At 61.7% G+C, this 55853-nt stretch carries 53 protein-coding genes, 1 tRNA gene and 2 pseudogenes (1 of these 56 only partly in view); 35 read left to right on the top strand and 21 right to left on the bottom strand.

Annotated features, from left to right (window positions below):
• Positions 1 to 43 precede the first annotated feature (43 nt).
• From BKP54_RS19085 to deoA, 8 genes are all read left to right on the top strand, one after another.
• Positions 44 to 120: transfer RNA gene (locus tag BKP54_RS19085), tRNA-Met, on the top strand.
• Positions 121 to 479: 359 nt separating this feature from the next.
• On the top strand, positions 480 to 2792 hold the full coding sequence (locus tag BKP54_RS19080) for a heavy metal translocating P-type ATPase (protein ID WP_084814699.1): 2313 nt from the start codon (positions 480 to 482) through the stop codon (positions 2790 to 2792).
• A 249-nt stretch (positions 2793 to 3041) separates the two neighbouring features.
• A complete protein-coding gene (locus tag BKP54_RS19075) occupies positions 3042 to 4577 on the top strand; it encodes an ABC transporter ATP-binding protein (RefSeq protein ID WP_025425376.1) in 1536 nt (511 codons plus the stop codon).
• Positions 4574 to 5707 carry an ABC transporter permease gene (locus tag BKP54_RS19070; RefSeq protein WP_025425377.1) on the top strand — a complete coding sequence of 378 codons (1134 nt, stop codon included), beginning with the start codon at positions 4574 to 4576 and terminating at the stop codon, positions 5705 to 5707. Before BKP54_RS19075 ends, BKP54_RS19070 begins: the two co-directional genes overlap by 4 nt.
• A 4-nt stretch (positions 5708 to 5711) precedes the next feature.
• Positions 5712 to 6683, top strand: a complete 972-nt coding sequence (locus BKP54_RS19065; protein WP_057204426.1) for an ABC transporter permease — start codon at positions 5712 to 5714, stop codon at positions 6681 to 6683.
• 4 nt (positions 6684 to 6687) lie between these two features.
• Positions 6688 to 7080, top strand: a complete 393-nt coding sequence (locus BKP54_RS19060; protein ID WP_025425379.1) for a cytidine deaminase — start codon at positions 6688 to 6690, stop codon at positions 7078 to 7080.
• Positions 7077 to 7883, top strand: a complete 807-nt coding sequence (locus tag BKP54_RS19055; protein WP_025425380.1) for a purine-nucleoside phosphorylase — start codon at positions 7077 to 7079, stop codon at positions 7881 to 7883. Before BKP54_RS19060 ends, BKP54_RS19055 begins: the two co-directional genes overlap by 4 nt.
• Positions 7880 to 9196 carry a thymidine phosphorylase gene (deoA, locus tag BKP54_RS19050; protein ID WP_025425381.1) on the top strand — a complete coding sequence of 439 codons (1317 nt, stop codon included), beginning with the start codon at positions 7880 to 7882 and terminating at the stop codon, positions 9194 to 9196. The genes BKP54_RS19055 and deoA overlap by 4 nt, the downstream gene beginning before the upstream one ends.
• On the opposite strand, the gene BKP54_RS19045 is transcribed toward deoA, so the two are convergent.
• The 7 genes from BKP54_RS19045 to BKP54_RS19015 all read right to left on the bottom strand — a co-directional run bounded on the left by BKP54_RS19045 (position 9189) and on the right by BKP54_RS19015 (position 14923).
• Positions 9189 to 9602, bottom strand: a complete 414-nt coding sequence (locus BKP54_RS19045; protein WP_245317858.1) for a TIGR02281 family clan AA aspartic protease — start codon at positions 9600 to 9602, stop codon at positions 9189 to 9191. The two genes, deoA and BKP54_RS19045, sit on opposite strands and share 8 nt — an antisense overlap.
• A 259-nt stretch (positions 9603 to 9861) precedes the next feature.
• A complete protein-coding gene (gene upp / locus BKP54_RS19040) occupies positions 9862 to 10491 on the bottom strand; it encodes a uracil phosphoribosyltransferase (RefSeq protein ID WP_057204421.1) in 630 nt (209 codons plus the stop codon).
• A gap of 234 nt (positions 10492 to 10725) precedes the next feature.
• Positions 10726 to 11694 carry an adenosine deaminase gene (locus BKP54_RS19035; RefSeq protein ID WP_057204419.1) on the bottom strand — a complete coding sequence of 323 codons (969 nt, stop codon included), beginning with the start codon at positions 11692 to 11694 and terminating at the stop codon, positions 10726 to 10728.
• On the bottom strand, positions 11691 to 12911 hold the full coding sequence (locus BKP54_RS19030) for a phosphopentomutase (protein ID WP_057204417.1): 1221 nt from the start codon (positions 12909 to 12911) through the stop codon (positions 11691 to 11693). The genes BKP54_RS19035 and BKP54_RS19030 overlap by 4 nt, the downstream gene beginning before the upstream one ends.
• Positions 12912 to 13151: 240 nt before the next feature.
• Positions 13152 to 13718: a TadE/TadG family type IV pilus assembly protein gene (locus tag BKP54_RS19025; protein WP_128090454.1), complete on the bottom strand. Its 567-nt coding sequence runs from the start codon at positions 13716 to 13718 to the stop codon at positions 13152 to 13154.
• A gap of 32 nt (positions 13719 to 13750) precedes the next feature.
• Positions 13751 to 14383, bottom strand: coding sequence for a TadE/TadG family type IV pilus assembly protein (locus BKP54_RS19020; protein ID WP_057204413.1), 633 nt, complete (start codon positions 14381 to 14383; stop codon positions 13751 to 13753).
• Between the two features lie 117 nt (positions 14384 to 14500).
• Positions 14501 to 14923: a pilus assembly protein N-terminal domain-containing protein gene (locus tag BKP54_RS19015; RefSeq protein WP_057204411.1), complete on the bottom strand. Its 423-nt coding sequence runs from the start codon at positions 14921 to 14923 to the stop codon at positions 14501 to 14503.
• Positions 14924 to 15175: 252 nt separating this feature from the next.
• Here BKP54_RS19015 and BKP54_RS19010 point away from each other — a divergent pair, with 252 nt between their 5' ends.
• From BKP54_RS19010 to BKP54_RS18970, 9 genes are all read left to right on the top strand, one after another.
• Positions 15176 to 15361, top strand: coding sequence for a Flp family type IVb pilin (locus tag BKP54_RS19010; protein ID WP_057204409.1), 186 nt, complete (start codon positions 15176 to 15178; stop codon positions 15359 to 15361).
• A 147-nt stretch (positions 15362 to 15508) separates the two neighbouring features.
• A complete protein-coding gene (locus BKP54_RS19005) occupies positions 15509 to 16024 on the top strand; it encodes a prepilin peptidase (RefSeq protein WP_057204406.1) in 516 nt (171 codons plus the stop codon).
• A gap of 147 nt (positions 16025 to 16171) precedes the next feature.
• Positions 16172 to 16984 (top strand): Flp pilus assembly protein CpaB, encoded by an 813-nt coding sequence (gene cpaB / locus BKP54_RS19000; RefSeq protein WP_057204404.1) that lies wholly within the window; start codon positions 16172 to 16174, stop codon positions 16982 to 16984.
• On the top strand, positions 16981 to 18540 hold the full coding sequence (locus BKP54_RS18995; RefSeq protein WP_057204402.1) for a type II and III secretion system protein family protein: 1560 nt from the start codon (positions 16981 to 16983) through the stop codon (positions 18538 to 18540). The genes cpaB and BKP54_RS18995 overlap by 4 nt, the downstream gene beginning before the upstream one ends.
• A gap of 57 nt (positions 18541 to 18597) precedes the next feature.
• Positions 18598 to 19293: a CpaD family pilus assembly protein gene (locus BKP54_RS18990; protein ID WP_057204400.1), complete on the top strand. Its 696-nt coding sequence runs from the start codon at positions 18598 to 18600 to the stop codon at positions 19291 to 19293.
• Between the two features lie 18 nt (positions 19294 to 19311).
• On the top strand, positions 19312 to 20601 hold the full coding sequence (locus BKP54_RS18985; RefSeq protein ID WP_057204398.1) for a CpaE family protein: 1290 nt from the start codon (positions 19312 to 19314) through the stop codon (positions 20599 to 20601).
• 133 nt (positions 20602 to 20734) lie between these two features.
• The gene (locus tag BKP54_RS18980) at positions 20735 to 22201 is read left to right on the top strand and encodes a CpaF family protein (protein ID WP_057204396.1); all 1467 of its coding nucleotides are present in this window, start codon (positions 20735 to 20737) and stop codon (positions 22199 to 22201) included.
• Positions 22202 to 22209: 8 nt separating this feature from the next.
• On the top strand, positions 22210 to 23220 hold the full coding sequence (locus tag BKP54_RS18975; protein ID WP_025425396.1) for a type II secretion system F family protein: 1011 nt from the start codon (positions 22210 to 22212) through the stop codon (positions 23218 to 23220).
• A gap of 9 nt (positions 23221 to 23229) precedes the next feature.
• On the top strand, positions 23230 to 24216 hold the full coding sequence (locus BKP54_RS18970; RefSeq protein ID WP_057204392.1) for a type II secretion system F family protein: 987 nt from the start codon (positions 23230 to 23232) through the stop codon (positions 24214 to 24216).
• Between the two features lie 315 nt (positions 24217 to 24531).
• On the opposite strand, the gene BKP54_RS18965 is transcribed toward BKP54_RS18970, so the two are convergent.
• Complete coding sequence (locus BKP54_RS18965) at positions 24532 to 25353, bottom strand: tetratricopeptide repeat protein (protein ID WP_057204444.1); 822 nt, start codon at positions 25351 to 25353, stop codon at positions 24532 to 24534.
• 134 nt (positions 25354 to 25487) lie between these two features.
• Here BKP54_RS18965 and BKP54_RS18960 point away from each other — a divergent pair, with 134 nt between their 5' ends.
• The 3 genes from BKP54_RS18960 (at position 25488) to BKP54_RS18950 (ending at position 28299) form a co-directional block, all read left to right on the top strand.
• Complete coding sequence (locus tag BKP54_RS18960) at positions 25488 to 26879, top strand: M17 family metallopeptidase (RefSeq protein WP_025425399.1); 1392 nt, start codon at positions 25488 to 25490, stop codon at positions 26877 to 26879.
• A 208-nt stretch (positions 26880 to 27087) separates the two neighbouring features.
• Positions 27088 to 27438, top strand: coding sequence for a MarR family winged helix-turn-helix transcriptional regulator (locus BKP54_RS18955; RefSeq protein WP_025425400.1), 351 nt, complete (start codon positions 27088 to 27090; stop codon positions 27436 to 27438).
• 6 nt (positions 27439 to 27444) lie between these two features.
• Positions 27445 to 28299: an NlpC/P60 family protein gene (locus tag BKP54_RS18950; protein ID WP_025425401.1), complete on the top strand. Its 855-nt coding sequence runs from the start codon at positions 27445 to 27447 to the stop codon at positions 28297 to 28299.
• A 105-nt stretch (positions 28300 to 28404) separates the two neighbouring features.
• On the opposite strand, the gene BKP54_RS18945 is transcribed toward BKP54_RS18950, so the two are convergent.
• From BKP54_RS18945 to BKP54_RS18925, 5 genes are all read right to left on the bottom strand, one after another.
• Positions 28405 to 29364, bottom strand: a complete 960-nt coding sequence (locus tag BKP54_RS18945) for a glyoxylate/hydroxypyruvate reductase A (RefSeq protein WP_025425402.1) — start codon at positions 29362 to 29364, stop codon at positions 28405 to 28407.
• 10 nt (positions 29365 to 29374) lie between these two features.
• The gene (locus BKP54_RS18940; RefSeq protein ID WP_025425403.1) at positions 29375 to 31003 is read right to left on the bottom strand and encodes an ABC transporter ATP-binding protein; all 1629 of its coding nucleotides are present in this window, start codon (positions 31001 to 31003) and stop codon (positions 29375 to 29377) included.
• Positions 31004 to 31011: 8 nt separating this feature from the next.
• Positions 31012 to 32154 carry an ABC transporter permease gene (locus tag BKP54_RS18935; RefSeq protein ID WP_025425404.1) on the bottom strand — a complete coding sequence of 381 codons (1143 nt, stop codon included), beginning with the start codon at positions 32152 to 32154 and terminating at the stop codon, positions 31012 to 31014.
• On the bottom strand, positions 32154 to 33236 hold the full coding sequence (locus BKP54_RS18930; RefSeq protein WP_025425405.1) for a microcin C ABC transporter permease YejB: 1083 nt from the start codon (positions 33234 to 33236) through the stop codon (positions 32154 to 32156). The genes BKP54_RS18935 and BKP54_RS18930 overlap by 1 nt, the downstream gene beginning before the upstream one ends.
• A gap of 183 nt (positions 33237 to 33419) precedes the next feature.
• Positions 33420 to 35279: an extracellular solute-binding protein gene (locus tag BKP54_RS18925; protein WP_084814698.1), complete on the bottom strand. Its 1860-nt coding sequence runs from the start codon at positions 35277 to 35279 to the stop codon at positions 33420 to 33422.
• 211 nt (positions 35280 to 35490) lie between these two features.
• On the opposite strand from BKP54_RS18925, the gene mepA reads away from it, so the two are divergent.
• From mepA to BKP54_RS18895, 6 genes are all read left to right on the top strand, one after another.
• Entirely contained in the window at positions 35491 to 36546 is a 1056-nt protein-coding gene (mepA, locus tag BKP54_RS18920; RefSeq protein WP_025425407.1) for a penicillin-insensitive murein endopeptidase, read from the top strand.
• Positions 36547 to 36631: 85 nt separating this feature from the next.
• A complete protein-coding gene (locus tag BKP54_RS18915; protein WP_025425408.1) occupies positions 36632 to 37012 on the top strand; it encodes a methylglyoxal synthase in 381 nt (126 codons plus the stop codon).
• 144 nt (positions 37013 to 37156) lie between these two features.
• Entirely contained in the window at positions 37157 to 38176 is a 1020-nt protein-coding gene (locus BKP54_RS18910; protein ID WP_025425409.1) for a glucokinase, read from the top strand.
• A gap of 111 nt (positions 38177 to 38287) precedes the next feature.
• Complete coding sequence (locus tag BKP54_RS18905; RefSeq protein ID WP_057204388.1) at positions 38288 to 40090, top strand: ABC transporter ATP-binding protein; 1803 nt, start codon at positions 38288 to 38290, stop codon at positions 40088 to 40090.
• Between the two features lie 25 nt (positions 40091 to 40115).
• Positions 40116 to 40934: a 4-hydroxy-tetrahydrodipicolinate reductase gene (dapB, locus tag BKP54_RS18900; protein WP_025425411.1), complete on the top strand. Its 819-nt coding sequence runs from the start codon at positions 40116 to 40118 to the stop codon at positions 40932 to 40934.
• Between the two features lie 31 nt (positions 40935 to 40965).
• The gene (locus tag BKP54_RS18895) at positions 40966 to 41601 is read left to right on the top strand and encodes a 2,3-bisphosphoglycerate-dependent phosphoglycerate mutase (RefSeq protein WP_025425412.1); all 636 of its coding nucleotides are present in this window, start codon (positions 40966 to 40968) and stop codon (positions 41599 to 41601) included.
• A gap of 51 nt (positions 41602 to 41652) precedes the next feature.
• Here BKP54_RS18895 and BKP54_RS18890 read toward each other — a convergent pair whose 3' ends face one another.
• A complete protein-coding gene (locus BKP54_RS18890) occupies positions 41653 to 42525 on the bottom strand; it encodes a bifunctional helix-turn-helix domain-containing protein/methylated-DNA--[protein]-cysteine S-methyltransferase (protein WP_025425413.1) in 873 nt (290 codons plus the stop codon).
• Between the two features lie 75 nt (positions 42526 to 42600).
• Entirely contained in the window at positions 42601 to 43098 is a 498-nt protein-coding gene (locus BKP54_RS18885) for a DUF2244 domain-containing protein (RefSeq protein ID WP_025425414.1), read from the bottom strand.
• Positions 43099 to 43120: 22 nt separating this feature from the next.
• On the opposite strand from BKP54_RS18885, the gene nth reads away from it, so the two are divergent.
• Positions 43121 to 43894, top strand: a complete 774-nt coding sequence (gene nth, locus BKP54_RS18880; protein WP_025425415.1) for an endonuclease III — start codon at positions 43121 to 43123, stop codon at positions 43892 to 43894.
• A gap of 42 nt (positions 43895 to 43936) precedes the next feature.
• On the opposite strand, the gene BKP54_RS18875 is transcribed toward nth, so the two are convergent.
• Entirely contained in the window at positions 43937 to 44530 is a 594-nt protein-coding gene (locus BKP54_RS18875) for a TetR/AcrR family transcriptional regulator (RefSeq protein ID WP_025425416.1), read from the bottom strand.
• A gap of 71 nt (positions 44531 to 44601) precedes the next feature.
• On the opposite strand from BKP54_RS18875, the gene BKP54_RS18870 reads away from it, so the two are divergent.
• Both BKP54_RS18870 and BKP54_RS18865 read left to right on the top strand, forming a co-directional pair.
• Positions 44602 to 45030, top strand: a complete 429-nt coding sequence (locus BKP54_RS18870; protein WP_025425417.1) for a VOC family protein — start codon at positions 44602 to 44604, stop codon at positions 45028 to 45030.
• Between the two features lie 85 nt (positions 45031 to 45115).
• Entirely contained in the window at positions 45116 to 46108 is a 993-nt protein-coding gene (locus BKP54_RS18865) for an adenosine kinase (RefSeq protein ID WP_025425418.1), read from the top strand.
• Between the two features lie 55 nt (positions 46109 to 46163).
• On the opposite strand, the gene BKP54_RS18860 is transcribed toward BKP54_RS18865, so the two are convergent.
• Entirely contained in the window at positions 46164 to 46703 is a 540-nt protein-coding gene (locus BKP54_RS18860) for an SH3 domain-containing protein (RefSeq protein WP_025425419.1), read from the bottom strand.
• 189 nt (positions 46704 to 46892) lie between these two features.
• Here BKP54_RS18860 and BKP54_RS18855 point away from each other — a divergent pair, with 189 nt between their 5' ends.
• On the top strand, positions 46893 to 47897 hold the full coding sequence (locus BKP54_RS18855; protein WP_025425420.1) for a D-glycerate dehydrogenase: 1005 nt from the start codon (positions 46893 to 46895) through the stop codon (positions 47895 to 47897).
• 11 nt (positions 47898 to 47908) lie between these two features.
• Here the strand turns inward: BKP54_RS18855 and BKP54_RS18850 are convergent, their stop codons facing one another.
• The 3 genes and pseudogenes from BKP54_RS18850 to recF form a co-directional block, all read right to left on the bottom strand.
• Entirely contained in the window at positions 47909 to 48376 is a 468-nt protein-coding gene (locus tag BKP54_RS18850) for a GNAT family N-acetyltransferase (RefSeq protein ID WP_025425421.1), read from the bottom strand.
• A pseudogene (locus tag BKP54_RS18845) lies at positions 48376 to 49147 on the bottom strand (molybdopterin-synthase adenylyltransferase MoeB). The gene BKP54_RS18850 and the pseudogene BKP54_RS18845 overlap by 1 nt, the downstream one beginning before the upstream one ends.
• A 28-nt stretch (positions 49148 to 49175) precedes the next feature.
• Positions 49176 to 50300, bottom strand: coding sequence for a DNA replication/repair protein RecF (recF, locus tag BKP54_RS18840; protein WP_025425423.1), 1125 nt, complete (start codon positions 50298 to 50300; stop codon positions 49176 to 49178).
• A gap of 295 nt (positions 50301 to 50595) precedes the next feature.
• Between recF and BKP54_RS18835 the strand changes: the two genes are divergently transcribed.
• Both BKP54_RS18835 and BKP54_RS18830 read left to right on the top strand, forming a co-directional pair.
• Positions 50596 to 51240 carry a DUF47 family protein gene (locus tag BKP54_RS18835; protein WP_025425424.1) on the top strand — a complete coding sequence of 215 codons (645 nt, stop codon included), beginning with the start codon at positions 50596 to 50598 and terminating at the stop codon, positions 51238 to 51240.
• Complete coding sequence (locus BKP54_RS18830) at positions 51240 to 52244, top strand: inorganic phosphate transporter (RefSeq protein ID WP_025425425.1); 1005 nt, start codon at positions 51240 to 51242, stop codon at positions 52242 to 52244. The genes BKP54_RS18835 and BKP54_RS18830 overlap by 1 nt, the downstream gene beginning before the upstream one ends.
• Positions 52245 to 52486: 242 nt before the next feature.
• Here BKP54_RS18830 and BKP54_RS18825 read toward each other — a convergent pair whose 3' ends face one another.
• On the bottom strand, positions 52487 to 53386 hold the full coding sequence (locus BKP54_RS18825; RefSeq protein WP_025425426.1) for a LysR family transcriptional regulator: 900 nt from the start codon (positions 53384 to 53386) through the stop codon (positions 52487 to 52489).
• 159 nt (positions 53387 to 53545) lie between these two features.
• On the opposite strand from BKP54_RS18825, the pseudogene BKP54_RS18820 reads away from it, so the two are divergent.
• The 3 genes and pseudogenes from BKP54_RS18820 to BKP54_RS18810 form a co-directional block, all read left to right on the top strand.
• A pseudogene (locus tag BKP54_RS18820) lies at positions 53546 to 54293 on the top strand (SDR family oxidoreductase).
• A 192-nt stretch (positions 54294 to 54485) separates the two neighbouring features.
• On the top strand, positions 54486 to 55121 hold the full coding sequence (locus tag BKP54_RS18815; RefSeq protein WP_025425428.1) for a DUF1326 domain-containing protein: 636 nt from the start codon (positions 54486 to 54488) through the stop codon (positions 55119 to 55121).
• A gap of 5 nt (positions 55122 to 55126) precedes the next feature.
• Positions 55127 to 55853 carry the 5' portion of a DUF2182 domain-containing protein gene (locus BKP54_RS18810; RefSeq protein ID WP_113568355.1) on the top strand. Its footprint extends 146 nt past the window's final position, so 727 of the gene's 873 nt are visible here — the first part of the coding sequence; its start codon is at positions 55127 to 55129; its stop codon lies beyond the right edge, outside the window.

Raw genomic sequence — 55853 nt, 5'->3', positions numbered from 1 at the left:
GGTTTACGCACCGGATAAACCGCATAGCGGTTTACCGAGATGGCGCGGGGTGGAGCAGCCCGGTAGCTCGTCAGGCTCATAACCTGAAGGCCGCAGGTTCAAATCCTGCCCCCGCAACCAAATCAAAAAAAAAAGCCCGCGAGACCGAAAGGTCCGCGGGCTTTTTGGCGTTCAGGGGCAAAGAAAACAAAACCGGCTAACCGCCAAGCGCGCCCAGAACAAAGTCCAGGACCTTCGGTCTAAGAAGACGATGGCCCACGATGGCCCACGGCAGCCTGCAATATGCAACGAAGGCCTACAGTCCGCTATCTCTGGTTTGCCCTCATCCGCCAGAGGTAGGCCATGCCCTTTTCAAGCATGCGGAAACGACTCCGCAAGGCAGCATTCGGCGAAAAACTTCGCTTGGTCGTGCAATTTGGCCTTGCAGCTCTAGTCACTAGAGGTCGTAGCCTTGCGTCAAGATATGCAAGGAGCAGGTCATGGCAGCAAATATTCGCGAAAACCGATATCGGGTCGAAGGCATGGATTGTGCTTCCTGCGCATCGAAGATCGACACCGCCGTCAGGCGCATGCCTGGTGTTGAAGATGTCTCGGTTTCCGTTGCCGCGGGCACGATGTCGGTCAAGCATGCCGACGACGGCGATCTTGCCGCGAATATCGTCAGCCGGGTCGGAAAGCTCGGTTACCGGCTGCATCCGATTGCCGCCCACCAGAAGCCCGCGGTTGTCGCCATACACACTTGCTCGGGCGATCACGACCATGACCATCCTCACGATCACGATCACGATCACGATCATGGGCACGGCGACAAGCATGAGAAGCACGCGCATACCAACGACCACGAACATCAGCACAGCCACACCGCGGCCGGGGCAGCTTCATCGCAGCAGCCCAGTTCCCATGCCCATGATCACGGGCCAACGAACGGCCCCTGGTGGCGCTCGGCCAAGGGCCGGCTGACCATCGCCTGTGGTCTGGCTCTGGCCGCCGCCTATGGCCTTGGGCATCTTGTTCCGGCCACCGAGCCCTGGATCTTCACGCTTGCCATGCTGGTCGGCCTGCTGCCGATTGCGCGGCGCGCCTTCGCAGCGGCGACCTCGGGCACGCCGTTCTCGATCGAGATGCTGATGACCATTGCGGCGGTGGGTGCCGTCTTTATCGGCGCGACGGAGGAAGCGGCGATGGTCGTGCTGCTCTTCCTCGTCGGCGAACTGCTGGAAGGCGTCGCCGCCGGCAAGGCGCGGGCCAGCATTCAATCGCTGACGGCGCTCGTGCCGAAGTCGGCCTATCTCGAGCGCAGCGGTCGGGTCGATGAGGTCCCGGCGGATAGCCTGGCGGTCGGCGCCGTCATTCTCGTCCGACCCGGCGACCGCGTTCCGGCCGATGGCATCATCCTCTCTGGCGAAAGCGCCGTCGACGAGGCACCGGTCACTGGTGAAAGCACGCCGGTGCACAAGGCAGTGGATGATGCGCTTGTCGCCGGAACGGTGAATGGCGACGGGGCCTTGCGCGTACACGTCACGGCTGCGGCCTCGGACAATACCATTGCCCGAATCGTGCGGCTCGTCGAGGAGGCGCAGGAGAGCAAGGCGCCGACCGAACGCTTTATCGATCGCTTCTCGCGCTACTATACACCGGCCGTCGTTGTTGTCGCCGCCCTGGTCGCGATCCTTCCGCCACTTCTGGGCAGCGGCGTCTGGAGCGAGTGGGTCTACAAGGGGTTGGCGATCCTGCTGATCGGCTGCCCCTGCGCCTTGGTGATCTCGACTCCGGCTGCGATCGCCGCCAGCCTTTCGGCCGGTGCCCGCCGCGGCCTGCTCCTGAAGGGCGGCGCCGTGCTTGAAAATGTCGGCAAGATCACCGCCGCAGCATTCGACAAGACAGGTACGCTCACCGAAGGCAAACCGCGGGTGACTGATATCGTCGGCTTCGCCCGCGCCGAGAACGAGGTGCTGGGCTTGGCCGCAGCTCTTGAGCAGGGATCGAGCCATCCTCTGGCACGGGCAATCCTGCAGCGCGCCGACGAGCTGAAACTGCAGGTCCCGGGCATCACGACGGTCAAGGCTATCGGCGGCAAGGGTCTTGAAGGCGTCGTTGGCGCCGCCACCCTGTTCCTCGGCTCGCCCCACGCTGCCGATGACCGCGTGCCGATGTCGCCTGATCAGAAGGCGCGCATTGCGGCTCTGAACGACGAGGGCAAGACGGTCTCGGTGCTGATCTCCGGCAATGAGATTATCGGCGCCATCGCCATGCGTGATGAGCCGCGCCCGGATGCGGCAGTCGGCGTCAAGGCGTTGACCGACGCCGGCATTCATGTGGTCATGCTGACTGGCGACAACCGCCGCACGGCGGAGGCGATCGGCCGTCAGTTCGGCATGGAGGTGCGCGCCGAACTGCTGCCGCAGGACAAGCAGCGCATCGTTGGAGAATTGAAGAAATCCGGCTTCAATGTTGCCAAGATCGGAGATGGCATCAATGATGCGCCGGCGCTCGCTGCAGCCGACGTCGGCATCGCCATGGGCGGCGGCACGGACGTGGCGTTGGAGACCGCCGACGCGGCGGTGTTGCACGGCAGGGTCAGCGATGTCGCCGCGATGGTCCGGCTTTCCCGCTCTACAATGCGAAACATTGTCCAGAATATCACTATTGCGCTTGGCCTGAAGGCTGTTTTCCTCGTCACCACGATTGCGGGTATCACCGGTCTGTGGCCGGCCATTCTCGCCGATACCGGCGCCACGGTGCTTGTGACCATGAATGCGCTGCGCCTGCTGCGGCCCGTCCAAACCGCTTGAAGCAAAAGCATAAAACTGAACCGGCGGCATCGAATGCCGCCGGTTTTTTGTTGCGATTACGGCCGATCTGCCTGTGTATATTCACGCTGGACTCTCATCAGCGATCCGGTGAGAGTATAAGGAGATCTCGATTGAGGGCTTCCGTGCCGGGAAATCGATGATAAACTTATACCAAATGGTAAAAAAATCGCCGGCACGGTTTCTGGGAAGAAGACCGAAGCGGGCCAGTTTGGGGATCGTAAGGCCAATATGGACAGTATTGCCATCGAACTGCGTGGGATCGACAAGAGCTTCGGTCCGGTTCACGCCAACAAGAATATCAATCTGAAAGTCCGCAAGGGTACGATCCACGGCGTCATCGGTGAAAACGGTGCGGGAAAATCGACCCTGATGTCGATCCTGTACGGCTTTTACCAGGCCGATAGCGGCGAGATTCACGTCGATGGCAAGCAGGTCTCGATCCGGGATCCGAATGCGGCGATCGCTGCCGGCATCGGCATGGTGCACCAGCACTTCATGCTGGTCGAGAACTTCACCGTTCTCGAAAACGTCATGCTCGGCGCGGAAGAGAGCCAGATCCTCAACAAGGGCATTGCCAAGGCGCGCATCGAGCTGAAGCGGCTGGAGCGCGAATACGCGCTCGAGGTCAATCCGGATGCCGTGATCGAGGAATTGCCTGTCGGCTTGCAGCAGCGCGTCGAGATCCTCAAGGCGCTCTATCGCCGGGCCGATATCCTCATTCTCGATGAGCCCACCGGCGTGTTGACGCCGGCCGAGGCCGATCATCTCTTCCGCGTTCTCGAACAGCTGAAGAGCCAGGGAAAGACCATCATTCTCATTACCCATAAGCTCAGGGAAATCATGGCGATCACCGACGAGGTTTCGGTGATGCGCCGCGGCGAGATGGTGGCAACGCGCACGACGGCGGAAACCTCGGTCGAGGAACTCGCCGAGCTGATGGTCGGCCGCCGCGTGCTGCTGCGCGTCGAAAAGGGCGAGGCCAAGCCCGGCGATGTCAAGCTTTCGGTCAACGGTCTGACCGTCAAGGACGGCCGCGGCGTCACCATGGTCGACAATGTGTCGTTCAACCTTAGGGCCGGCGAGATCGTCGGCATTGCCGGCGTCGCCGGCAATGGCCAGTCGGAACTCCTGGAGGCGATCTCCGGTATCCGCCGTGCCGTTTCCGGCGAGGTGCACCTCAATGGCAAGCCGATCGACGTCACCGGCCATGCCGACCCCAAGGAGCTGCGCGATCGTGGCCTCGCTCATGTGCCGGAAGACCGGCACCACGTCGGCCTAGTGCTGAAATTCGAGGAATGCGAAAACGCCATCCTCGGCTATCACCATGACAAGCGCTACCTCAACGGCGTCTTCCTGAATGTCGACGCCATCCGCAAGGATGCCGAGCAGCGGATCGCCGAATACGACATCCGTCCGCCGAACGCCCGGCTGAAGACCGCGAATTTCTCCGGCGGCAATCAGCAGAAGATCGTTCTCGCCCGCGAGATGGAGCGGGGGCCGGACGTGCTGATCATCGGCCAGCCCACCCGCGGCGTCGATGTCGGCGCCATCGAATTCATCCACAAACGGATCATCGAGATGCGCGACCAGGGCAAGGCTGTCCTGCTTGTTTCCGTCGAACTCGATGAGATCCGCGCCCTGTCGGACCGTATCCTGGTCATGTTTGCCGGCCGTGTCGTCGGCGAGCGCGATCCCGATGCGACCGAGGGCGAGCTGGGCCTGCTGATGGCCGGCGTCGAAGGCCGCAAGGAGGCCGCAGAATGAGCAATCCCTATGCAAAGCTTCCAGGTTGGGTCGAATACGGCCTCGTCCCGCTGGTCAATCTCGCCGTCGCGTTTCTGGTTGCCGGCCTCGTGGTTCTGCTCGTCGGCGAAAATCCGTTCGAGGCGGCCTATCACCTGATCAACGGTGCCTTCGGTCGCGGCGAATATATCGGCTTCACGCTCTACTACGCCACCACCTTCATCTTCACCGGCCTTGCGGTCGCGGTCGCATTCCATGCCGGGCTTTTCAACATCGGCGGCGAGGGCCAGGCCTATGTCGGCGGCATCGGGGTCGCGCTCGCGTGCCTCTGGCTCGACCAGACGATGCCGTGGTTTGTGGTCTTCCCGCTGGCGATCATCGGTTCGGCCGCTTTCGGCGCTGCCTGGGCGTTTCTGCCCGGCTGGCTGCAGGCCAAGCGCGGCAGCCACATCGTCATCACCACGATCATGTTCAATTTCATCGCGTCGAGCCTGATGGTCTATCTGCTGACGCGGGTGTTGAAGCCGCTCGGCTCGATGTCGCCGCAGACGCGCACCTTCGCCGAAGGCGGTCAGTTGCCCAAGCTCGATTGGCTTCTGGGGATCTTCGGGCTCGATATCGGCACGGCGCCATTCAACGTTTCGTTCCTGCTGGCCCTTGTCGCGGCCTTCGGCGTCTGGCTCCTGATCTGGCGCACCAAGCTCGGTTACGAGATGCGCACCATGGGCCACAGTCCGTCGGCCGCGCGATATGCCGGCATGAGCGAGAGCCGCATCACCGTCATCACCATGATGATCTCCGGCGCGCTTGCCGGCATGATGGCGCTCAACCCGATCATGGGTGAGCAGGGCCGCATGCAGCTTGATTTTGTCCAGGGTGCAGGCTTCGTCGGCATCGCCGTCGCCCTCATGGGCCGCTCGCATCCGGCAGGCATCATCCCGGCGGCCGTTCTCTTCGGCGTGCTCTACCAGGGTGGGGCGGAGATCTCGTTCGAAATGCCGTCGATCTCGCGCGACATGATCGTCATCATCCAGGGCCTCGTCATTCTGTTTGCTGGCGCCCTTGAAAACATGTTCCGGCCGGCGATCACCCGGTTGTTTTCCACATCCAGCCGGCGCGCCGCGGTCGTTGCCCAGACCAAGGGAGCTTGAAGCCATGGATTTCTTCCACGTCATCGTGGTGCTCCTCGAGTCCACCATCCGCGTCTCCGTTCCGCTGATCTTCGCAGCCCTCGCCGGTCTCTTCACCGAGCGTGCCGGTATCTTCGATATCGGCCTTGAAGGAAAAATGCTGGGCGCCGCCTTTGCCGCCGGCGCGGTCGCAGCGATCACCCAATCCGTCTGGCTGGGACTGCTTGCGGGCATCCTCATCTCGATCGCCCTGTCCCTTGTCCACGGCTATGCGTCGATCACCCAGCGCGGCAACCAGATCGTCTCCGGCGTTGCCATCAACTTCATCGTCGCGGGTTCCACCGTCATCCTCGGTGAGGCCTGGTTCCGTCAGGGCGGGCGCACGCCGGCACTGGCCGAAGGTGCAAGGTTCCAGACGATCACTTTTCCCTTCGCGGACGCCATTCGCGATGTTCCCTTCATCGGGCCGATCTATGCCGATCTGCTCTCCGGGCATTTCATCCTGACCTATGTGGCCTTCGCCATGGTGCCGCTCAGCTGGTGGATCCTCTACCGCACCCGCTTCGGCCTGCGGCTCCGTGCGGTCGGGGAGAACCCGGGTGCCGTCGACACCGCCGGCATTTCGGTGGTCTGGATGCGGTACCGCGCCGTCATCTGCTGCGGCATCCTGTGTGGCTTTGCCGGCGCCTACCTGTCGCTGGCGATGACCGCCGGCTTCGTCAAGGGCATGACCGCCGGCAAGGGCTACATCGCGCTTGCAGCGCTGATTTTTGCCAAATGGCGGCCATTCAACATCATGCTTGCCTGCCTGCTGTTCGGCTTCCTCGATGCGTTTGCGATCCGCCTGCAGGGCAATCCCCTGCCGCTGATCGGCCAGGTGCCGGTGCAGCTGATGCAGGCATTGCCCTATATTCTCACCGTCATCTTGCTTGCCGGCTTCATCGGCAAGGCAATCCCGCCGAAGGCCGGCGGTGTCCCCTATGTGAAGGAGCGGTAAGGCTATGGAAAACGAACTCTTCGAAGCCGCACGCGAAGCGATGGCCAAGGCGCATGCGCCCTATTCCAAGTTTCCGGTGGGCGCCGCGATCCGTGCGGAAGACGGCCATATCTACACCGGCGCCAACATTGAAAACCTCTCCTTCCCGGAAGGCTGGTGTGCCGAGACCACGGCCATCAGCCACATGGTCATGGCCGGCCAGCGCAAGATCATGGAAGTCGCCGTTATCGCCGAGAAGCTGGCGCTCTGCCCGCCTTGCGGCGGGTGCCGGCAACGGCTTGCGGAGTTTTCCGGCGCCAGCACGCGCATCTACCTCTGCGACGAGACGGGCGTGAAGAAGACGCTCGCCCTGTCCGATCTGCTACCGCACAGCTTCGAGACCGAGATCCTCGGATGAGCAGCGCTGCTGAATTCCTGAGGGGCAGGCTCGGCGGCCTGGCTCCCCGCTATGGTATTGTCCTTGGTTCAGGGCTTGGGACGCTCGTCGAAGCGGTCAGTAACCCGACACGCATTTCCTATGCCGACATCCCGGGTTTTCCCGTCAGCAGCGTTTCTGGCCATGCCGGCGAACTCGTCGCAGGTTTGCTCGGCGCCGTCCCGGTCGTCATGCTGTCCGGCCGGGTGCATTACTACGAGAGCGGCGATGCCAACGCGATGCGCGTGCCGCTGCAGACGCTGAAGAAACTCGGCGTCGAAAATCTCGTGCTCACAAACTCCGCTGGCTCGCTGCGTGATGATCTGCCGCCGGGTTCGGTCATGCGGATCTCGGATCACATCAACTTTTCCGGATTCAATCCACTGATTGGCGTCGAAAGCGACGATCGCTTCGTCGGCATGACCAACGCCTATGACACCGAGCTTGCGACGCGCATGCGGCGCGCGGCCGACCGGATGGGCATTCCGCTGCAGGACGGCGTTTACATGTGGTTCTCCGGGCCGAGCTTTGAAACGCCAGCGGAAATTCGCATGGCGCGCGTGCTCGGCGCCGATGCGGTCGGCATGTCGACCGTGCCGGAAGTCATTCTCGCGCGCTTCCTCGGCCTCAAGGTTGCTGCAGCGTCGGTGATCACCAATTTCGGCGCGGGCATGACGGGCGGCGAACTCAGCCATCACGAGACGAAGGACATGGCGCCGGTCGGCGGCAAACGCCTGGCCGCCATTCTCAAGGAGATGATTTCCACGGACGCGGCGGTTCAGTGACCATGCTTCCCCAGGAGATCATCCGCCGCAAGAGAAACGGCGAGCGCCTCGAGGCGGCAGATATCACGGGCTTCGTCCGCGGCCTTTCCGATGGTTCGATCTCGGAGGGTCAGGTCGCTGCCTTCGCTATGGCTATCTGGTTTTCGGGCATGAGCCGGGACGAGACGGTGGCGCTGACGCTCGCCATGCGCGATTCCGGCGAAACCCTCGACTGGAGCAGCATCGGCCGACCCATTGTCGACAAGCATTCCACCGGAGGCGTCGGCGACAACGTCTCGCTGATGCTTGCCCCGATAGTCGCAGCATGCGGTTTGGCCGTGCCGATGATCTCGGGACGGGGATTGGGGCACACGGGCGGCACGCTCGACAAACTCGAATCCATACCCGGCTATGATATTCAGCCGTCTGCTGCGCTATTCCGAAAGACGGTCGACGAGGTCGGCTGCGCCATCATCGGCCAGACCGCCAATCTGGCGCCCGCCGACAAGCGGCTCTACGCCATCCGTGACGTGACGGCGACCGTCGATTCAGTTCCGCTGATTACCGCATCGATCCTTTCCAAGAAGCTTGCCGCCGGGCTGCAGTCGCTGGTGCTCGACGTCAAGCTCGGCAATGGCTCGTTCATGGGCGATGCTGGCGAAGCCGAGGCACTCGCCCGGTCGCTAGTTGATGTCGCCAATGGTGCCGGCGTTCGCACGTCGGCATTGCTGACGGATATGAACGAGCCCTTGGCCGATGCGGCTGGAAACGCGCTTGAAATCCGGAACTGCGTCGCCTTTCTCAAGGGCGAGAAAAGCGGCACCCGCCTTGAAACCGTGGTCATGGCTTTCGCCGCGGAGATGCTCGTCGCGGCCGGTGTGGCAGTCGACCCGGTAGCCGGCGAAGCATTGGCGCGCACGGCGCTTGCAAACGGTGCAGCGCTTGAGCGTTTCGCCAGGATGGTTTACGCGCTCGGTGGTCCCGCCGATTTCGTCGAGCGTCCCGAACAGCACTTGGCGCCTGCCCCAGTTATCCTTCCGGTGGAAGCAGAAAGAGACGGCTATCTACAATCCTGCCGGACCCGTGACCTTGGCATGGCCGTCATCGCTCTGGGTGGCGGTCGGACACATCCGAACGACAGGATCGATCATCGGGTCGGCTTTGCCGAGCTGAAACCGTTGGGAACGCGAGTTGCCGAGGACGAACCGATCGCCTTCGTCCATGCGGCGGACGAGACCGCGGCCGAACATGCGCGGCAAGAGCTGCTGGCGCTCTATACGATCGCCGACGCTCAGCCTGAGGTGCGCTCGCCAATCCTTTCAAGGATCACCTGACCAGATGCAGCGCGCCGTTTTCGACGCGGTAGGACGATAGTCGGCCGAGGAAGCTCATGCCGACGAGCATGCCGGCAAGCGCCTTGTCGGGCAGCACCAGGGCGTCGACGTCGCGCAACGATATGCCGCCGATTTCGACCCTCGTCAGCTTGGCCCGCGCTGCATCGACATCGCCATTGGCCGTTCGAACGCGTGCGTTGAAAGTAAGCGCTCCGGCAGACAGGCCGAGCCTGCGCGCGGTCGAGACATTGATCGCGATGGTGCTGGCGCCGGTATCGACCATGCCCCGTTCGGTGCGGCCGTTGATGCGGAACGCTCCGAAGAAATGGCCCGAGCGGTCGGCTTCGAGCACCACGCCTTTTCCCGAAGCATATTTCGCCGTCGTTGCCGGAAGGGAGTTGTTCACCGCCGGTTTGTCCGTGGCGCAGTCTCAGCGCTCGAGAGATAGGAACTCGCGAGGTCAGGAATGACCAGGGCCGCAATAGCGATACCGCCGGCGAATGTCAGCAGACGGACGAACATGACCTGACCTCCCGCGCATCGGGCCGCAGACGCCCGCGCCGATGAAGTCCAGTAGAGCAGGGGATGGCTAATGCGATACAAAAAAACCGCCGGTTTGCCGGCGGTTTTTCATCAATTTTGCGCTCTGGTTAAGAAACGGAAAATTACTTGGTTCCATACATGCGGTCGCCGGCATCGCCGAGCCCGGGCATGATGTAGCCGAGTTCGTTCAGGTGGCTATCGATCGACGCCGTGAAGATCGGCACGTCGGGGTGGGCGGCCTGGAAGTTGCGAATACCCTCGGGCGCTGCGAGCAGGCAGAGGAAGCGCAAGTTCTTCGCGCCACGTTCCTTCAGCTTGTCGATGGCCGCGATCGAGGAGTTGCCGGTCGCAAGCATCGGATCGACGACGATGATCAGACGCTCGGATAGGTTCTCGGGCGCCTTGAAGTAATACTCCACCGGCTTCAGCGTCTCGTGGTCGCGGTAGACGCCGATATGGGAGACGCGGGCCGACGGCACGAGTTCGAGCATGCCTTCAAGCAGGCCGTTGCCGGCGCGCAGGATCGAAGCGAAAACGAGCTTCTTGCCTTCGAGCACCGGTGCGTCGATCGCCTGCATCGGCGTCTCGATGCGCTCCATCGTCAGTTCCAGATCGCGCGTCACCTCGTAGCAGAGCAGCGTCGAGATTTCCCGAAGCAGCCGCCGAAAACCCGCGGTCGAGGTTTCTTTCTTGCGCATGATGGTCAGCTTGTGTTGCACAAGCGGATGATCGATCACTGTTACGCCGTCCATGGCCACCTTCCCCGAAGTTTATGTATCCGCCCTTTTTCCATGGAATGCTCCGCGGCCGCAAGGGCGTTGGGCGGCTCGTTGTGTTCATCCCCAACCGCGGCCACCCGCGCTACTGCATAATTCCTTAAATCGGAATCGATTTAAGGAGAAAATTATGCAGCAAGCTTAAAGCGCTACCGCGTCCTTAACGCGTCAAATTTGACGCGCGGCGCTGTAGGTGAACGCAAGGCTCGGTCAGATTAGGGCAAGCAGTTTCTGGCGGGTCGCCTCGTCGACGAAAGCCGCCTGGATCGCCGTCCTGGTCATGCTATTGATGTCGTCGTCGCCAAACCCCATCACCGAAGAAGCTATGTCATATTCCTGGGCTAGCGAAGTGTGGAAGAAGGGCGGGTCGTCGGAATTGAGCGTCACCCGCACCCCGGCGCCATGCAGGCTCCGCAAGGGGTGCGCGGCGAAGTCCGGGAAGACCTGCAGGGAAATGTTGGATCCGGGGCAGACCTCCAGAACGACGCCGTCGTCGGCAAGCCGCTTGACGAGATCGGCGTCTTCGATCGCCCGCACGCCGTGGCTGATGCGCGACGGCCTGATATGGTCGAGCGCATCGCGCACACTGAAGGCGCCGGAAAGCTCGCCTGCGTGAATGGTCAAACCCAGGCCGGCGTCACGGGCGATATCGAATGCCCGGGCAAAATCGGCGACGCGGTGCATGCGCTCCTCACCCGCCAGATTGAAGCCGGTGACCAGCGCATGGTCTCTCCTGGCGGCAAATTCGGCCGTCTTGGCGACCGATTCCGGCCCGAGATGACGGATGCCGGTTATCAGCATGCGCGATTCGATCCCGGTCTTTGCCTTGGCGGCCTCCATGCCGGCGGCAAGCCCCTCAAGATAAGCGTCGGCCCCGAGGCCGATCGTGTTGCCGTGATCCGGCGAGACGATGATCTCGCTGTAGATCGTTCCGACCTCGGCCAGTTCCGTCAGATAGGCTTCGGCCAGAAGTGCATAGTCTTCCTGCGTGCGAAACAGCGAGGCGACACTGTCGTAGCACTTCACAAAGCTGGTAAAGTCTGTCCAGACATAGGCTCGGTCGGCGATGATCTCGCTGGTGTCGAGCCCGTACTTCTCCGCCTGCAGCAGCGCCAATTCCGGCGGTGTCGCGCCCTCGATGTGGCAGTGCAGTTCCGCCTTCTTCAGATGTGCGGTCAAATGAGGCTTCTCCCATGTAGGCCGGGTGCGATCCCGAGATGTCTGGCGACCGTTTCGCCGATATGCGCAAAGGTGTTGGCAACGCCGAGCGAACGGCTGCGCACAGCCGGGCCGAACATCAGCACCGGCACGCGCTCGCGCGTGTGGTCCGTTCCGCGCCAGGTCGGGTCGCAGCCATGGTCCGCCGTGAGAATGACGATATCGCCGGGTTTCAGCCGCCGGTCGAGATCGGGCAATCGTGCGTCGAAGGCTTCAAGCGCCGCGGCATAGCCGGCGACATCGCGGCGGTGGCCGAAGAGCATGTCGAAGTCGACGAAGTTGGTGAAGACGAGGTCGCCATCCTCCGCCTCGTCGATCGCCGCCAGGCTGGCGTCGAAGAGCGCCATGTTGCCGTCCGCCTTGGTCAGCTTCGTCACGCCCTGATGGGCGAAGATGTCACCGATCTTGCCGATCGCATGCACGGTGCGCCCCGCTTGCGCCAGCCGGTCGAGGACCGTCGGCTCGGGCGGCAGCACCGAGTAGTCGCGCCGGTTGCCGGTGCGGGCAAAGGTCTGCGCGTTGTGGCCGATGAAAGGACGGGCGATAACGCGGCCGATATTGTAGTCGTCGAGCAGGCGCCGGACGACCTGGCAGAATTCCAGCAGGCGCTCCAGGCCGAAGGTGTGCTCGTGGGCGGCGATCTGAAAGACGCTGTCCGAGGAGGTGTAGCAGATCGGCTTTCCCGTTCGCATATGCTCCTCGCCGAGGCGAGCGATGATATCAGTACCGGATGCATGGCAGTTGCCGAGAATGCCGGGAATGTCGCCCTCGCGGCAAATCGCTTCGATCAATTCGGCGGGAAACGCGTCGCCCTCGGCCGAGAAGTAACCCCAGTCGAACATGACGGGCGTTCCCGCGATTTCCCAATGGCCCGATGGCGTGTCTTTGCCGCGCGAGACTTCGCTGGCAGCGCCATAGGCACCGTAGACCCGGCCCGGAACCGGCATGCCCGCCGGCACGCGGCCCGTGGCCAATTTCGCCGCATGCACGAGCCCGAGCGCAGACATGTTGGGAAGGTGCAGCGGGCCTTCGCGCACACCGGCGCGATCTGCGGCGCCCGTCGCGCAAAACTCGGCGATGTGACCAAGCGTGTCGGCACCCAGGTCGCCATAGGTTTCGGCATCCGGCGCACCGCCTATACCGAAGGAATCGAGGACAAAGAGAAACGCGCGCGCCATGAAAGTTCCGGTAAGCCGAAGCGCGGGGCAGGGCCTGCGGTCCGGTGCTGCAACGAGCGCGGACGCAGATGCCGCCAGCGCAATCCCGAAGGAATACCGCCGGCGACGCCGCAATGCAATTGGCCTCGACTACAGCGCCGCGCGTCTTATTAGACGCGCAAAGGTCGCTGTAGCACTTTGAATGGCTGCATGTTTTGATCCTTAAATCGAATAGGATTTAAGGAAACATGCAGTAGGCGGTCAGCAATCCGGGCACCTTATGGTTTCGGCCTGGCGTGAGCGGAAATACGCGGTTTTGGACAGATTTACGATCTTCGTGCTGGATGCAAGGCTCGGCGCGAACATCAACAGTTCATGCTGAACGACCAGCTCCGTACGGATGATGAAGGCCGTGGTTGCGGTAAACTGGCTCGGAACGGTGGTGGTTGAGTTGACAGCATACGGCACGGCGCCGTTTTGGTCGCGCGACCAGACGACGGTTCCCGTGTTCGTTCCGCTGACCTCGATGCCGGTGATCTTGAGCGTGTATTTTGAACCCTCGTACGGGGCGAGGATGCTTTTCACCACATTCGACATGTTTCCCAGATAGGTCTTGTTGACCTCGCTTTGCTGGGAAACCAGATCGGCAACCGCGCTGGAGGCGCGCGCAGCCTTGCCCGCTACGGTAAAGCCGAGCGATAATTCGAATGCGCCGACGTAAATCATGATCAGCAGCGGCGTGACGATGGCAAATTCGACACCGCCAAGCCCGCCCCGGTCTTTGAGCAGCGAGCGGAAGCTTGCGAAGGTCAGGCGGATTGTCGTCATCCAGTGCATCGCTAAAGTCTTCACGACGCGCCTCACTCGTTTTCTGTGCGGAAAGTGGTTGTGGAAACCATGAGATAGTCTTTAGGCATGCTGGATCCGGCCGGGCGCAGGTTGGTCACAAATGGCCTGATCAGATCGGTCGTCACACTCCAGCGATAATACGCGCGCATGACATTGAAGGATCCGGGGCCGCCCGGCGCAAACTTCAGTTCGGCTGTCTTGAGATCCGACGACGACGAGGTGTCCATTCGCGGGACGAGCACCGGGAATTTGGTGAGATCGGTGACACTTCTGACGTCGATATAGAGCTTCGAGGCTTGGGCAGCCTCCGTCGCCGAGCATGTCATCAACACCGAGATTTCGTTGCAGAATGCCTGGCGAAACTTGACCTCGTCCATATCAGTCGCCGGCTTGCCGCGGTTGAAGGTGATTTCGCCGGTGCGGATCTTGCGTGCCAACGTCTCCGTCGCGTTGGCCAGGAGCTGGTCGCCATAGAAGGCGAGGAATGTTTCGATGGAGGCGAAAATCACTATGAAGAAGGGAAGAGCCAGTATCGCGAACTCAATGCTCGCGGTGCCCTTTCTGTCGCGCCGGAAACGCCTCAATACGCCTCTTGGAGGCTTTGCGGCTTTTTGGGGCTGCAGTGTTTCCTGCTCGATGCTCATCGCGCCGTCCCATCATGTTACGCCTGACGGAAAGGGAAGATAGGGAGCAACTATTGATATTTCGTTTGCGATAATCGCGGGTATTTTAGTGAATTCCCAGTGTTTCTCGCAGTTTGTTCAGCTCCCACCACTTGCGGTTTTGCGCTCGACATGCCGCTCGCAACTTGGCGTACAGGAAAGGACTGTGCGCGACGTCTGTCGATAGACGCGCAGAGTGTTTGCTTCGTCGATCGACACGAGAATTTGCTCATCGACGATGGCGTTTCCGTCCTGATCGAGAATGACAAGATTTGTCGTGCCGAAACTACGGCCGGTAATGACGATCGTGCGGGCGTCGGCCACAGTTGCGTCTGCAACTTCCGCGTTGCCGATGATAACTTTGGCGACCGGCCGGTCGAGCTTGAGCACCCGTGCGTGGTCCATGTAGACGCGCATCATATCGTCCTGCGCGTTTGCGACCGACGCCGCCATGAGCGAAAGCATGCCGAAGATCGCAACTGTCAGCGTGGCGGTCCGGTTGGCCGCGAGGGGCAAAATCATGGTAGGTCCCTGATATGGCGTTCTCCCCATCATCGGCACTCTTGGTGAATGAACCGTTAAGCCGAGTCGGCGCATCCTAAGCCGGCACATTTCCTATTCGCTTACCCAAAAATCAGCGGTGGGCCGTTAATCTTTTGGTAGCTGTCTTCCTTAAGCCGATAGCAATTCGCCAGGATTAGATTGAGTTCATCCGATCAACGGCAACAGTTGGCGGACGTGCTGAACAACAAACGTGAAGTTAGGAGAATCATCATGAAGAAGATTTTTGCCCGTCTGATGAAGGACGAGTCCGGCGCAACCGCCATCGAATACGGCCTGATCGCCGCTCTGATCTCCGTTGCCCTCATCGGCGGCGCGACCGCCCTGGGCAACCAGCTTGATCTGCTCTTTAACGGGCTCTCGACTGAAATGTCGACCGCCGTCAAGAGCATGCCGTAATAATTCGGACTATCGTCCTTTTCTTCTGAAGGCCGTTCCCGTGTGGAGCGGCCTTTGGTCTTTATGGCGCCGTTCGATCTCTCCGCGAGATTATTCTTCGTTTATAAATTCACTGCAATGTATCCATTCCACGAATAGGAAAGTGTTATGAGTAGCGCTGCGGTCTTTATTGTATTCCCTCTTTGCTTGGCATTCGCTGCAATGTCGGATTTGCTCACGATGACTATCCCGAATCGTGTGTCAGCCGTTCTCCTAGGTACATTTTTTGTCGTTGCCTTGATGTCCGGCTTCGATTTTTGGCAGATCGGTTTGCATGTCGCTGCCGCGGCGGCTGTCTTCGCGGTTTGTTTTCTTCTTTTTGCGTTGAATGTCATGGGTGGCGGTGACGCCAAGCTTTTGACCGCGTGCGCAGTCTGGTTTGGCCTCACCAACGCCTTGGTAGCGTTTCTCATTTATGTATCGTTGTTCGGCGGCCTTTTGACTGTAGCCATCCTGTTGCTCAGGACGCAGGAGACCAGAATATTGGCGGCTGGGATTCCGCTTCCGCGCCTCCTGTTTACGGCCAAGAAGATTCCCTATGGCATTGCAATCGCACTTGGAGGATTTGTTGCCTATCCGGCGTCGCCCCTCATGTTGCAGGCATTTTCTCAGCTAAAGGGCTAGACACGAGCCGCTTGTCTTGCTGATCAAGGCAATGAGTGAAGGTTGTATAATAATTGTTAACCATGCCCGTAAGAGGCTTGTTAACTATAATTACACCAATTCCTGATCAATCTGACCCCGGCATATCTGCGGGGCTCAGAAACGATCATGAAACCGGTTCGCATCATCATACTGGCGGTGGCCGTCGCCTCGGCGGCGATGGCCGGGTTGTTGGCGATGAAGCTGACCCGTGGTCCCTCGCCACAAATGGCGGAGCCGCTGATCGAGCGAGCGCCGACCGTCAATGTCCTTGTTGCGAGCAAGAGCTTGCCCGTCGGGTCGCGGTTGGGTGGTGATGCTGTCCATTGGATGGCATGGCCCAAGGACGGTGTCGTCGACGGGCTCATCACCGAAGAAAACCGTCCTTCTGCCGTTGAAGACCTAACCGGCGCAGTCGTTCGCCTGCCGATCTTTAACGGCGAGCCCGTGCGCAGCGAGAAGGTCGCGGACTCCTCCAGCCGAATCATGTCGTCGCTATTGCCTGCTGGCAAGCGCGCCGTTGCCACAGAGATCACAGTGGCGACCGGCGCCGGCGGCTTCATCCTGCCCAATGACCGCGTCGACGTCATCATGGTCCGTAAATCGGACGGCGATCTCTACCTGACGGAAACCGTGCTCAGCAATGTTCGCGTGCTGGCGATTGATCAGCAGGTCGAGGAGAAGGATGACGGCTCAAAATCCGTTGTCGGTACCACGGCGACGCTGGAACTGACGCCGGATCAATCAAAGGTCATGACCGTCGCGCAGCAAATGGCTGAACGCATCTCACTTGCCCTTCGCAGTGTCGCGGATGCTCAAGAGCCGGATACGAACGCCGCGGATTACCTTCTGAGTGGCGATGGCCAGCCCAGCATCCAGGTCATCAAGTCGGGCTCGATCGTCAAGAACGACGGTGCCATCAGCCAAGGCCAGCAACAATGAGCGATCGAGCGGAGCGCAAGGTGAAGCGGAGCGGGAATAAATTTCGGACGTCTGTTGCAGCCGGTCTGTCGTTTTGCCTGACATTCTCGGGCATGGCGCTGCCAACGCTCCCGTTCGCCCATGCGGCCGCCTCGTCGGTCGTCAGGATCGTTGAAAGCGGGCCCGGGGTGAAGAAGAAGATCAGCCTGGGGCTGAACAAGGCCGTCGTCGTCGATCTACCGGCCGATGCCCATGATATTCTCGTCGCCGACCCATCGCTCGCCGATGCCGTCACGCGCACGTCCAGGCGTATCTATCTCTTTGGAAAATCCGTTGGGCAGACCAACATTTTTGTCTTCGGGCCGAATGGCGAAGAGATCGTCAGTCTTGACGTCGAGGTTGAGCGCGACATCGCCAATCTGCAGTCAAACCTGCGTCGTTTCATTCCCGATGCCGAAATCAACGTTGAGATCATCTCCGACAACATCGTGCTGACGGGTACCGTGCGCACACCGCTCGATTCGACGCGAGCCGTCGATCTCGCCAAGGCCTTCCTGCAGGGCGGTGAAGCGACGACACGCAACATCACTGCGCAGGGAAACAATGGTGATGCCGATATCTTTGCCGAGGATCGGCAGGTCTCGCAGATTGTCAACCTGTTGACCATCGAAGGTGACGATCAGGTCACGCTGAAGGTGACGGTTGCCGAAGTGAGCCGCCAGGTCTTGAAGCAATTGGGCTTCAACGGGCGTGTAGGAGACGGCGAGAGCGGTATCGGCTTCCGCAATCCTGCAAACCTCGGTGATGCGATCAGTGTCGGCGCAAACGCGCTGATCAAGGGATCCATCGGCGGAACGACGATCTCGAGCTACATCAATGCGATGGAGCAAGCCGGTGTCATGCGCACACTGGCAGAACCCACCTTGACGGCAATTTCGGGACAAGAGGCCAATTTCTATGTCGGTGGGGAATTTCGGCTCGGCGGCACCCAGGAAGTCAAGGTCGACGACAAAACCGGCGACCCAACGGTTACGCGTGAGATCAACGACGTCGAATATGGAATTCGCCTGAACTTCAAGCCGGTCGTCCTGGGACCGGGCCGTATCAGTCTGCAGATCGAAACCAACGTTTCCGAGCCGACCTATGAGGGCTCGATCGTCACCGGCAACGGCGTCACCTCTGTCCCTGGCAACACCTTCCTCGGCATCCGCAGGCGCGAGGCGTCGACCAGTGTCGAGCTTCCCTCGGGCGGCTCTATCGTCATCGCCGGCCTCGTGCAGGACAATATCCGTCAGGCGATGTCCGGCCTGCCGGGAGCGTCGAAGATCCCGGTCCTCGGAACGCTCTTCCGCAGCAAGGATTTCGTGCGCAACGAAACCGAACTTGTCATCATTGCGACGCCCTACCTCGTGCGCCCGGTTGCCAGAAGCGCGATCGCCAGGCCCGACGACAATTTCAACCCTGCCAATGATCTCGACAGCTTCTTCCTTGGTCGCGTGAACCGCATCTACGGGCGCCCGGAAGCATCCGCACCGGCGGGTCAGTACCATGGCAATGTTGGCTTCATCTACAAATAGGGCTGGGTCATGCAAACGCGAAGCAGCTTCCACGAGAATTCTGAAAGGCCGAGTGCCATGTCCCTCAACAGATCCGGAGTTCCCGTCCGTCATTTGCGGCGTGCTGCAATCCTCCTCGTGGCTGCCGGGCTGCTTGTCGGCTGCGGCACCAAGGATAATCTTTCGACGGGCTCCATCCCCGATGATTACCGGACACGGCATCCGATCGTGCTTGCCGAGGGCGAGCGTACGATCGATATCCCCATTGCCTCCGGTGACCGTCGGCTGACGCAAGGCACGCGCGACGTCATCAGCGGCTTTGCTGCCGATTATCGCAATTCATCGACTGGCGTCGTCCAGATCATGCTGCCGCGCGGCTCGGCAAACAGCCATGCCGTGCAGGCCATGCGCAAGGAGATCCGCAGCGTTCTCGTCGCGGCTGGCGTCCCCGCGAAGCGGCTGATCGAGGCCGGCTACGAGGCCGGTCCCATGGGTGATGCCGCTCCGGTTCGCTTGAGCTATGTGGCGATCACCGCCCAGACCGGTCCCTGTGGTGAGTGGCCGGAGGACGTTGCACTCAACACGATCCAGAACCGCAACTACTATAATTTCGGCTGCGCGTCGCAATCCAATCTGGCGGCCCAGATCTCCAATCCGACCGATCTGCTCGGCCCGCGCCAGATGTCGCCGATCGATGCGGAGCAGCGCGGCCAGGTCATCACGGACTGGCGCGGAACCGAAAAGAGTGACGGACCCGTCATCATCGTCAATTGATATCGTTGGGATCAGCAGATGAGCACCATTGAGTACAGGATCGAAACGGGGGCCGGGGCGGGCGATTCCGTTTTCGATACGGTGCAACCGGGCGACCTTGAGCAGGTCCGTCCGCTGCCGCGCATTTCTATCCATGCCTTTTGCGAAAGCGAGGCGATGCAGCGGCTGATGGAGCGTTGCGGCCAAGACCGCCGCATGGCGAAGGTTAGCCTGCGCATCAACAGTGGCGGCATTGATGCTGCGGCAAACATGTTTGCGACGGTGTCGACGCCGAATCTGATCATTCTGGAAACGGCAACAGAGCCGCGGTCGCTTTTGACGGAGCTAGCACCTTTGGCTGCGGTCTGCGACCCAAGCACCAAGGTCGTTCTCGTCGGCAAACACAACGATATCGCCCTTTATCGCGATCTCATCCGCAACGGCATTTCCGAGTATATGGTCGCGCCGGTGGCGATGCCGGATATTCTGTCGGCGGTTTCATCGATTTTCGTCGATCCCGACGCCGAGCCGCTGGGGCGCAGCCTGGCCTTTATCGGCGCCAAGGGCGGCAGCGGTTCCTCGGCTATCGCGCACAATTGCGCCTGGGGCATTTCTAACCTTTTTTCGACCGAAACCATTCTTGCCGATCTCGACCTGCCCTACGGCACGGCCAATATCGATTTCGATCAGGACCCGCCAACGGGCATCTCGGAAGCGGTTTTCGCACCGGAGAGGCTCGACGAGGTCTTTCTCGATCGTCTTCTGACCAAATGCTCCGAGCATCTTTCGCTGCTGGCGGCGCCGTCGATGCTGGATCGCGCCTATGACTTCGAGGGTGGCGCCTTTCATCCGATCCTCGAGATCTTGCAACGCAGTGCACCCGTTTCGGTGCTCGACATCCCGCATATGTGGACGGAATGGACGCGCGCGGTTCTCGGCGAAGCCGATGAGATCGTGATCACAGCCGTGCCTGATCTCGCAAGTCTTCGCAACACGAAGAACCTGCTCGATGCCTTGAGGAAGCTTCGGCCGAACGACAAGCAACCTCATCTCATCTTGAATCAGGTGGGCATGCCGAAGCGTCCGGAGATTGCGGTGAGCGAATTCTGCGAGTCGCTGGAAATCGAAGCGGCCGCCATCATCCCGTTCGACGCCGTTCTCTTCGGCAACGCGTCGAACAGCGGCCGCATGATTGCGGAGATCGACAAGAAGTCGGCCGCTGCCGAAACCTTCTCCCAGCTCGCGCACCTGCTGACCGGCCGTGCGTCGATGAAGAAGGCGCGACGCGGCGGTCTCGGCAAGGTGCTGGCCGCACTCGGCAAGAAATAGACGACGCATACTGCATAATTCCTTAAGTCGGATTCGATTTAAGAAAAAAATTATGCAGCAAATCTAAAGCGTTACAGCGTCCTTAGCGCGTCATGCTTGACACGCGGCGCTGTACAACGGACGGATCAGGAACATGTTCGGCAAACGCGGAAACGAAGGCTTCGGCAAGAGCGGCACGACAGGTGCTGCTCTGCCGCCGATCGTCCCTGCCACGCAAGCGGCCGTCATCGAGCGCGCCCACGTGCCGGTGCTTGGCGATGCTCAAGCACCGGCGTCGCGTCCGCAATCGCCAGCTCCGGCACAAAGAAAGCGACCCGCCCGCAACGAGGACTACTACGATACGAAGTCGCAGGTTTTCTCCGCGCTGATCGATACGATCGATCTTTCGCAGCTGGCGAAACTCGACACGGAAAGCGCTCGCGAAGAAATTCGCGATATCGTCAATGACATCATCACGATCAAGAACTTCGCGATGTCGATCTCCGAGCAGGAGGAACTGCTCGACGATATCTGCAATGACGTCCTTGGCTATGGACCGTTGGAGCCGTTGCTCGCGCGCGATGATATTGCCGATATCATGGTCAATGGTGCCGGTCAGACCTTCATCGAAGTGGGCGGCAAGACGATCGAATCCGAAGTCCGATTCCGTGACAATGCCCAGCTCCTGTCGATTTGCCAGCGGATCGTCGGACAGGTGGGGCGGCGCGTCGACGAATCCAGCCCTATCTGCGACGCGCGTCTTCCCGACGGCTCGCGCGTCAACGTCATTGCGCCGCCGCTTGCCATCGACGGCACCGCTCTGACGATCCGCAAATTCAAGAAGGACAAGCTGAAGCTCGATCAGCTGGTGAAATTCGGCGCAATCACGCCCGAGGGGGCAGTCCTTCTCCAGATCATCGGCCGCGTCCGCTGCAACATCGTCATCTCCGGCGGTACCGGTTCGGGCAAGACGACGCTTCTGAACTGCCTGACCGGCTTCATCGACCTCGACGAGCGAGTGATTACCTGCGAAGACACCGCCGAACTGCAATTGCAGCAGCCGCACGTGGTTCGCCTCGAAACCCGACCGCCGAATATCGAAGGCGAGGGTGAGATCACCATGCGGGATCTCATCAAGAACTGCCTGCGTATGCGGCCCGAGCGCATCATCGTCGGCGAAGTGCGCGGACCTGAGGTGTTCGACCTGCTGCAGGCGATGAACACCGGCCATGACGGTTCCATGGGGACGATCCACGCCAATACGCCGCGCGAATGCCTGGCGCGTATGGAATCGATGATCGCCATGGGCGGCTACACCCTGCCGGCCAAGACTGTGCGCGAGATCATCTCCGGATCCATCGACGTCATCATCCAGGCCGCGCGTCTGCGCGACGGTTCGCGCCGCATCACCCACATCACCGAAGTGGTCGGTATGGAAGGCGACGTCATCATCACGCAGGATCTGATGCGCTACGAGATCGAAGGGGAAGATGCCAACGGCCGTATTGTCGGCCGCCACGTATCGACCGGCATCGGTCGCCCGCACTTTTGGGATCGCGCCCGGTACTTCAACGAAGACAAACGCCTGGCGGCGACACTCGACGCTATGGACAAGGGCTAGGAGCCGCGATGTTCGGCATAGGCATCCCCGTCCTGGCGCTGGCCTTCCTCGTCGCAATTTCAGCGGCGGCCCTTGCCTATGTTGTCCTGTATTCGCGGATAGAAACCGAGAAGAAGGCGGAAGGTCGAATTCGCAAAGTCGGCGCCGCCGAAACAGATCGGGTCAAGGTCAAGGCAGCTCGCGATCGTGTCAGCGAAATGTCGAAGCGACGCAAGTCCGTTCAGGACTCGTTGAAGGAACTCGAGAAGAAGCAACAGGAAAAATCGAGCAAGACGGCGCCATCGATGAAGGCCCGCCTGGCACAGGCAAACCTGTCCATTTCCCTGACGCAGTTTTATCTTTTCAGTGCGGCTTTCGGCTTCGTCGCCTTCATCATAACGCTCATGGCTGGCGCCGGTCTCGCGATCTCGGCTGGCATCAGCCTGATCGCCGCCGCTGGCCTGCCACGCTGGTTCATCGGCTTCCTGATCAAGCGTCGCTGCAAGAAATTCCTTGAGGAGTTTCCGAACGCGCTCGACATCATGGTTCGCTCGATCAAATCGGGTCTTCCGTTGAATGATGCCCTGCGCCTCATCGCCGGTGACGGCCAGGAGCCGGTCAAAACCGAATTTCGCCGCGTCGTCGATTCTCAGCAGGTCGGCCTCAGCGTCACCGAGGCATGCGCCCGCATGATCAATAGCATTCCACTGGCAGAGGTGAATTTCTTCGCCATTGTTATTGGTATTCAGGCGCAGGCGGGTGGCAACCTGTCCGAAGCGCTCGGCAACCTGTCGAAGGTGTTGCGTGAACGAAAGAAGATGAAGGCCAAGGTCAGCGCTCTGTCGATGGAGGCAAAGGCTTCGGCTTGCATTATTGGCGCCCTGCCATTCATCGTGTCGTTCCTCGTTTACGTTACCTCACCCGACTACATGATGGTCCTGTTCACTGACCCGCGCGGCCATCTCATCATTGGCGCTGGCTTGGTCTGGATGAGTATCGGCATTCTGGTGATGCGCAACATGATCAATTTCGATATCTGAGGGACGATTATGAGCGAAGGATTGATCAAGACACTGACGGATCCCAATGTCGTCTTTGCCGTTCTTGTCTCATTTGCAGTGCTGGCGACCTTCTATTCTCTCGTGGTGCCGCTCTTGGAGCGCGGAGACCTCGGCAAGCGGATGAAATCGGTGGCGACCGAGCGCGAACAGATCCGCGCACGGGAACGCGCGCGCCTGGCGGCCGAAGTCTCGAGCGGCAAGGCCAATTTGCGCGGTCAGAACAATACGTCCGTTCGCCAGGTGGTCGAGCGGCTGAATCTGCGCAAAGCCCTCGTTGACGACAACACGGTCAACCGTCTCAAGACGGCGGGCTATCGGTCCCAGAACGCGCTCAACACCTTCCTCTTCGCGCGCTTCTGCCTTCCGTTCCTGTTCCTGGTCATCGCGATCATCTATGTTTTCGTGCTCGGCAATTTTGCCGAAAAGCCGTTCATGATGCGGTTCGCATTTGCCGTCGGTTTTGCCTATGTCGGCTTCTATGCGCCGAACATCTTTGTCGCCAACGCCATCTCGAAGCGACAGCATTCCATTCGTCGCGCCTGGCCGGATGCGCTCGATCTCCTGCTGATCTGCGTTGAATCCGGCGTCTCGATGGAGCTTGGCATGCGGCGCGTTGCCGATGAAATTGCCTCCCAGTCGCCGGCTCTGGCGGAGGAATTGGTGTTGACGACGGCCGAGCTTTCCTTCCTGCCCGAACGCCGGATCGCGCTCGAAAACCTCGGCCACCGGACGGGCCTCGATGATGTGAAATCGGTGGTTCAGGCGCTGATCCAGGCCGACCGCTACGGCACCCCGATTGCCCAGGCGCTGCGCGTTCTGGCGCAGGAAAGCCGCGATCAGCGCATGAATGCCGCTGAAAAGAAGGCGGCGGCGCTGCCGCCCAAGCTCACAGTGCCGATGATCCTGTTCTTCCTGCCGGTTCTCGTCGCCGTCATCCTCGGTCCGGCCGGCATCCAGGTCGCCGATCGTTTCTGATCCCGCTGCTGCACAATTCTTCAGAGCGGATGCAATTTGGGAAATTGTGCCGAAAAGTCGGGCCGCCCATGGCGCTCGTCGCGTATTCCATTGAACGCGCGAGGCTGTGGAGGCTTGCAAATCAGAGGCGGCTTGAGATCAGCCTAGCGCATGTCACTATCGCAAAACCGCTACGCACTTTTGCGCGACATGCGCAAAAACAAAGGCTTAAAGCGCAGTCAGCGATTCCTACAGCGCAGCACGTCTTATTAGACGCGCAAAGGTCGCTGTAGCGGGCTTGGGGCGTGCGACAGACACCGGTTCCGTTCCGTGATCTCAGTTGGTGTTGGTTTCGTCCGCCTTGGCCAGCTGCGTCCACGCACCTTGCTGCGACAGCATCGAGCGCAGATATTTCACGTTGGCTTCTGCCTGCTCCCCGGAAAGCTCCTGGCGGGCGATCGTTTCGGCCTCTTGAAAGCGTCCCTGCAGCCCGACGGCGAGTGCGAGGTTCTGCCGTACGCTGCTGTCGGCGCCGGGTTGGCTCGCGGCGGACTTGAGATAGGTCTCCGCCGTGCGCAGGTCCTTGGTCAGAAGATAGGACATGCCGAGGTTGGAGAGCACCGAAGGCTCGTTCGGCTTGAGCTCGAGCGCTTCGCGATAGCGCAGGCGCGCCTCCTGGGCACGTCCGAGTTGGTCAAGGATCGCGCCCTCGGCCGATTTCAGCTTCCAGTCCGGCCGATCCGGCGTCTGCGCGCGACTGATCGTGTTCAGTGCCTGATCCAGTTGTCCGGCCGCTGCCTGCGCCTTGCCGTAGGCGCCGAGGACCTCGCGGTCCCGCGGATGGTTGATGGCGACCTGCTGCATGACGGCAAGCGCCTGTTCGTTGCGCCCGGTCATGCGCAGAAGATTGGCGTAGTTGAGCCCCGCCTCGCGATCCCGCGGGTTCTTCTCATAGGCCTGGCCGATGCCTTCGGCTGCCTGGGACAGTTCCGATGCGGTCATCGATTGAACCGACTTCGACGTGCCCGAAATGGAACCGGTCGTCAGCTCCTTCTTCGGCTGGTTGGCACAGCCGGCGACAGACAGGGCGACGATCGCGATCGCGGCGCCTTGCAGCAGACGGTTGGCGTTTAGGGATGAGATCGTGCGTTTGGCCATCGGCGGTGTCCCCAGCATGCATTCGCGCACCAGAACTCCAAACAACATCGGCGCAACTTTCACTCCAGCAATAATCTGTTAACCCTAACAGAGCGTTAATTGCGCGAATCCATCTCTGTCAGCCGAGGACTTCCATGGCCCCCTATCAGTTCATCGAGCGGCCGTCGCCGTTCAACACCAGCGCAGGCAAGACTCTGCCGATCTTCGCGGTCACGCCGGCGCATATCGAAACGGGAGCCATCGATCCGATCGCGCTTGATTGGGCCCGAAAGGCCGGCTTCAAGGCCGAATCGGGCGCGGTCCTTCTGATCCCATCCGCCGATGGCCATCTCGGCGGCGCGCTCTTCGGCCTGGGCGGCAACCCATCCGAGGCGCCGTTCCTGACCGGCAAGCTCGCGCGCGCCCTGCCACCCGGCAAGTGGCATATCGAAACGGCGCCGCTCACAGCCAACCGGCTGGCACTCGGCTATGGTCTCGGCTCCTATCGCTTCGAGCGTTACAAGTCGGCAAAGGGCGAGCCGCCGACCTTGCTCATCCCGACCGATGCCGATGCTGCCGATATCAAGCGTCAGCTCGCCGGCGTCTTCCTTGCCCGCGACCTCATCAACACGCCGACCAACGACATGGGCCCTGAGGCGCTGGAAGCAGCATTCCGCGCACTTGCGACGCACTACAAGGCGGATGTCTCGGTGATATCGGGCGAGGCTCTTCTGACGCAGAACTTCCCGCTTGTTCACACGGTCGGCCGTGCGAGCGCAGAAGCGCCGCGTCTTCTTGAACTGCGCTGGGGCAAGAAGGGCCACAAGAAAGTGACGCTGGTCGGCAAGGGCGTCTGCTTCGACACCGGCGGCCTCGACATCAAGCCCGCTTCCTCAATGCTGCTAATGAAGAAGGACATGGGCGGTGCCGCCAACGTCATGGGCCTCGCGCTGATGATCATGGATGCAAAGCTCAAGGTCGATCTGCGCGTCATCATCCCCGTCGTCGAGAACTCGATCTCCGCCAATGCCTTCCGGCCGGGCGACATCTATCGCAGCCGCAAGGGCCTGACGGTGCAGATCGACAACACCGATGCCGAAGGCCGTCTCATTCTTGCCGATGCGCTCGCCTATGCCGACGAGGAAAAGAACGAGCTGCTTGTCGATATGGCAACGCTGACCGGTGCCGCCCGCGTTGCACTCGGTCCCGACCTGCCGCCGTTCTTCACCGACGACGCCGAGCTGGCGCAGGATCTCTCTGAGGCGAGCCTCAGCGTCGACGATCCGATGTGGCGCATGCCTCTGCACATGGGCTACGACAAGGACGTCTCCGCGCGCATTGCCGACCTGACGAACGCGCCTTCGGGCGGCATGGCAGGTTCGATCACCGCCGCGCTCTTCCTCAAGCGCTTCGTCACCAACACCAAAAGCTGGGTGCATTTCGATATCTTCGGGTGGGCCCAGTCCGAGCGGCCGCATTCGCCTGTTGGCGGTGAGGCTCAGGCTATTCGCGCGCTCTATCAGCATATCGGGCGGATCGCCAAGTAAGTCTCTGATGAAGACGACCGGCGCTGACCCTGCGCCGGTCGTCCGAAAAAGCAACGCTTGCGTAACGGTCCGCCGCTATGGTGGCGGACTACCGCAGCGCCGCGCTTCCCTTGGAAGTGTATTGGTCGCTGTCGTTCGTTGACTGTCTGTTTGAATCCTCGAACCGGAGAGCGATCGAGGGATTCATGCGGTTGCGCAGGAGTTGCCATTGCCGGTCGAGCTTACGCCCTCCCAGGCCCTCGGGCTCTGGCACATGGTATCGTTGGAACAGGTGCGGGTGGACGGTCGCGATCTGACGCTGCGCCAGATGGCGATCCTCTTGCAGATCTATCTCGTGCCGCCGCCCCACACCGTTCGTGGCCTTGCCGCAACCCTTGGCGTCACCAAGCCGGTGATCACGCGAGCACTCGATACCATGGGCGCCCTCGGCCTTGTCGACCGCGCCCGCGACGACCGCGATCGGCGCAACGTGGTCATCAAAAGGACAGTCGACGGTGCTCTCTATCTTGAAAAATTCGGCGATCTGATCATTGATCAGGGCCGCAAACAGCCTAAGTGAGTTGACATGTCGACACTTCCCGATCGCCGCCTGAATGCCTATCGAGCCGACCTCGCCGAAAGCCGCCTTCGCGGTGTCGTGGAGGCCGAGCGCTATGTCGAGGGAAGCGTTGCCCGCGTCTCCGTGCCGGTAACGCCGCTCAGGGCAAAGCCCGATCTTGCCTGCGGTACCGATACCGAACTGCTGCTCGGCGAATCGGTTCGGGTGCTCGATACCAACGAGAGCTGGTGCTGGGTGAAGGCGGATCTCGACGGCTATGTCGGCTACCTTCCGGAATATTGCCTTGCGCCGGTGGTCAAGAGCCCGACGCACATCGTCTCGGCCCCGCGCACCTTCGTCTATTCCGGTCATGACTTGCGTTTTCCGACTGTTTATCCGTTGTCGATGGGCAGCCGTCTCAGCGTTGTCGACGAGCGCGAGACCCGTGGCACGCGCTACTTCCTGCTCGACGGCGGCCAGGCGGTGATCGCCAACCATTGCATCGAGGTCGGCAGCGTCGTGCCCGGAGACTATGTCTCGGTTGCCGCCCGCTTCGTCGAAACTCCCTATCTCTGGGGCGGTCGTTCCGGTTTCGGCATTGATTGTTCCGGCCTTGTGCAGCTGTCGATGATGATGGTCGGCAAGCTCGCCCCGCGCGACTCCGACATGCAGGCTGCAGGCTTGGGAACGCCGATCGCCCGTGAGGAGCTTAGGCGCGGCGACCTCGTCTTCTGGAAGGGCCACGTTGCGCTGATGGAAGACGACGAAACGCTGATCCATGCCAACGGCCATACGATGACCGTTGCCCGCGAGGGACTGGAAGCGTCGATCGAACGCATCGGTTGGCTCTACGACCAGCCGACGGGCTATCGCCGCCCTTAAGCATTTCCAGGAAAAGTGCGAAGCGGTTTTCCGTCAGGTAATGCGCAAAAACAAAGAGATAGAGGGTTTGGGCGGCTCTCTCGAGGCCGGAAGCGTTCTAAGCGCTCAGTAGCCGGCTAATTTATCGACGACGTGCTGCAAAGGTTGCCCGCTTTCGAGGCGGGCGATCTGCTGTTCGACGTGGCGGAACAGCGCCTTGACGTCGGACGAAGCTGCGACATGCGGCGTTACATAGACATTCGGCATCTGCCAGAAGCGGCTTTCTGGCGAAAGCGGCTCCTGCTCGAAAACGTCAAGGGACGCTGCGCCGAGAAGGCCCGAATCGAGTGAGCTCAAGATATCGGTTTCGACCTGGCTGCCGCCGCGGCCGCCATTGATGAAGACCGGGGCGCCAAAGGGGCCGTTGCGGCTCAGCTTGGCAAAAAGTCCGGCATTGAAGATGCCGCGGGTCTCCGGCGTCAGCGGCAACAGGCCAACCAGGAAGTCCGTGCGCGCCAGGAAGGCGTCCAGCTCGTCACCGCCATAGGTCTCGATGCCGTCGATCGCCTTCGTGCTGCGCGACCAGCCGACGACCTTGAAGCCCAAGGCCGAAAGCTTACGGGCCGCATCCTGTCCAAGCACGCCCATGCCCATGATGCCGACGGTAATGTCCGCCGCCTCGGGTTGGGAAAGGTCGCGCCACTCCCGCTTTGCCGCCAGCGCCTCATAGGTGCTGTGCTGGCGCAGATGCATGAGGCATTGCATCACCACCCATTCGCTCATGCGTGTCGTCAGGCTGCGATCGACGAAGCGCACAAGCGGCACATCCGGCAATCCCGGCAGCGTCAGGACATGGTCGACGCCGGCGCCGCCGGAGAACACCACCTTGAGATCCGGCGCTCTCTCGAAAAGGTCCGGTGCCGATTTCCACACGACGGCATAGTCGATATCAGAGAGATCGCGATTGTCGTGGATGGCATCGGCTCGGTTGATCACCTCCCGGTCCGGGAAGGCGCCCTTCAGGGCTGCCGCAACCTCCTCGGGAATGAACTTCAGATCGATGATGACGGAGCTTTTCGAGGGCATTGTTAGGACTCTACTGGCGGATGGCGGACAGGTTGACGGCTTCGAGGTTGAAGGCTGCCGCCATCAGGGCCTTGGTATAATCCTCCTGCGGCGCATTGAAGATGCGCTCCGCCGGGCCCTGCTCGACGACCTTGCCCATGCGCATCACGATCATCTCGTTGGCAAGCGCCCGCACAACCTTGAGGTCGTGGCTGATGAAGAGATAGGCGAGGTCGTGCTTGTGCTGCAGGTCGCGCAGCAGGTCGACCACCTGCGCCTGGACGCTCATGTCGAGCGCCGAGGTCGGCTCATCCAGCATCACGAATTTCGGCTTCAGTACCATCGCACGCGCAATCGCGATGCGCTGCCGTTGGCCGCCGGAGAATTCGTGCGGATAGCGCCAGCGGGTGGCGGGGTCGAGCCCCACTTCCTCGAGCGCTGCGGCGACGCGTTGATCGCGCTCGTTGTCCGACAGCGCGCTCTCGTGGATTTTCAGCCCTTCGGCGATGATGTCGGAAATCGACATGCGCGGGCTCAGAGAACCGTAAGGGTCCTGGAAGACGACCTGCATCCGGTTTCGAAGCGGCCGCATTTCGCGGAAGCTGTAGGCGGCGATGTCCTTGCCGACGAAGGCGATCCGTCCCTTGGACGATATCAGCCGCGTCAGCGCCAGACCGAGCGTCGTCTTGCCGGAACCCGATTCGCCGACGACGCCGAGCGTCTGGCCGGCGCGCAGCTTAAGGTCGATGCCGTCGACCGCCTTCACGTGGTCGACGACCTTGCGCAGGAAGCCGGCCTTGATCGGAAACCAAACCTTCACATCAGCCGCTTCCATGACGACTGGCTTCGAGGCGTCCGAAAGCGGCGGGTTACCCCTTGGCTCGGATGCGAGCAGGTGGCGGGTATAGGCATGCTGTGGATTGGCAAAGATCTCGGCGGTCGGCCCGGTCTCGACGATCTTGCCCTTGGTCATCACGCAGACCCTGTCGGCGATTTTTCGCACGATGCCGAGGTCATGGGTGATGAACAGCATCGACATGCCGTGCTCGTCTTTCAGCGTTTTCAAGAGTTCGAGGATCTGGGCCTGCACCGTGACGTCGAGCGCCGTCGTCGGCTCGTCGGCGATCAAAAGCTCCGGCCGGTTGGCGAGCGCCATGGCGATCATCACGCGCTGGCGCTGGCCACCGGAAAGCTCGTGAGGATAGGCGCCAAGCCGCTTCTCCGGCTCGCGGATGCCGACCTGGTTCAAGAGCTCGAGAATTCTCGTGCGCGCCGCGGCTCCTTCCAGTCCCTGATGCAGCTCCAGGATCTCGCCGATCTGCCGTTCGATCGGATGCAGCGGATTGAGCGATGTCATCGGCTCCTGGAAGATCATCGTGATGTCGTTGCCGCGCACATGGCGCAGCTCCGCATCGCTGGCCTTCAGCAGGTCCTTGCCGTTGAAGTGGATTTCGCCGCTCGGATGGCTTGCCGAAGGGTAGGGCAGGAGCTTCAGAATCGAGTTGGCGGACACGGACTTGCCGGAGCCGGACTCACCGACAAGCGCAACCGTTTCGCCGCGCTTGATGTCGAAGGAAATGCTATCGACCGCAAGCGAGGTGTTACCGCCCTGATGGAAAGCGACCGACAGATCGCGGACGGAGAGAATGGGATCGGTCATCGTCGCGCTCACCGGAATGTCTTTCTCGGGTCGAAGGCATCGCGGGTCGCTTCGCCGACGAAGATCAGCAGCGACAGCATCACCGACATGACGCAGAAGGCCGTCAGCCCGAGCCAGGGCGCCTGCAGATTGGATTTGCCCTGCGCGATCATCTCGCCAAGGGAAGGCGAGCCCGGCGGCATGCCGAAGCCGAGGAAGTCGAGCGAGGTCAGCGTGGTGATCGAGCCAGAAAGGATGAACGGCAGGAAGGTCAGGGTCGCCACCATCGCGTTCGGCAGCAGGTGACGGTACATGATCGTGCCGTTGCCGACGCCAAGCGCGCGCGCTGCATTCACATATTCGAAGTTGCGTGCCCGCAGGAACTCGGCGCGCACGACGCCGACAAAGCCGACCCAGGAAAACAAGAGCATGATGCCGAGCAGGATGAAGAAGCCCGGCGGCAGGATCGCGGCGATGATCAAGAGAATGTAGAGCACCGGCATCGACGACCAGATCTCGATGAAGCGCTGCATCAAGAGGTCGGTCCAGCCGCCGAAATAGCCCTGCACTGCGCCGGCCGTCACGCCGATGATCGCGGAGGCGATGGTGAGTACCAGCCCGAAGAGCACCGAGATGCGGAAGCCGTAGATCATGCGCGCCGTCACGTCGCGCGCCTGGTCGTCGGTGCCGAGCCAGTTGAGGTTGCCGGCAATGCAGTTGCGGTCGGCGGTGCCTTCCGGATAGGCCGAGCAGCGTTCCTCCGTGCTCATCAGCCAGAAGGGCTTTGTCGGCGCCGAATGCGGAATGTTCGAGTTGACCGTCTGGTAGGAGTAGCGGATCGGCGGCCAGATCATCCAGCCGTTGCCCTCGATCTCGTCGCGAATGTAGTCGGAGCGATAGTCGGTCTCGGCAAGGAAGCCGCCGAACTTCTCCTCCGGATAGTTGACCACCGCAGGAAACAGGATCTCGCCCTTGTAGGAGGCGATGATCGGCTTGTCGTTGGCGATGAATTCGGCAAACAGGCTGAGCACGAACAGCAGAAGGAACAGCCAGAGCGACCAGTAGCCGCGCCGGTTCGCCTTGAAGTTCTGCCAGCGCCGCTTGTTGACCGGCGACAGCCAGCCACGCGGCGGGGCGGCAACCTGGGTGGGGGCAGTGGTTACGGTGCTCATCACACGTCCCTCCGCTCGAAATCGATGCGCGGATCGACCCAGGTGTAGATGAGGTCGGAGAGCAGGCTGACGAGCAGCCCCATCAGCGAGAAGATGAACAGCGTCGCAAAGACGATCGGATAGTCGCGCTTGACGACGGAATCATAGCCGAGCCGCCCAAGGCCATCGAGCGAGAAGATATATTCGATCAACAGCGAACCGGTGAAGAAGGCCGAGATGAAGGCGCTCGGGAAACCGGCGATGATGATCAGCATAGCGTTGCGGAAGACGTGGCCGTAGAGCACCTGACGGTCATTCAGGCCCTTGGCGCGCGCCGTCGTCACATACTGCTTCTTGATCTCGTCGATGAACGAATTCTTGGTCAAGAGCGTCGTTGTCGCGAAGGCCGAAAGCAAAAGCGTGATCAGCGGCAGCGTCATGTGCCAGAAGTAGTCGAGGATCTTCTGCCACCAGGGCAGTTGCCAGAAATTGTCGGAAACGATGCCGCGCAGCGGAAACCAGTCGAGGAACGAGCCGCCGGCAAAGACGACGATCAGCAGGATGCCGAAAAGGAAGCTCGGAACGGCATAGCCGACGATGATGATGCCCGAGGTCCAGATGTCGAAGGTCGATCCATCAGACACCGCCTTCTTGATGCCGAGCGGGATCGAGATCGCGTAGGAAAACAGCAGGATCCAGAGCCCCAGCGAGATCGAGACCGGCATCTTCTCCTTGATCAGATCGATGACCGACGTGTTGCGGAAGAAGCTCTCGCCGAAGTCGAAGCGGATATAGTCCCACATCATCGTGCCGAAGCGTTCGAGCGGCGGCTTGTCGAAGCCGAACTGTTTTTCGAGCTTGGCGATGAATTCCGGGTCGAGCCCCTGGGCGCCTCGGTACTGGCCGCCTTGATCGCCACCGGTCTGCATCAGGTCGCCGCTGCTGCCGCTCAGCCGGTCGGAGCCGCCGGCGTTCGTCAGGTCCGAAATCACCTGTTCGACCGGTCCGCCGGGCGCAAACTGAATGACTGTGAAAGAAATCGCCATGATCCCGATGATCGTCGGGATCATCAGCAGCAGGCGTCGCAGGATATAGGCACCCATCAGGCCAGCCTTTCGATCGACGTGTTGCCGGTGGCCCGGACCCGCGAAGCGTCGGCGTGCGCCCTATGGTGTCTCAATCCTCACGTCTCCTTGCGGCTTTCAGGCCCAAGCCGGGCCTATATTCGTTTTCAGTGATTCGTTTTTCTGCATTTGGAATCGAGACGGCATCCAAGTGCAAGGGCTTCATTTGGCCGTGGCGTTTTTCGACCACCAGACATCCGGGAAGCCGGTGCCGTAATAGGGCAGCTCCTGCGGATGGGCGAGGTGGTTCCAATAGGCCACGCGGACCGCCTTGGAATAGAAGAGCGGCACGACATAGTTATGGGAGAGGAGAACGCGGTCGAGCGCCCGTGTCGTCGCAACCAGTTCCTCGCGGTTCGGCGCGAAGATGATCCTTCGGATCAGCTCGTCGATCGCTGGATCGGCAATGCCGGCATAGTTTCTCGATCCCGGCTGGTTGACCGAGCTCGAGCCCCAAATGTCGATCTGTTCGTTTCCTGGCACCAGGGACTGCGCCCAGATGCCATAGATCATGTCATAGTCGAAGCTTCTGACGCGATTGGTGTATTGCGAATCGTCGACGGTGCGGATGCGGGCATCGATGCCGATTTTCTTGACGCTGTTAATGAATGGCGTGACCGTGCGCTCGAAGGACGGGTTGGACAGAAGCAGCTCGAAGCCGAAGGGTTCGCCGGTCTTGACGTTGACCAACCGGTTGCCCTTGAGCTCGTAGCCCGCCTCCTTGAACAGGTCGAGCGCCTTGCGCAAGTTGCCGCGCACCTTCTGCGGGTCGCCGTTGATGGGGTTCACATAGGGCGTGGTGAAGACTTCGGCCGGAACCTTGTCCTTCAGCTCCTCCAGGATTGCCTTTTCGCGGCCCTCGGGAAGCTTGGAGGAGGCAAGCTCGGTGCCCCAGAAATAGCTGTCGACACGCTGATAGGCGTTGTAGGCGAGATTGCGGTTGAGATCCTCGAAGTCGAAGGCGTAGTTCAGCGCCTCGCGCACCCGCTGATCCCTAAACTTCTCGCGGCGCATGTTCGGCACCAGCGCCTGCATGACCCCGGTTGCGCGCAGCGGATTCTCGATCTCCTCGCGGATCACACGGCCGTCCTTCATGGCCGGAAAGTCGTAGGCGGTCGCCCAATGGCTCGCGCTGCTGTCTCGGTAGAAATCGACGTTGCCGGCGCGAAAAGCCTCGAATTCCACGTTTCTGTCGCTAAAGAAGGCATAGGTGATCGTGCTGAAATTGTATTGTCCGACATTGACGTTGAGGTTCTTGCCCCAATAGTCGTCCCTGAGCTCGAAGCGGATCGAGCCACCCGCCTGGAAAGAGGCGATCTTGTAGGGGCCGGAGCCCATCACCGGTTCCAGCGTTGTGCGGGAGATATCGCGCTTGTTGCCCTTGGCGTCCTGCCCCTCCCACCAGTGCTTCGGAACGATCGGGAACTGGCCGAGAATGTTCGGCAGTTCGTGGTTGTTCTTCTCGTCAAAGCGGAAGGTGATATCGCGCTCGCCGGTCTTTTCCGCTGAAACCACGTGGCGGTAATAGTTGGACTGGAGTGGATTGTGCTCCTTCGCCATGTTGAGGGAGAAGATGACATCCTCCGGGGTCACCGGCGTTCCGTCGGCCCACTTGGCCTCCGCACGCAGGCGAAAAGTGGCAGACGAGATATCGTCGGGATAGGAGACGCCCTCGGCAAGCAGGCCGTATGCGGTGGTGATTTCATCCTCGGCGGTTTTCAACAGCGTATCGAAGACCAGGGACGAAACGCCGGTCGCCGCTTCGCCCCTGGCGAGGATGGGGTTGAACGTGTCAAACGTGCCGTTTTCCGAGAGCCGCAGCTCGCCGCCTTTCGGTGCGTCCGGATTGACGTAGTCGAAGCGGGCGAAGCCATCCTTATGTTTTGGCTCACCGATCGACGACGTACCATTGCGCCAGACGGGCTGTTCTTCGGCATTCGATGCAGGAGGAAGGAGAAGAAGCGCTGCTGTCAGAAGCGAGGCCGCGAGGCCAGGTTTCACGGTCCTGCAGAAGTTTGGCATCCAGCCGGTACCCCTATATTCCAATGTTCTTTTTTGAAAGCATAGGCGAAATCGGGGCAATTGACAGGCACCGCCGCAAATCAGGCGAAATTTTTGCGTCACATCCCGGTGATTCACAAGGCTGAGGCAAAGACCGCGCCTTAGGATGGGGGTTCATCGGACACGGCGCGTCGGCGTCGGGGTCTGCGGGACATGAACGGGACGAAATGACATGGTTGCTCCACTTCAACGTTGCGGCTCGGCGCTTCTGGCGCTGTTGCTCGGAACGAGTTTCTTGATCGCCGATGCTGCCAGGGCCGACGACACGCCGGCAAAGACGCTTTTCGGCGCCAAGACGCTGCCGGCTCAGATGGCGCCTTCGTCCTATGGCTTCTATGCGAAGGGCTGCCTTGCCGGCGGCGTCGCGATCCCGACGGATGGTCCCACCTGGCAGGCGATGCGGCTGTCGCGCAACCGGCGCTGGGGCCATCCCCAGATGATCGCACTGATCGAACAATTCTCCCATGATGCCGCCGAAAAGGTCGGCTGGCCGGGTCTGCTTCTCGGCGATATCTCGCAGCCGCGTGGCGGACCGATGATCTCCGGCCACGCCTCGCACCAGATCGGTCTCGATGCCGATATCTGGCTGACGCCGATGCCGCAGAGGACGCTGACGGGCCGGGAGCGGGAAGACATCTCCGCAACGTCGATGCTGCAGAAGAACAAGTTTCTGACCGTCGACCCATCGATCTGGACGCCGGCGCATGCCCGGCTGATCATGCTGGCCGCCAGTTACCCGCAGGTCGAACGGGTCTTCGTCAATCCGGCGATCAAGAAGAAGCTCTGCGACACCTGGAACGGTGACCGTTCTGCGCTCGGCAAGGTCCGGCCGATCTATGGCCACGACTACCATTTCCACATCCGCATCAAATGCCCGGCAGGCTCGAAGACCTGCAAGGACCAGGCGGCCGTCCCGGCCGGCGATGGCTGCGACAAATCGCTGGCCTGGTGGTTTACAGATGAACCATGGGCAAAGCCGAAGAAGAAGCCGGGCGAAAAGCCGGTGAAGCCCCGGTTGACGACCATGGCCGATCTGCCGAAGGCCTGCACCCTGGTGCTGAACGGACCGGCCCCGGCCACCGAGCAGGATGCGACCTTCGGCATGGCCTATCGCGCTGCGTCGCCAGTGCCTGCCGAACAGGGCATCGAGCAGGTGATCGGCAATGCCGCAGCCGATTTGCCGCCAGCCGACATTCCCGTTCCCCTGGCGCGCCCGACGCTGCAGTAGCCGTCTCGGCTTGCGCCTTTTCAATCTTGCCGGGCTCATGTATACGGCCATCAAATCGATTTAAATTTGCTGGCGGGGATACGGCATGGCGGATCGGAAATGCGTTGCCCTGATCGCTCACGATCAGAAGAAGGATGATCTCGCCGCGTTTACCAAGGCAAACGAAGCGGTCTTCGCGCAATGGAAGATCGTTGCCACGGGCACGACTGGCGGCCGCGTTCTCGATGTTTGTCCCAGCCTCGATATCACGCGCCTGAAAAGCGGTCCGCTCGGCGGCGACCAGCAGATCGGCGCGATGATCGCCACCGGCGATATCCAGCTTCTGATCTTCTTCGTCGATCCGCTGACGGCGATGCCGCACGATGTTGACGTCAAGGCGTTGATGCGGCTTGCGATCGTCTACGATATTCCGATGGCGCTCAATCGCGCAACGGCGGAGCAGTTGATCGACTTCAACCACAACTGATACTGCATGAATCCTTAAATCGGATTCGATCTAAGGATTCATGCAGCAAGTTTAAGTGCTACAGCGTCCTTTGCGCGTCATATTTGACGCGCGGCGCTGTAGAGAATTCGAAACCTCACGGCGACGATCAGGATGGACAGTGTGATGCCCGGTGCGAGTGACAACAGTTTTTCCTTTCCGATCCTGATCGGCGACATCGGCGGCACCAATGCCCGCTTCGCTTTGCTGCTCGATGCCTTTGCCGAGCCGAAGCAGCTGCCGCCGATCAAGACCGGCGATTTCGAGACGATCGAGGAAGCGTTGCAGAAGAGCATCCTCGACAAGACCTCGGTCCAGCCGCGGTCGGCGATCCTCGCCGTCGCCGGCCCGATCAAGGGCGACGAGATTCCGCTGACCAATGCCGGCTGGGTGTTACGCCCCAAGGACATGCTGTCGGGCCTCGGCCTTGAGGACGTCCTGATCATCAACGATTTCGAGGCGCAGGCGCTGGCCGTCGCCGCCCCGGCTGCCGAAGATCTGGTGAAGATCGGTGGCGGCAGCGTTCGCCCGCTGACCTCCCGCGTCGTTCTCGGTCCGGGTACCGGACTCGGTGTCGGCGGCCTGGTCTTCGCGCAGCACACCTGGTTTCCGGTGCCCGGCGAAGGCGGTCATGTCGATATCGGCCCGCGAACCGAGCGCGACTTCCAGATCTGGCCTTTCCTGGAGCCGATCGAGGGGCGCATGGCCGGCGAGCAGATCCTCTGCGGTCGCGGCATCATGAATCTTTATCGGGCCGTTTGCGCCGCCAATGGCGAAGAACCGGTCCTGAACGATCCGGCCGAGGTCACCACAGCAGCACTTGCCGACAACAACCCCGCCGCGGTCGAGAGTATATCGCTGTTTTCGACCTATCTCGGTCGCGTGGCCGGCGACATGGCGCTGATTTTCATGGCGCGCGGCGGTGTGTTTCTGGCCGGTGGCATTTCGCAAAAGATCCTGCCGGCGCTGCAAAAACCGGAATTCCGGGCCGCCTTCGAAGACAAGGCGCCGCATTCCGCGCTGATGAAGACCATCCCGACCTTCGCGGTCATTCATCCGATGGCGGCACTGTCGGGTTTGGCAGCTTTCGCGCGCACGCCGAGAGACTTCGGTGTTGCAACGGAGGGACGCCGCTGGCGAAGCTGATGGCGGCGGCGTGCGCAAAGACTCGCCAAAGCGACATCAAAGCACTATAGAGCCCGAGAAAGGTAGTGTCGGCGTCCGACTTACCGCGCAGGCTCAGGGAAGACAGGCTTTTTGAGCGCCAGAGATAGAAAACAGCACGCTGTCGATTCTGACACGATCAGCGGAATCTTGAAGCGGGTCATCGCAGAAAACGGTCGCGATCATATCCGCGGCTACGTCTTTGCCATTGCGTGCCTGGCTGTCGTCGCCGTGACGACCGGCTTTACCGCCTCGATCATGGAGACCGTGATCAACGAGGCTTTTGCCAACAGAAATGCGGGTATCGTGCTGCTGGTGTGCGGTTCGATCTTTGGCGCGTTCGTGTTGCGCGGCTTTGCCACCTACGGCCAGGCGGTCGCCTTGTCGAAGATCGGCAACAATATCGTCGCGCGCTACCAGCGCCGGCTCTATGCGCATCTGATGGCACTGAGCGTCGGTTACTTCAACGAGACACGCTCGGCGCAGCTCGCTGCCCAGATCAGCCAGAATGTCAGCGGCATTCGGGACGTGCTCAATCTGACCGTCACTTCGATCGCCCGTGATCTCCTGACCCTGATCGGGCTCGTCGGCGTGATGTTCGCCAAGGATTGGCTGCTGTCGATCATCGTCTTCGTGGCAGCGCCGCCGTTGCTGCTGGGCCTGCGCTACGTTTCCAGGCGGTTGCGCTCGGCGACGCGTGAATCCATCGAGGTCAACAGCCGTGTCCTCGGTGCCATGCAGGAGACGATCCAGGGCATTTCCATCGTCAAGGCATTCACGATGGAGCGCGAACTGCGCGGCAAGGTCGAAGCGATCATCGAGCGGGCCGAAAACCGGGCCAACCGGATTGCGCGCTTGAGCGAACGCACCGCGCCGATGACCGAAACCTTTGCGGGTCTCGCGATTTCCTGCGTGCTTGCCTATTCCGCGTTCCGCGCGATTTATGCCGGCGTACCGCCGGGAGCCTTCTTCGCCTTCGTCGTCGCTCTGTTGATGGCCTATGACCCGGCCCGACGCCTGGCGCGCCTGCAGGTTTCGCTGGAACGTGCCGCGGTCAACGCCCGCATGGTCTACGAAATCCTCGACACGGTGCCGCATCAGCGTGACAAGCCGGATGCAAAGCAGCTCGAGTTCCACGGTGCAAACGTCGAGCTGCGCGATGTGCGCTTCCGCTACGCCAATGGCGACGAGATTCTGAAGGGCGTCAGCTTTGTCGCCGAAGGCGGCAAGACCACTGCGCTTGTCGGCCCGTCCGGGGCCGGAAAGTCGACGGTCATCAGCCTTGTTCCGCGGTTCTACGATCCGGCCTCCGGCCAGATTCTGATCGACGGGCAGGACATCGCCGACGTCACCAAGCAGTCGCTGCGCAATGGCATCGCCTATGTCTCGCAGCAGCCCTATCTTTTCGAAGGCTCTATCCGCGACAACATCCGCTATGGCCGCCCGGACGCGACCGATGCGGAAATCGAGGAAGCCGCGCGTCTGGCCTATGCGCATGACTTCATCCTCACCCAGCCGCAGGGTTACGACACCCCGGTTGGCGAAAACGGGGTCACGATGTCCGGTGGCCAGAGGCAGCGTCTGTCGATCGCCCGCGCGTTGGTGCGCAATGCACCGATCCTGCTGCTCGACGAGGCAACCTCGGCGCTCGACACCGAGTCGGAGGCCGCGGTGCAGAAGGCGCTCGACGAGGCGATGCACGGACGCACGGTCATCGTCATCGCCCACCGTCTGTCCACGGTCGTCAATGCCGACAAGATCATCGTCATGAAGGACGGTCTCGTCGTCGAGGAAGGCACGCACGAGGATCTTGCGCGCCGCCAGGACGGTCTCTACGCTCGCCTGCACAATCTCCAGGGCAAGGCCCCAGAGGCGTCGGCCGACGCCGAAATCTAAACATGAGCTGGAAGGAATATCGCCGATGAGCACGACGGACATGAAGCTTGTGGTCGTCGGCGCGGCCGGTCGCATGGGCCAGACGCTGATCCGTATGGTTCACGGCATGGACGGCGTCCGCCTGCATGCGGCCGTCGAACGTCCAGGCTCACCCTTCGTCGGCCGTGACGCGGGCGAACTCGCCGGGCTCGGACCGATCGGCATCGCGATCACCGACAAGCCGCTCGAAGCTTTTGTCGAAGCCGAAGGCGTGCTCGATTTCACGTCGCCGGCCGGCACCGTCGAATTTGCCGGCCTCGCCGCACAGGCACGCATCGTGCATGTGATCGGCACCACCGGCTGCGGGGCGGATGACGACGCGAAGATCCGCGCTGCCGCGCGTCATGCCCGCATCGTCAAGTCGGGCAATATGAGTCTCGGCGTCAATCTTCTCGGCGTGCTGACGGAGAAGGCGGCGCGTGCTCTCGGGCCTGCTGCCTGGGACATCGAAATCCTCGAAATGCACCATAAGCACAAGGTGGATGCCCCCTCCGGCACGGCACTGCTCCTTGGCGAAGCGGCGGCGAGGGGGCGCAGCATTGCGCTGTCTGAAAATTCCGTGCGCGTCCGTGACGGCCACACCGGCGCCCGCCCGCAAGGCACGATCGGTTTTGCGACGCTGCGCGGCGGCTCGGTGATCGGCGAACACTCGGTCATTCTCGCCGGAGAAGGCGAACAGGTGACGCTGTCCCACAGCGCCACCGACCGTTCCATCTTCGCGCGGGGCGCCATTACCGCAGCACTCTGGGCACGCGACCAGAAACCCGGCTTCTACTCCATGCTCGATGTTCTCGGGCTCAACTGACACCATCTCTATCGTCTCAAGGGGAAATCATATGAGCGGCACCCTCGTCCTTGTCCGGCATGGCCAGAGCGACTGGAACCTGAAGAACCTGTTCACCGGCTGGCGCGATCCTGACCTGACCGAGCTTGGCGTCGAAGAAGCCAAGGCTGGCGGCAAGGCGCTCGCCGACTACGGCATCAAGTTCGACATCGCCTTCACCTCGTCGCTGATCCGCGCCCAGCGCACCTGCCAGTTCGTGCTCGACGCCGTCGGCCAGCCGTCACTCGAAACCATCCGCGATCAGGCGCTGAATGAGCGCGACTATGGTGACCTCTCCGGCCTCAACAAGGATGATGCCCGCGAGAAGTGGGGCGAAGAGCAGGTGCATATCTGGCGCCGTTCCTACGACATTTCGCCGCCGGGCGGCGAAAGCCTGCGCGACACCGGCGCCCGCGTATGGCCCTACTACCTGACGGATATCCTGCCGCGCGTGCTGGCCGGCGAGAAGGTTCTCGTTGCCGCGCATGGCAACTCGCTGCGCTCGCTCGTCATGGTTCTCGACCGGTTGACGAAGGAAGAGATCCTGAAGCTCAATCTCGCGACCGGTGTGCCGATGGTCTACAAGCTCAACGCCAATTCGACGGTCGCTTCCAAGGAAGTGCTCGGCGATATGTCGGCTGCCCATTAAGGCAAACTGCAGAGCAAACAAAAGGGGCGCCGGTCGCCCCTTTTTTCGTTCTCAGGCCTTGCCGGCTTCCCATCCGAGGATTGCGCGCTTGCGCGTCAGCCCCCAGTGATAGCCCGTGAGATCGCCGCTCTTGCCGAGCGCCCGGTGACAGGGAACGACGAACGAGATCGGGTTACGGCCGACGGCTGCCCCGACGGCGCGTGAGGCGGTCGGCTGGCCGATCTCGCCGGCGATGGTCGAATAGGTCGTGGCGCGGCCGAGCGGGATCTTCAAGAGCGCCTGCCAGACCCGGATCTGAAAATCGGAGCCGATCAGGAAGATGCGCAAGGGCTCTCCGGCGCACCAGCGTTCAGGATCGAAAATGCGCGCCGCATAACGCGCCGTGGCCGCGCTGTCCTCGACATAGGTGGCGTTCGGCCAGCGATGCGCCATATCCTCGAAACTCTCGTGCTCGCCGCCGCCATCGGCGAAGGCAAGGCCGGCAAGACCTCGATCGGTGATCATCACCAGCGCCGTGCCGAAGGGGGAGGGGTGGTAGCCGTAGCGGATGGTGAGGCCCGCGCCGCGCGCCTTCCATTCGCCCGGCGACATCGCCTCATGGGTGACGAAGAGGTCGTGCAGCCGGCTCGGGCCGGAAAGCCCGATCTCGATGCTGGTCTCCAAGAGTGGCATGTCTTCCTGGCGCAGCAAGCGCTTGGCATGGTCGAGCGTGACCGCCTGCAGGAACGCCTTCGGCGACAGCCCGGCCCAGCGGGTAAAGACCTTCTGCAGTTGCGTCGGCGACTGCTTCAGACGCTTCGCGATCGCTTCAAGCGAAGGCTGCTCGCGATACTCTTCGGTGAGCATCTCGATCACATTTCTCACCGTGTCGTAATCGGTGCCATCAGGCGTGATGTCGGTGGGGAGGGTTGTCGCAATGTTCATCGGTCATCTCCTGTCGTGACACAGGTAACCATGCCGCCAGCGTCGTTGCCACCCGAAACTTGATTGGCCCTAGCGTCAGCGGCGGCGCACGGTGGCAAGCGCCCCGGAAAACGCCGTGGCGAAGGTTTCGCGGTCGTCGCGGTTGAGGAAGGAACCGACATCGGTCCTGTGGCCGCCGCCGCTGATGCTCATCGAGACGATGCCGATCTCCTGATGCCGTGCGATGTTGAAGCGCGCCCAGAACGGATTGAAGCGGTGTTCGATCATCCGGCCCGACGGCGTGAACTTGCGCACCGACACGTCGGTTCGCGAGACGCTGACTTCTTCACGGCTACGCGCCGAGCGGTAGTTCAGCCAGAAAGCACCGAACAGCAGCGCGAAATCCAGCCCGAAGAAGAACACGATCGGCCAGGCGCCGATCACCATGAACACGACCGCATGTACCAGGCTGAGCAGCCCGGCGATCAGGAAAAACACCTTGAACCCCTTAAAGCCCAGGGAGCGATAGGGGGTCAGTTCGGCGCTGAACACCGGCTCTTCGCCGTCAAGCGTCTGATCGTTGCCATCAGTCATGACCATTGACTATAGATGCATCATGAAAAACGTGAAGCCGAAATTGCCGGGCGAGCCCGCGAAAACGAAGCCAGCGACGGGCCGCCGCGCCCCGCGTACCTCAGGCGTCTACAGTCGCGAGGAAATCTCCGAGATCTTCCGACGCTTCTCGATCCAGCGGCCGGAGCCGAAGGGGGAACTGGAGCACGTCAATCCCTTTACCCTGGTGGTTGCCGTCGCCCTGTCGGCGCAGGCGACTGATGCCGGCGTCAACCGGGCAACCCGGGCACTTTTCGCCGTTGCCGACACGCCGAAAAAAATGCTGGCCCTCGGCGAGGAGAAGGTCCGCGACTACATCAAGACCATCGGCCTTTTCCGCAATAAGGCCAGGAACGTCATCGCGCTCAGCGAAAAGCTGATCACCGATTTCGGCGGCGAAGTCCCGCGCACGCGGGAGGAGCTGGTAACGCTGCCGGGCGTCGGGCGAAAGACCGCCAACGTCGTGCTGTCGATGGCCTTCGGCCAAGCGACGATCGCCGTCGACACCCATATCCTTCGCATCGCCAACCGCCTCTGTCTGGCACCGGGCAAGACCCCTGATGAGGTCGAGGCGAAGCTCTCGCGCATCATTCCCAACGAATATCTCTACCATGCGCATCACTGGCTGATCCTGCATGGCCGCTATTGCTGCAAGGCGCGCAAGCCGGAATGCGAGCGCTGCGTCATTGCCGATATCTGCAAGGCACCGGAAAAGACCTGCGATATCCCGGCGCCGCTGGTCGAGTTGCCGCAACAAGTTCTTCCGGTCGCCGGCTGACGCGCGTCTTATATCTGTCTGCGCTGTCGGCCCGAGACTGACTCATGCGGAGATCAGTCGGTCGATCAGATGGCCGATGGCGTCGACGTAGACCTCTGTCGGCGCGCCTTCGGCAATCTCCAGCACGGCGCGGTCGAAGGCGGCTGACAGCAGCGTCGCCATTGCCGTCAAGGCGGCCTGATCGTGGACCTGCGGCGCCATCGCCTCCGCCAGGCCCTCTTCCAGCGTTCTCTGGGCGTTGGCCGCGTCGATCGTCGCCATTTCCCGTGTGCCGAGCACGGCCGGGCCGTCGAGCAGTAGAATGCGGATTCTGCCCGGCTCCGCCATGGCGTCGAAGAAGGCGCGCGCGCCTGTTATCAGCGCCTCGCGCGGCGTCAGGCGGTCGAATGTCGCTTCCTCGATCCTCGCCGCCACGGCACTGGATTCCCGCTCGGCGACGGCGCGAAACAGTGCCCTCTTGTCTTCGAAGTGGTGGTAGAGCGCACCGCGCGTCATGCCGGCGGCAGCCACGATGTCCGGCGTCGACGTTTCTGCATATCCCCTCGCGACGAAGAGACCGTGGGCAGCATCGAGGATCGCGGCGCGCGTCGTGTCGGAGCGCTCGCGATTGGAGCGGCGCGAGGATTTTATTTGCATACATTCAGCCTGTATGTTAATTCAAAAATACATGCAGACTGTATGATGATGCGAGCGCGAGGGAAAGCCCCATGAAATCGACGAGCTACTATCCTGTGATCATGACATCAGACGTTGCAGCAACCGCGGCATTCTACATCGACAACTTTCGCTTCCAGGCGCTGTTCACCAGCGATTGGTACATGCATCTGCAGTCGACGGAATCCGAGACGGTGACGCTCGCCGTCCTCGACTATCGCCATGAAACCATCCCGGAGCGTGCCCGCGCGCCGGTCAGTGGCCTGCTCCTCAACTTCGAAGTCGAGGATCCCGACGCAGTCTATGCCGATTGCCAGGCAGCAGGTCTGCCGATCCTGAAGGCGATCTGCGACGAAGATTTCGGCCAGCGCCACTTCATCACCGCCGATCCCAATGGCGTTCTGATCGACGTCATCAAGCCGATCCCGCCGAGCGCCGAGTTCGCCGCCGCCTATGAGGCAAGCGCATTACCAGCGGAATGATCGCAGCCACGCGTGTTTTGTCTTCCAAATGGCTGGAAAACCGCTATTAACGAACACCGGCCATTAGGGAAACTGGACGGAGTTCATGACAAAATACGACGTGCTGACGATCGGCAATGCGATCGTGGATATCATTGCGCGCTGCGATGACGGCTTTCTGAGTGAAAACGGCATCATCAAGGGCGCAATGAACCTCATCGATGCCGACCGCGCGGAGCTGTTGTACTCGCGCATGGGCCCCGCCGTCGAAGCTTCCGGCGGCAGCGCCGGCAACACGGCGGCCGGCGTTGCCAGCCTTGGCGGACGTGCCGCCTATTTTGGCAAGACGACCAACGACCAGCTTGGCGAGATCTTTGCGCACGACATTCGCGCCCAGGGCGTCTATTTCCAGACCAAGCCGCTCGAAACGGTGCCGCCGACCGCCCGCTCGATGATCTTCGTGACCGAGGACGGCGAGCGCTCGATGAACACCTATCTCGGCGCCTGCGTCGAGCTCGGTCCGGAGGACGTGGAGGCCGATGTCGTCGCTGAGGCCAAGGTCACCTATTTCGAGGGCTACCTGTGGGATCCGCCGCGTGCCAAGGATGCAATCCGCGAGGCCGCCAAGATCGCCCATGAAAACGGCCGCGAAACCGCAATGACCCTGTCGGACAGTTTCTGCGTCCACCGCTATCGCGACGAGTTTCTGGAGCTGATGCGCTCCGGCACCGTCGACATCGTCTTTGCCAACAAACAGGAAGCGCTCGCACTCTACGAGACCGAGGACTTCGATCTGGCGCTGGAAAAGCTCTCGAAGGACTGCAAGCTTGCGGCCGTCACGCTGAGTGAAGAAGGCTCCGTCGTCGTGCGCGGCACCGAACGTGTCCGCGTCGGCGCGACGCCGCTCGCGCAGGTGGTCGATACGACAGGCGCCGGTGATCTCTATGCTGCGGGCTTTCTCCACGGATATACGACCGGTCGGTCGCTCGAGGATTGCAGCAAGCTCGGCAATCTCGCAGCCGGTATCGTCATCGGCCAGATCGGCCCGAGGCCGATGGTATCGCTTGCCGCTGCCGCCAAGCAGGCCGAGCTCGCCTGAGGCGAGCTGCAGCGCCGCGCACCAAATATGACCTATGTCAGAGCGGGCGTAGCCTTTATTTGAAGGCTTCGCCCGGATAGGCGCCCCAGATCTCGCTCTGGACGATCCAGCCTTCGACGCCCTGGGTTTCGATGTGGCACCAGTCGCCATTGCATTCACCCACACGGATGACCACGCCGGGCTCCATGCGCGCAACGATCCCTGCCGTGCTCTGCGGCTCGCGGCGCAGGTTGACGAAGACGCCTTCGCCCTTGCCGCGCATCCATGGCGCGGTGACGGCCGTGCGGTCGCCCGACAGAAGGGCCTGGTTCACCCAGCCTTCCGTGCCGTCGGCGTCGCGGATACGGCGCCAGTTATCGTATTCCTGGATGATTTCCACCGGTACGCCGGGCCTGAGGTAGCGGAACGCCACCGCGTAGTCGACGCTCGGGCCGATGCGCAGGTTGACGCTCTTGGCCTTCAGGCTGACGAAACGCGGCAGCGGCAATCCGCTGGCCCCCTTTGCGGCCTGGGCATGGGCACCCGACGTCGTGATGACCGCGCCGATGCAGGCGGCGATCAACGCTAACGAGAGTTTGGAAATGACGTGACGCATGACGAAGCTCATTTTCCGTGGCAACTTGCAGGCGCAGTTCACCCAGGGCTCTTGGCCGGGGCGTAAATCGCGGGGACGACGCAGCGAGTTTTGTTTGTCTTCCCGACCGGGTCTGGTAGAAATTGCGGCTACAGGGAGAAAGTATCGCCCAACTTGGTTAAGGACCCGTCAACAAGGCCCATCGCAGCAATGACAAGCAAGAAGAAGCCCAAGGTCTACATCACCCGGAAACTGCCGGACATCGTCGAAACCAGAATGCGTGAGCTCTTCGACGCCGAACTGAACATCGATGATACGCCGCGCAGCCAACCAGAGCTTGTGGCGGCGGTGAAGCGCGCCGACGTGCTCGTGCCGACGGTGACCGACCGCATCGATGCGGCGTTGATCGAGCAGGCCGGCCCGCAACTGAAACTGATCGCCAGTTTCTCCAACGGCGTCGACAACATCGATGTCGACGCGGCCGCACGCAAGGGCATTACCGTCACCAACACCCCGAACGTTTTGACCGAGGACACCGCCGACATGGCGATGGCGCTCATTCTCGCCGTGCCGCGCCGGCTCGCCGAGGGTGCGCAGATCCTGACCGATCGCAAGGGCGAATGGGCCGGCTGGTCTCCGACCTGGATGCTCGGCCGGCGCATTGCCGGCAAGCGCATCGGCATCGTCGGCATGGGCCGCATCGGCACCGCGGTCGCGCGCCGTGCCAAGGCCTTTGGCCTGTCGATCCACTATCACAACCGTCACAGGGTCAAGGCCGAGACCGAGGAGATGCTGGAGGCGACCTATTGGGACAGCCTCGACCAGATGCTTGCCCGCGTCGATATCGTCTCGGTCAATTGCCCCTCGACGCCGGCGACCTATCACCTGCTTTCGGCCCGTCGGCTCGCGCTGATGCGCCCGGAAAGCTATATCGTCAACACCGCCCGCGGCGGCATCATCGACGAGACGGCGCTGATCAAGTGCCTGCGCGAAGGCAAGATCGCCGGTGCGGGGCTCGACGTTTTCGAGAATGAACCCGTGGTCAACCCCAAGCTCATCAAGCTCGCCGGCGAGGGCAAGGTCGTGCTGTTGCCGCATATGAGTTCGGCGACGCTCGAGGGTCGCATCGACATGGGCGACAAGGTGGTGATCAATATCCGCACCTTCTTCGACGGTCACCGGCCGCCGGATCGGGTGCTGCCGGGTCGCGATTGATTCGCGACTGATCAAAGCGTCTTGCGCATCTCGATCGAGGTAGGCCGGGTAAAGCCCGGGTGAGCGGTTCTGTCGGTTTCGACGAAGCCCCAGGCCGAAAACGTCCTGTGGTTTTCGGTGAGTTCGATCCGTGTCAGCAGCCTCAGAGCGGCCAAGTGGCGGTCGCGTGCCGCTGCTTCGGCGCTTGCAAGCAACAGTCGGCCGACGCCTTTTCCCCGGCAGGTCGCGGAAACCGCAAGCTTGCCGATATAGAGGCAGTCGGTCTCCGGCTTGCAGAAGATGCAGCCGGCAAGCACTGAGCCGTCGACGGCGACGAAGCCAATTTCTGCCGAAGCCTTCTCGCTCAGCCCCTCAATCGTTAGCGCATGGGCCGAGGATGGCGGATCAATCCGCCCGTCCATATAGGCAAAGGCGTCAAGGATCAGGGCCAGCAATTCCTTGTAGCGATCGAAGGCAGCGTCGATCCTGATGATCTGCATCAGTCTGCGCTCCTGTCCTTGCGCCGGCGATAGCGGATGGTGCTGAATTGCGCCGAGAGAGCGTCATACATCAACAGCCGACCGACGAGTGGCTCGCCGATCCCGGCGATCACCTTGATGGCTTCCATAGCCTGCAATGTTCCGATGACGCCGGTGAGCGCGCCGATGATGCCGGCCTCGGCACAGGAGGGCACGACGCCCGGCGGCGGCGCTTCGGGAAAGAGATCGCGGTAGGACGGGTTCGGTTCGCCATCCGCGCCCGAGCGATAAGGCATCAGCACTGTAAGCGAACCGTCGAAGCGGCCGACTGCACCGGTGACGAGCGGTATGCCGACGGCTGCTGCCGTATCGGCGGCGAGATAGCGCGTGTCGAAATTGTCCGAGCCGTCGATCACCAGATCATATTGGCGCAACAGCGCCTCGGCGTTGTCGGCTGCCAGACGAAGGGGATGCCTCTCGACCACCACATGCGGATTGAGCGCGCCGATCGCTGCCGAGGCGCTCTCGACCTTTGTCTGGCCAATATCGGCCGTGCGGTGGATCACCTGCCGCTGCAGGTTCGACAGCGACACCACGTCATCGTCGACGATGCCCAGCGTGCCGATGCCGCGGCGGCGAGATATTGAAGAACAGGAGCGCCGAGGCGCCGGCGCCAATGACGAGAACGCGCGCCGCCTTGAGTTTCTGTTGCCCCCCACCGCCGAGTTCGGGCAGCATGATGTGGCGCGCGTAGCGGGCAATTTCCGATGATTCGAGGCTTGTACTAGTCATGAGCGGACACTTTCCATGATCGGTTCCATCATCCCGATACGCTTCCGTGCTCCACCGTCAGGAACCGGCCGCGATCGCCGAGCGCGTCGAACATCGCACGGTCCGTCCCGGTCATGAAGGCCTGGCCGCCAAGTCCGTCGACGAGATCGAATAGGGCGGCGCGGCGGCCCATGTCGAGATGCGCGGCGATCTCGTCGAGCAGCAGGATAGGAGCGTGACCGGTCATGTCGCCGACGAGGCGCGCATGGGCAAGAACCAGGCCGACGAGCAGCGCCTTTTGCTCGCCGGTCGAGCAGCGCTCGGCTTCCATGTCCTTTTCGCGGTGGCGAATCAGGAGGTCGGTGCGGTGCGGTCCGTCCAGTGTCCGGCCGGCGGCCGCGTCGCGCGCCCGGCCCTCGCGCAGCATGGTGAGATATTGTTCTTCGAGGTCGAAGGCTGGCTTGTGGCTCTCGTCGTCGAGGAAGCCCGCCAGCGCCAGGCGCGCAGATGGAAAGACGCTGTCGCCGGTGTTTCTCTCGACGAGCGCCGTCAGCAGACCCAGCATCTCCTGCCGTGCGAGCGCCATCGACACGCCGAGCCCCGCCATTTCCCGCTCGATGGCAGTCAACCAGGCCGGGTCGGGACGAAAGTCGCTGAGGAGCCGATTGCGGCTACGCATGGCACGGTCGAATTCGCTGGCGCGCTTCCCATGCTCCGGATCGAGCGAAAGCACCAGCCGATCGAGGAAACGGCGGCGATCGGCCGACGGGCCGGTGAAGAGCCCGTCCATGGCCGGCGTCAGCCACAGCACGCGCAGATGGTCGGTCAGCTCATCGACCGTACTCGCTGTCGTGCCGTTCAGCCGCAGGCGTCGTGATTGCCCCTCACTGGTGCCGGCCGTGCCGGTACCGATCTCGACCGGGCCTTCCATGCCCACGACTTCGGCAAAGACCGAGAAGCCGTCGCTTGCGCCGACGCGAGCGACATCGGCATAGGCCGCACGCCTGAGGCCACGGCCTGGCGACAGAAACGACACCGCTTCCATCAGATTGGTCTTGCCGGCGCCGTTCTCGCCGGTCAGCACGACGTGCCTCTGGTCGAGCGCCAGCGACAGCGCCGCATAATTGCGGAACTCGCTCAGCTTCAGGCGATTGAGAAAGACCTTTTGTGGCATTTCGGGTCCGGATTCGACGTCGGCGCCAGTCGCAGCGCCACGCGTCGAACAGGACGTGCAAAGGACGCTGCAACACTTGCTGCATAGCTCCATAAATCGATGCCGATTTAAGGAGCTATGCAGTAGGACGAAAGCGGGCTTTAAGGCAAGACGAAAGGTGACCTGAGTCATTTCCAGGCAAAATTGCGCGATAACGGCGGGGAAAGCCTTATAATCCCAGTCGTTCAGCGCTTTTCTTGATCGCTTGCGTACAATATGACAGCCGCATGACAATCCACGAACGGATATATTTGTGATGCTGGCTTGGTTCCGCAAACTCCTTCCCCGCGAAGACAGCTTTTTCGATCTCTTCGCGCAACATTCGCGTACCGTCGTCGGTGCCGCCGAAGCGCTCGACAAGCTCCTCGCCGGCGGCGACGATCTCGAAAAGCACTGCGACCGGATCGTCGCGCTTGAAGACGAGGCAGACGGTGTCACCCGCGAAGTGCTTCTGGCCGTTCGTCGCTCCTTCATCACGCCGTTCGATCGTGGCGACATCAAGGATCTCATCCAGTCGATGGACGATGCCATCGACATGATGCACAAGACGGTCAAGACCATCCGGCTCTACGAGCAGAAGACCTTCGATCCGGGCATGAAGGAAATGGGCGTCATCGTCGTCCAGGCGGCGCACCTGATCGCCGAGGCCATTCCGCTGCTCAATCGCATCGGCGTCAACCACGGCCGGCTCATCGCCATCGCCGAAGAGGTCACGCGCATCGAAGGCCGGTCCGACGAGCTGCACGACCAGGGCCTGAAGGATCTTTTCCGCCGCTACGGTGCCAACAATGCCATGGCCTACATTATCGGTAGCGAGATCTACGGCGAGCTCGAGAAGGTCGTCGACCGCTTCGAGGACGTCGCCAACGAGATCAGCGGCATCGTGATCGAGAACGTCTGATGGACGCGACGCTCGCCCTGCCGTTGCTCGTCGCCCTCATTGCAATCGCCCTGTTCTTCGACTTTCTCAACGGGCTGCATGACGCCGCCAACTCGATCGCAACCATCGTTTCGACCCGGGTGCTCCGGCCGCAATATGCGGTCATGTGGGCGGCGTTCTTCAATTTCATCGCCTTCCTGTTTTTCGGCCTGCATGTGGCCGAGACGCTCGGACGCGGCATCATCGATCCCGGCATCGTTACGCCGCTGGTGATCTTCTCGGCCCTGATGGGGGCGATCGTCTGGAACATCGCGACCTGGATCTTCGGCATTCCGTCGAGTTCGTCGCATGCGCTGATCGGCGGCCTCGTCGGTGCCGGCCTAGCCCGCACTGGCGGCGATGCCATCGTCTGGACCGGTCTCTTGAAGACGGTCGGCGCCATCGTGATGTCGCCGATGATCGGCTTCTTCCTGGCGCTGCTCCTGATCCTCATCGTTTCCTGGCTGTTCGTGCGCCGGACGCCTTTTGCTGTCGACCGTACCTTTCGGGTGATGCAGTTCGTCTCGGCGTCGCTCTATTCGCTCGGCCACGGCGGCAACGATGCGCAAAAGACCATGGGCATCATCGCCGTGCTCTTGTTCTCGCAGGGCTATCTCGGCTCCGAGTTCTATGTGCCGTTCTGGGTGGTGATCACCTGCCAGGCGGCGATCGCGCTCGGCACGCTGTTGGGCGGTTGGCGCATCGTGCACACCATGGGCTCGAAGATCACCAAGCTCAATCCGATGCAGGGCTTCTGCGCGGAAACCGGCGGCGCCATCACGCTGTTTGCCGCCACCTGGCTCGGCATTCCGGTGTCGACCACCCACACGATCACCGGCGCGATCATCGGCGTGGGTGCCGCCAAGCGTGTCTCGGCGGTGCGCTGGGGCCTTGCCGGCAACATTGTCATCGCCTGGTTCGTGACGATGCCGGCCGCTGCTGCGATTTCGGCGCTCACCTACTTCGCAGTCGATCTGTTCCTGTGACCCTGTCCGCCTCCGGCTGCAATGCCGGGGGCGGGGCTCGCGGTTGGGGAGAGAGCCTCCGCATTGGCGGTGGGACTGAGCGTCATGAGACGATCCAGTTCAGGGAACAGGCGTCCGACTTTCGGTTGCAAGGCTCGTCCGGGATATCCGGCCCGGTCGTGATCGCGACTTGGGCGGCGCCCATCAAGATGTAGCGAATGGGGGTTGCGCATGAACGGTCGCGCCCACAGCCGCGCAGCGGTTCACGGGTCCCAGTGCGGAGGATCGCCAAAGGTCTTCTTCAGATGATCGGTAATTGCCCGGAGCTTGGCCGACGGCCGTCGGCCCTCCGGATGGGCCATGTAGATGAATTCCGGCTCTGGGCGAAAACCGACATCGATCTCGCGAAGCCGACCGTCGCGCACCGCAGGACCGCAGATGAATGTCGGCAGCAGCGCGATGCCGAGCCCGGCGACGGCAGCATCGTGGATCATGTCGCCGTTGTTGATGCGCAGCGCCATGCGGGCGCGGATAACGGTCGAACCGGTCGGCCCCTCGAACCGCCAGTCGGAAGCGCCGCGATTGGTGTAGAAGATACCGCGGTGATCGTTGAGTTCCGCAAGCGAGGCCGGCGTGCCGTTGCGATCGAGATAGTCGGGCGAGGCGACCAGCAGGCGCCTGCTTTTGGCAAGCTTCCACACGACCAGCCGTGAATCGGCGATGATCCCGTGGCGCACGATGGCGTCATAACCCTCCGAGGCGACATCGACCCGGCGATCGTCGAGATCGAGCGTCAATTCGACCTCGGGATGTGCCGCCAGAAAGGGGTAAAGGGCAGGCCCGAGATGCAGATGCCCGAAACTGACCGGGGCGGCGATCCGCAATGGTCCGGTCAGCGTCCCGCGGCGCTCCGCCAGATCGCTGGCGGCGGCCTGCACCTCGCTGACGATCCGCACCGCGCGCTCGCGAAAGGCGATGCCATCTTCGGTGAGAGTCAGCTTGCGCGTCGTGCGATGCAACAGCGTTGCGTTCAGGTGGCGTTCCAGGTCCGAGACCCGTTCGCTGATCACGGATTTCGACAGCCGCAGCCGGCGCGCCGCCTCGCTGATCGAGCCGGCTTCCGCAACTGCGACAAAGGCAGCAATTCCTTCGATCTTCAGCATCGTTCGGCATTTCCGAATTCGAGTTCCATCATTGGCAGACTAATCCGAACGGCAATCTTCGGCCATATCTATTGGCAACGAAGGACGGCGGTCGATGGAAAGAAGACCGGTCCCAAGCCAACCCAACAGCCAGGCCAACCCAAAAGAAGGAATTCCATCATGCCACGTTTGCACAACAAGACCGCGCTCATCACCGGCGGCACCAGCGGCATCGGCCTCGAAACGGCGCGCCAGTTCATCGCCGAGGGTGCCCGGGTCGCCGTTACCGGCACCAATCCGAAGAACATTGCCGAAGCACGCAAGATACTCGGCGAAGGCGCCGTCATCATCCAGGCCGATGCCGGCAACGCCGCCGGACAGGCGGCGGTTGCCGAGCAAGTCAAGGCCGCCTTCGGCCATCTTGACATCCTCTTCGTCAACGCCGGCATCGCCAAGCTTCAGCCGATCGAAAAATGGGACGAAGCCAGCTTCGACCAGTCGCTCGCGATCAACGTCAAGGGCCCGTTCTTCCTGATCCAGGCGCTGCTGCCGATCTTCTCCAACCCCGCCTCGATCGTGCTCAACACCTCGATCAACGCCCATATCGGCATCGACCTCCAGCGTCTACGCGCTCAGCAAGGCGGCGCTCCTGTCGCTTGCCAAGACGCTTTCGGGCGAACTGATCGGCCGCGGCATTCGCGTCAATGCGGTCAGCCCCGGCCCGATCAAGACGCCACTGCATGACGGACACGGTGCCACGCCTGCCGAAAACAAGGAGATCGTCGCATCGATCGCCGCGCAGATCCCGCTCGGCCGCTTCGGCGATGCAAGCGAGATTGCCAAGGCAATTGTCTTCCTCGCCTCAGACGAGGCCGCCTTCACGGTGGGCGCCGAACTGATCATCGATGGTGGCATGGCCACGCTCTGATACTCACCTGTCTGTTGCCGCCGCGCGCGTTCGATCGCGCGTGGCGGCAAAGTCCTGTTCGTCATCGACGGCACGCCGCGGGCGGCGTTGGCAGGGCGCCCGGAGGAGAGTATATTCTTGAAACCTAATAAGTCGTCGAACAGTCGAGCGGAATGAAGCAGATCCCACACCGATCAGATCCGGGAGGAGACGATGACGAGTGTCAATTGGACGATCAAGGGTCGAGAATTCATTCATTGCAATTGCGCCTATGGCTGCCCCTGCCAGTTCAATGCGCTGCCGACCCACGGCAATTGCTGCGCCGTCGGTGGATTTGAGATCGAGACGGGCCATCACGGCGACACGCGCCTCGACGGCTTGAGATGCGGGATCATTGCGGCTTGGCCCGGTGCAATTCATGAGGGCAGGGGTGAGGTCGTGCCGATCGTCGACATCCGTGCCACGCCGGCCCAGCGCGAGTCGCTGCTGCGCATCATGAGCGGCCAGGATACCGAGCCGGGAGCAACCTTCTTCCAGGTGTTCGCCACCACCTTCGAAACCTTTCACGACCCGGTCTTTGCCGAGATCGACTTCGACGTCGATGTCGGCGCGCGGACAGCACGGCTGAATGTGCCCGGGTGGATCGTGGCGCGTGGCGAGCCGATCTTGAACCCCGTGACCGGAAACCCGCATCAGGCACGCATCAACCTGCCGCAGGGCTTCGAATACGACGTCTGCGAGGTTGGACGCGGGTGGGCCGACACGAAGGGGCCGCTGACGCTGTCCATTCCGGATTCGCACGCCCATTTCGCCAGCATGCATCTGTCTGAAAGCGGCGTGGTTCACTGACGCCCATGGCCGACACTGCGCTCGAAACGCTTTTAAGGCGCGACCGGCTCATCGTCGTGGTCTCGCTGTTGGCGCTGACCGGAATTACCTGGCTCTATATTCTCTGGCTGGCAGTCGGCATGGAGGCCATGGCGCACGTGCCGGCCTCTGGCGATGGCATGAGCGGCGACATGGCGATGGGCACAGACGAGGGCATGGCCATGGACATGTCGCCGGGTGCCATGGCGTCGATGGCCGACGTCGCCTTCCGTCCCTGGAGTGTGTCGACCTTCGCCTATGCCTTTGTCATGTGGGCGGTGATGATGGTCGGCATGATGACGCCTTCGGCAACGCCGATGATCCTGCTCTTTGCCCGTGTCGGGCGGCAGGCGGCGCTCGACGACAGGCCGTTTGCCGCGACCGGCTTTTTTGCCGGCGGCTATCTCACCGCCTGGGTCCTGTTTGCGGCTCTGGCGACGCTCGGGCAATGGCTGCTGGAGTCTGCTCTGCTGCTGACGCCGATGCTGGCGAGCGGCAGCCGTATTCTCAGCGGCATCATCCTGATTTCGGTCGGACTGTTTCAATGGACGGCGTTGAAGGACGCCTGCCTAAGGCAGTGCCAGGCGCCGCTCATGTTCATCCAGAGCCATGGCGGCTTTCGCCGCGATGCCGGCGGCGCCTACCAGCTCGGTCTTCTTCACGGCCTTTATTGTGTCGGCTGCTGCTGGGCGCTGATGGCGCTCCTGTTCATCG

Source organism: Ensifer sp. 1H6 (assembly GCF_001976035.1).
Classification (GTDB): Bacteria; Pseudomonadota; Alphaproteobacteria; order Rhizobiales; family Rhizobiaceae; genus Ensifer; species Ensifer canadensis.
Note: the sequence above shows the minus strand (reverse complement) of the source record. Positions and strands in the feature narration are given on the sequence as shown.

Coding starts and splice junctions, on each gene's coding strand:
- BKP54_RS19080 (WP_084814699.1), top strand. CDS start 480: ATGGCAGCAAATATTCGCGAAAACCGATATCGGGTCGAAGGCATGGAT.
- BKP54_RS19075 (WP_025425376.1), top strand. CDS start 3,042: ATGGACAGTATTGCCATCGAACTGCGTGGGATCGACAAGAGCTTCGGT.
- BKP54_RS19070 (WP_025425377.1), top strand. CDS start 4,574: ATGAGCAATCCCTATGCAAAGCTTCCAGGTTGGGTCGAATACGGCCTC.
- BKP54_RS19065 (WP_057204426.1), top strand. CDS start 5,712: ATGGATTTCTTCCACGTCATCGTGGTGCTCCTCGAGTCCACCATCCGC.
- BKP54_RS19060 (WP_025425379.1), top strand. CDS start 6,688: ATGGAAAACGAACTCTTCGAAGCCGCACGCGAAGCGATGGCCAAGGCG.
- BKP54_RS19055 (WP_025425380.1), top strand. CDS start 7,077: ATGAGCAGCGCTGCTGAATTCCTGAGGGGCAGGCTCGGCGGCCTGGCT.
- upp (WP_057204421.1), bottom strand. CDS start 10,491: ATGGACGGCGTAACAGTGATCGATCATCCGCTTGTGCAACACAAGCTG.
- BKP54_RS19030 (WP_057204417.1), bottom strand. CDS start 12,911: ATGGCGCGCGCGTTTCTCTTTGTCCTCGATTCCTTCGGTATAGGCGGT.
- BKP54_RS19025 (WP_128090454.1), bottom strand. CDS start 13,718: ATGACGACAATCCGCCTGACCTTCGCAAGCTTCCGCTCGCTGCTCAAA.
- BKP54_RS19020 (WP_057204413.1), bottom strand. CDS start 14,383: ATGAGCATCGAGCAGGAAACACTGCAGCCCCAAAAAGCCGCAAAGCCT.
- BKP54_RS19015 (WP_057204411.1), bottom strand. CDS start 14,923: ATGATTTTGCCCCTCGCGGCCAACCGGACCGCCACGCTGACAGTTGCG.
- BKP54_RS19010 (WP_057204409.1), top strand. CDS start 15,176: ATGAAGAAGATTTTTGCCCGTCTGATGAAGGACGAGTCCGGCGCAACC.
- BKP54_RS19005 (WP_057204406.1), top strand. CDS start 15,509: ATGAGTAGCGCTGCGGTCTTTATTGTATTCCCTCTTTGCTTGGCATTC.
- cpaB (WP_057204404.1), top strand. CDS start 16,172: ATGAAACCGGTTCGCATCATCATACTGGCGGTGGCCGTCGCCTCGGCG.
- BKP54_RS18995 (WP_057204402.1), top strand. CDS start 16,981: ATGAGCGATCGAGCGGAGCGCAAGGTGAAGCGGAGCGGGAATAAATTT.
- BKP54_RS18990 (WP_057204400.1), top strand. CDS start 18,598: ATGTCCCTCAACAGATCCGGAGTTCCCGTCCGTCATTTGCGGCGTGCT.
- BKP54_RS18985 (WP_057204398.1), top strand. CDS start 19,312: ATGAGCACCATTGAGTACAGGATCGAAACGGGGGCCGGGGCGGGCGAT.
- BKP54_RS18980 (WP_057204396.1), top strand. CDS start 20,735: ATGTTCGGCAAACGCGGAAACGAAGGCTTCGGCAAGAGCGGCACGACA.
- BKP54_RS18975 (WP_025425396.1), top strand. CDS start 22,210: ATGTTCGGCATAGGCATCCCCGTCCTGGCGCTGGCCTTCCTCGTCGCA.
- BKP54_RS18970 (WP_057204392.1), top strand. CDS start 23,230: ATGAGCGAAGGATTGATCAAGACACTGACGGATCCCAATGTCGTCTTT.
- BKP54_RS18965 (WP_057204444.1), bottom strand. CDS start 25,353: ATGGCCAAACGCACGATCTCATCCCTAAACGCCAACCGTCTGCTGCAA.
- BKP54_RS18960 (WP_025425399.1), top strand. CDS start 25,488: ATGGCCCCCTATCAGTTCATCGAGCGGCCGTCGCCGTTCAACACCAGC.
- BKP54_RS18950 (WP_025425401.1), top strand. CDS start 27,445: ATGTCGACACTTCCCGATCGCCGCCTGAATGCCTATCGAGCCGACCTC.
- BKP54_RS18945 (WP_025425402.1), bottom strand. CDS start 29,364: ATGCCCTCGAAAAGCTCCGTCATCATCGATCTGAAGTTCATTCCCGAG.
- BKP54_RS18940 (WP_025425403.1), bottom strand. CDS start 31,003: ATGACCGATCCCATTCTCTCCGTCCGCGATCTGTCGGTCGCTTTCCAT.
- BKP54_RS18935 (WP_025425404.1), bottom strand. CDS start 32,154: ATGAGCACCGTAACCACTGCCCCCACCCAGGTTGCCGCCCCGCCGCGT.
- BKP54_RS18930 (WP_025425405.1), bottom strand. CDS start 33,236: ATGGGTGCCTATATCCTGCGACGCCTGCTGCTGATGATCCCGACGATC.
- BKP54_RS18925 (WP_084814698.1), bottom strand. CDS start 35,279: ATGCCAAACTTCTGCAGGACCGTGAAACCTGGCCTCGCGGCCTCGCTT.
- mepA (WP_025425407.1), top strand. CDS start 35,491: ATGGTTGCTCCACTTCAACGTTGCGGCTCGGCGCTTCTGGCGCTGTTG.
- BKP54_RS18915 (WP_025425408.1), top strand. CDS start 36,632: ATGGCGGATCGGAAATGCGTTGCCCTGATCGCTCACGATCAGAAGAAG.
- BKP54_RS18910 (WP_025425409.1), top strand. CDS start 37,157: ATGCCCGGTGCGAGTGACAACAGTTTTTCCTTTCCGATCCTGATCGGC.
- dapB (WP_025425411.1), top strand. CDS start 40,116: ATGAGCACGACGGACATGAAGCTTGTGGTCGTCGGCGCGGCCGGTCGC.
- BKP54_RS18895 (WP_025425412.1), top strand. CDS start 40,966: ATGAGCGGCACCCTCGTCCTTGTCCGGCATGGCCAGAGCGACTGGAAC.
- BKP54_RS18890 (WP_025425413.1), bottom strand. CDS start 42,525: ATGAACATTGCGACAACCCTCCCCACCGACATCACGCCTGATGGCACC.
- BKP54_RS18885 (WP_025425414.1), bottom strand. CDS start 43,098: ATGACTGATGGCAACGATCAGACGCTTGACGGCGAAGAGCCGGTGTTC.
- nth (WP_025425415.1), top strand. CDS start 43,121: ATGAAAAACGTGAAGCCGAAATTGCCGGGCGAGCCCGCGAAAACGAAG.
- BKP54_RS18875 (WP_025425416.1), bottom strand. CDS start 44,530: ATGCAAATAAAATCCTCGCGCCGCTCCAATCGCGAGCGCTCCGACACG.
- BKP54_RS18870 (WP_025425417.1), top strand. CDS start 44,602: ATGAAATCGACGAGCTACTATCCTGTGATCATGACATCAGACGTTGCA.
- BKP54_RS18865 (WP_025425418.1), top strand. CDS start 45,116: ATGACAAAATACGACGTGCTGACGATCGGCAATGCGATCGTGGATATC.
- BKP54_RS18860 (WP_025425419.1), bottom strand. CDS start 46,703: ATGCGTCACGTCATTTCCAAACTCTCGTTAGCGTTGATCGCCGCCTGC.
- BKP54_RS18855 (WP_025425420.1), top strand. CDS start 46,893: ATGACAAGCAAGAAGAAGCCCAAGGTCTACATCACCCGGAAACTGCCG.
- BKP54_RS18850 (WP_025425421.1), bottom strand. CDS start 48,376: ATGCAGATCATCAGGATCGACGCTGCCTTCGATCGCTACAAGGAATTG.
- recF (WP_025425423.1), bottom strand. CDS start 50,300: ATGCCACAAAAGGTCTTTCTCAATCGCCTGAAGCTGAGCGAGTTCCGC.
- BKP54_RS18835 (WP_025425424.1), top strand. CDS start 50,596: ATGCTGGCTTGGTTCCGCAAACTCCTTCCCCGCGAAGACAGCTTTTTC.
- BKP54_RS18830 (WP_025425425.1), top strand. CDS start 51,240: ATGGACGCGACGCTCGCCCTGCCGTTGCTCGTCGCCCTCATTGCAATC.
- BKP54_RS18825 (WP_025425426.1), bottom strand. CDS start 53,386: ATGCTGAAGATCGAAGGAATTGCTGCCTTTGTCGCAGTTGCGGAAGCC.
- BKP54_RS18815 (WP_025425428.1), top strand. CDS start 54,486: ATGACGAGTGTCAATTGGACGATCAAGGGTCGAGAATTCATTCATTGC.